Source organism: Lacihabitans soyangensis (assembly GCF_024343775.1).
In the GTDB taxonomy this organism is placed as follows: Bacteria; Bacteroidota; Bacteroidia; order Cytophagales; family Spirosomataceae; genus Leadbetterella; species Leadbetterella soyangensis.
In genome coordinates this window covers 57,672-115,342 of the sequence record NZ_RJUF01000175.1, presented here as the reverse complement: position 1 = coordinate 115,342, position 57,671 = coordinate 57,672, and the positions used below count along the sequence as shown (strand labels likewise).

Sequence of the window (57,671 nt, the reverse complement as noted above, 5' to 3'; positions counted from 1 at the left end):
AATTATGGCATCATCAGCATTTACTCTACCTCGAAGACAATCAGCGATAGACTTTGGTTGTTCAAAAATTTCTTTCAGCATGAAATGATCATAACCACCTTTTTCTATAGCCTCCAACTCAAGCTCAACGGTCTGAATATAAGGATCTTGCTCCTCATTTTGAAGATTCTTAATAGTTAAGCCCTCACTATTCACAACAGCAATTTCCAAGTCATCTAAATACACAACCTCTTTGGTGTATTCAATAATTGGGGTTGCATCTGAAGCGAAAAAATACTCTCCTTTACCAATTCCGATCACCAAAGGGCTACCTTTTCTTGCGGCCACCAATTGACCGGGGTTTTCAGCGTCCAAGACCACTATAGCATAAGCCCCTACCACTTCTTTTAAAGCAATTCTCACCGCCTCTGGCAGATCACATTTTTTAGTCTTTTGAATTTCCTCAATAAAATTCACCAAAACCTCAGTGTCTGTTTGGCTATGAAAAATATAGCCCTTGTTCACTAGAATTTGTTTTATAGAAGAATAATTTTCAATAATTCCATTATGAATAATTGCAAATCTCCCCGAGTTAGATTTGTGCGGATGTGCATTTACGTCATTCGGCTCGCCGTGAGTTGCCCATCTGGTATGGCCAATACCGATATTTGCGGCAATTTGACCTTTATTCAAAACATTTTCTAGGTCAACCACTTTACCTTTTTTCTTGAAAACCCCTAAACCATTTTCGTTAATGATGGCTATGCCTGAACTGTCATAACCTCTATATTCTAGTCTTTTTAGACCTTTAATAATTAATGAAGCTGCGTCTCTTTGCCCAATGTAAGCTACTATTCCACACATAATTTTCTTGAAATATTACAATTAAATACGATACAATACCACAAAACTATTAATAATTTTTCAGGAAAAAGCTTTTTGATTTTTTAAATAATTTTAAAAACAGAATCTTATCAACAACTACCACCTATTAAGTTTAAACCTTTGACTATATGAAAGTTATTTAAATTTATATTTTACTAATTAGACCAGTATTACTTTATTTTTTTAATAAATATTAAAATTGAAATTTCAGGTCTAAAAAAATTAGAAACTTCGAATAGTCACATTTATACCTTTATTCAAAAAGACCAACCAAAAAAAAAGAGCTCCGAGAGCTCTTAATATTTTGTATAATATATTTTCAGTTTTGGTTTGGTAAAAACCGACCTTCGCAGGTTGTCATTGGCAAGCAGTCCGTTACCAGTAGTGGTTACAACCGCAGGCATTATCATGAGGCCATTAGAAACACTCGTTTTGTTGGTTATCTTCTGAAGATAGTTGGTAATGTCCATATTCACTGTGTTAGTAGAGTCGACCAAGGTATAAACCACACCCGATAGGTCACTACCGATTGGCGTAAGGTAAGTTAAGGAATTTGAACTATTTCTTGTTTGCTGATTATTGGATCCTACTTCTGCCAAAACATAATTGAATACCTTTGGATGCAAAGCATTTATAGATTCGGCCTTCAGTTTAAACTCTAAAACGGCCTTACTTACTCTAATGTTTGTTCCTAAGTTTTTAACATTAGCAAAGTTTATCTTCGTACTAATACCGCTTCCACCTTGAACGAAGGAAGTATTACCAGTTAGCTTTGCACTAAGTTCATTTTTAGACTTCGACAATTCTGACAAAAGCGAACCGCTTCTATTAAAATCAATGTGAGAATGACGTGGACCGTTTAGATCAAATGCATAGTTATATTTCGTAGTATCACCTTGGTAATGCCAGTTGGCAATTAAAGTACTTGTAGACGCACTCAAATGACCAGTTATGAATGAGTAAACGGCTTTATTGGTCCCTTCGGGTACTATCGCAAAACCTTTTATGGCGGTAGAGAATTTGGCATTATCTGCACCCGCAGTTGGTGCTGCATTTAATATTTCCTGAGCAATGCTTTTTGGCAAATTTATGAATACCGCAATGTTTGTATTTGAGTCACTGACAAACGATTTGGAGTTTATTCCGAATCTTGCCAAAGATGCCCCTTCATATTCTAAACTTTCGTTTGCATTATAGTTTTTGGTGTAATTCATAGGGCTTTTTAGCCTGTAAATATTATAAAAACTACGCGTAATGGTATCCCCATAAATCAAGCCCGAATTCACAATCCTAAGTCTTAAGGAATCAGCTATTGGATTTGGTTTGACACTAAAAGTATCTAAAGCTGTAGTACCTAAATTTGTGGTATAATTCACCAGAGATGGCTGAAAATAAGCCGAGGCTTTAATTAACCCGAAAACGGGATCATTGACAATACCAGCGAGGATATAATTGGACTTACCGTTAACGGTGGAATCAGAAATTATAGTGGAAACATCTAAACTCAAGGTATCGGTGTAGACTGATGTGGCGTCAGCGTTACCGTCAAAGTCAAAACCAATATCTGATGGATTTTCGCAAGAAAAGAAAAGAACAGTAATGAGCAAGAAGCTCATTTTCTGCAAGTCAACAAGAATTTTTTTCATAAAATAATCAATCTGCCAGCTCCGTGTAAAGGTTAAAGAATGTTTCAGCGGAGTTTTCGTCATCAATAAAAGAATCAATCTGTCTGTCTGCCGTTTCATTCAACGCATTTTTTATTGAATCATTCAAGGATGGGTTTGCAGTAACAACTACGTCGGCGTACTGACAACCAATTTTTATGAAACCGAGGAAATCTTGAGACCTAAGATTGGCCAAGTTCTCATCGCTTATATCCATCATTTTTACTTTAGGAAACATATCGTCGGTGAATTTGTGTTCAAAGACATTATTGAATACCGTAAAAATGGTTTTGGTGTTCTTAAAAATAGGGTCGTTTTTGTAAGTAGTCTTTAAATACAAAGGAATCAAAGCAGTCATCCAGTCTGTACAATGCACTACGTCTGGTGCCCATCCAAGTTTCTTCACTGTTTCTAACGCACCTTTGCAGAAGAAAATTGCACGCTCGTCGTTGTCATCGTAGAAATTACCTGTTTTGTCAGTAAAGACAGTCTTCCTTTGGAAATAATCTTCGTTGTCTAAGAAGTAAACCTGCAGTTTAGCAGAAGGAATAGATGCTACCTTGATAATCAATGGTTTCTCCTCCTCTCCAATGCTTATGTTTATGCCCGAAAGACGAACCACCTCGTGAAGTCTGTGTTTTCTTTCGTTGATAAGTCCGAATCGTGGTATCAGTATCCTTATCTCCATGCCTCTTTCCTGCATTTCCTGTGGGAGTTTCCTTAACAAAGAGGCGATTTCTGAAATTTCTAAAAAGGGATCAATTTCGGAGGAGATGTATAAAATACGCAGTTTACTCATAAAAAACCAATAATGTATCTAAAATGTAGTATCTGAAACAAATACGGCTGCAAAGATACTAAAAAATAATCTATTAATATGCAAGTGTTTGAAACAAATTAACTTTCAACACTTTGAAATATGGTCAAAAAGCTCAATTTTTAGTGATATTTTGTTAGTAATTGCGAAATTACAGAACCTTAAGTCGGCATTTGTCCTCTATCCATTCTAGTTGCAGTCCTAGATACACCAAATGCGAGCTGGTGTAATCAAAGATTGAACCATTTCCTTCGATGGCTATTTCAAAATATTCTCTTAGATTCTCTCCATATACTCTCTCAGCAATTTTCTGGATATCAAGGTAGGTGTAACCCCGTTTCATGTCACCATACCTTTTCCATAAAACCTTCATGACGTGATCCAAAGATTTTTTTTCCTTAAACTTTGCCCTAATCTTCAGATCCAAAATCAGAGCCACAATGGCTCCCTTGCTGTAAACACTTACTTTTTTGTTTGGAGTTCCTTTTTCATAACCATCAACCCAAAGATCAAAACTGCTTTCAAGCAGAGATTGTGAGGCATTATCTGACTCTTCAAAATGCCTACGAAAAGTTGTTTCGAGCTCATGAAGATACTCTTCATAGCCAATAACACCACTTTCAAGCAAGATTTTGTCACCATAGTATGTCGTGAAACCTTCAGCTACAAAGCAGGTCTCGAAGTAATTTTCTTTTCCATAATCATATGGAAGTAGTTCTTTTGGTCGAATCTTGGCTATATTCCAAGCATGAAACAGCTCGTGAGAAGCCAATCCCAGTAAATCATTATAATAGGTCTCAGGCAAAACTCCGTTTTCTCCTAAAACCATCACTGTGGAATTTCGGTGCTCTACACCATGATAAAAGGTATTTTCGGGTACAATCAGCATAAAATGGTAATCCTGCTCTGGAAATTCACCAAAAATACGAATCTGCGTTTCAGCAATTTTAGATAAATCTCGGATTAACCTTTGTTTGTCTATCTGAAAAACTCCTTCAATCCAAACATGAAACCAAACTTCACCCACACTAAATCTTTCATGCAAAATGCCTTTGGAGATAATAAATGGTGAATCAAAAAAGTGGTGAAAATCTTTTGGCTGGAGTTTCAAAGTATTTCCGTATGAAACGACACCTAAACCGCCAGAATATTCACTTTCGGTACTTTCTCTGTAAATATTTACTTCGAAAGTTTCATTAATTAACTTTGGCAGATACAAACATAAGTTAACCGGATTGACGTACAAAAAATGTTTGTTGACAAAACTTGAACCCGCATTTAGCTCCTTTGCGAAATATTGATAGCGAATTTCTACGTTTTTATCTTGGGTATCAGCTACTTGCCAAATGTTCTTTTGTGATTTTCGCCATTCAAGTTTTTCTCCATTTTGTACCCTTGCACTAAAATTCAAAACATTTTTGACAAAATTCTGCAATTGATACCTGCCAGGCCGCCACATAGGCAAATGTAACTCCAAACTTTTTTCTTGTACCTTTGGTATCAAAATCCTGATATCGACAAGGTTATTTTCTGGAAGAAATGAAAAAAAGTATTGAATCATTAGAACGGGAGTTTTTTTATTAGAAAATATTTGATACCTTTGCAGTCCAATTCAGGATCGAGGAACAAAATTAATAGAAAATTAATAGAAAAAGGATATGAAACGTACATTCCAACCATCAAATAGAAAGCGTACCAACAAACACGGATTTCGTGAGCGTATGTCTACTCCAGGCGGTAGAAGAGTAATTACAGCTCGTCGTGCTAGAGGTAGAGCTAAGCTATCGGTTTCGGATGAAAAATCTCACAAATAAGATTTGAGGTTTTACATTTTATTAAGATATTAGCCGCTTATTGCGGCTTTTTTCATATATACCTCAGTGAACAAAAAGGATAGTTTCGGTAAAAAAGAGCGAATTAAAAGCAAAAAGGTGATTTCGGCACTCTTTGACCGTACATCAGCTAATAACCACTCCTTTTTGATTTACCCGTACAAAGTCATTTATTTAACCGAGAAAACAGAAACAGAACTTGCATCGCATTTTCCACAAGTCTTGATTTCGGTCTCAAAACGGAAATTCAAAAATGCTACAGACCGTAACACTATTAAGAGAAGAACAAAAGAAGCTTACAGACTCAATAAAATATACTTCCCGCAGGTTATGTCACTGGCCTTGGTTTATGTTGCTAACGAAATCCTCGATTACCTTGTGTTAGAAAAAGCCATGAAGTCAGTCCTTGGTAGACTTGAAAAGGAAACTCGTTAAAAAACTCGCAGCCAAAGAAGGAAAGAAACTCACATGCGTAACAAAAATGGCTTCGTCTGGTTTTACCGCCACAAAACCTGAGAACCGAAGTATCCAATAGCCCAGAATCACAAGAACAATTTGAATCAAAGCTAAAATCCAACCCCTTTGCGGCTCTAATAAACCATAAACCAACGAAAACAGTATAATAAAAAGAAGAGAAATATAAATTATCGGTGCAAAGTGAATAATAAGCACCTGAATGATTGAGAATCCTATGGCTAATAAAATGTTTTGCCCAAATTTTAATTTTGGTATTGTCATTGCTGATGTTTACTTTGGTACAAAGGTACAAATTGTAAAATTTACATTTATATAAACGTTATTCATAAAATTGGCGTTTTAGAATATTACTTGAGATAAAATAATGAAGAACTTTTTTCAGAAAATGAACAAAACCGTAAAACGTTCGCTAATTGGTTTATTCCTCTTGACGACCTTAGGTATTTCGGCTTATAAAGTAGACGACAGGCTTTTTGAAATTGCAAAAAACCTTGATGTATTTGCCACAATGTATAAAGAGCTCAATGCACTTTACGTTGACGAAATAAACCCTACTAAGGCCATGCGTGTGGGTATTCAAGCCATGCTGAAAGAGTTAGACCCGTATACCGTATTTTACCCAGAAGATGAAATAGAGGACTATTTTACGATGAATGTTGGTGCCTACAATGGTATTGGAGCTACAATAGAATATTTTGAGGGTAAGCATATAGTGGCCATGCTTTATGAAGATTCACCTGCAGATAAGGCTGGAATAAAAATAGGGGATAGAATCACGAAAATCAACAATGTTGATGTTACCGACAAAAACGATGCGGAGTTTGGTAGGTTACTAAAAGGCCAAACTGGACCCTCGGTAAAACTATCATTGGATAGAATTGGTCAGTCGAAACCTTTGCAAATTAGCGTTGGCAGAGATGTTATAAAAACTCCAAACGTCCCACACTATGGCATGATAAACGACGAAGTGGGCTATATTCAACTGACTGATTTCAGCAGAACAGCTGCAAAAGAAATAAAAACGGCCACCTTAGAGCTGAAAGACAAAGGAATGAAGAATCTAGTGATTGACCTCAGAAGCAATCCTGGCGGATTACTGAATATGGCCGTAGAAATTTGTAATTTTTATTTACCCAAAAACCTTTTGGTAGTAGAAACCAAAGGAAAAGTAAAGGAATGGAATTATAAATATCAAACCAAAGAGCAGCCATTGGATACAGAAATGCCAATTGTGGTTCTAATAAACGGCCGAAGTGCCTCAGCTTCAGAAATCGTGAGTGGAACGCTTCAAGACTATGATAGAGCAGTACTTATTGGTCAACGATCGTTTGGTAAAGGCTTGGTACAAATCACGAAAGACCTAAGCTACAACACCAAAATCAAAGTAACTACTTCAAAATATTACATTCCATCGGGTAGATGTATTCAGGCCATTGATTACGGTCATAGACAAACCGACGGAAGTTTTGGAAAACTTCCAGACTCCTTGCGAGTACCGTTTAAAACCAAAGGCGGGAGAATGGTATTGGATGGTGCAGGAATTGACCCCGATATAACGACAAAATCTGCGGACCAGTCAGAGTATGTAAAGGCATTGATAAAAAACAAAATGATATTTTACTATGCCAATAAGTACTATTTTGACAACCAAAACGAAAAGCCCAAGGAGAATTTCAGCCTTAACAATAAAACCATGGGTGAGTTTGATAGCTGGTTAAAAACACAAAAGTATGTGTATGAAACGGCCGATCAGAAGGCGATAGAGGCATTGATAAAAAGCACAAAAGAAAGTGGTGAATACTCTAAAATGAAAAGTAGCCTAGATGAACTTAAAAAAGTAGCAGACCAGAACACACAAGGTTTGGTAAAGAAAAACTGGGATCAAATTAAAGAGGCCTTAGAACTTGAGATTTTGAGTAGATATTACTACCAAAAAGCCATGAAGTTTGTGGCATTTGAAAAAGACAAAGATATTCAGGAGGCCTTGAGGTTATTTGCAAATCCACAGAAATACAAATCTATATTAGCCGGCAAATGATAATTTCGATAGATGCCTCCACCACTGGCTGCTCAGTGGCCCTATTTGATGGCCCAGAATTGGTTTCTTCTTCCGAATCTAGAATTGACCGTTCCTCGGCAGAAATGCTTACTACTTTGATAGAAAATGTTCTATTCACTGCTAAAGTGAGCAAAAAAAACCTAGATGCAGTGGCAGTGGCCAGAGGACCAGGTTCTTACACAGGCCTTCGAATAGCAGTTTCTACTGCCAAAGGCTTGGCTTTTGCTCTGGACAAGCCATTTTTATCATACGGAACGCTAGATGTACTTGCACAGCAGGTCTACGGGATATCACCACAAATGATCTGCCCAATGATAGATGCCAGAAGAATGGAAATCTATGCAGCTTTTTATGATGGTGTAACGAAGAAAAGAGTTTCAGACGTAGAAGCAGTAATTGTAGATAGCGATAGTTTCGCAGATGTATTAGAAACGAATACCGTACTTTTTATAGGTGAGGGAAGTACCAAGTGTAGGGGTGTAATTGAACATCCTAACGCCAGATTCCTGGAGGAAGTACTTTTGCCATCAGCAAAATATTCTGGCCCAATATGTTATGAAAAATATCGCAATGGTGATTTTGAGGATCTCATATTGTTTGAGCCATATTATCTGAAAGAATACATGTTTAAAACAAAAAAGCCCTAAAATCAGGGCTTTTTCTTTTATAAATCTTCTTCGACTTCTTCGGGAACTAGTGCCTCTGGCATATCCCGACCGATGGTCTTCGACTTTTCTTTGAACTGTTTCACTTTTCTCGTTAATGTGTCCATTGCTAGGTCAGTCGCCGCTTCGAAAGTGTCTCCCGACTCTTTCACGAATATCGAATTTCCCGGTAAATTAAGCTTGATTTCAATTAGTTTTTTGTGTGTATTAATCTTCTCTCCTTTGTCTAATCTGAGAAAGACCTCACCGCTTATTATTTTGTCATAAAATGTTTCGAGTTTGTTAAGTTTTTTTTGGATAAACTGTTTTAGTCCATTGTCGGCACTGAAGTGCACTGCATTTACTTCGATTTTCATACTCACATTTCTATTTAGGTGAAACAAATAGTTTTGTTCAAGACTGAAACTTCAATCTTTAGAATGAAGATATGTATTAATAGCATATCAACCAAGAAGTTTTCGCTAAATTTTCGAAGATATTTTTGAGCGGTAAGATTCCTATTTGATGTAAAAATAAATTCCTTTTATGAAGGAATTAGAATTACCTTTTATTCAATAATTTAAATCAAAAAAGAGCCAATGAGGCAGAAAACGGAATGCAATTTCACCAGCTCACAAAATCCTTAAATGTCTTTTCGATATTTTTTTCGGTGGGCTGATTTTTAGCTTCCCATGTGGCATTTAGCTCCAGAGCCACCAGACCTTTGAGATTCATGGTACCCATAAAATCATCCACTTTTTTAATAAAATCTGGGCTTCTTCGGGCGGCTTTCAAGGAGAAATCTCTCGAAAAAATATCTCCTTTGGTCTGTAGTTCGTTTTTCTTCTCTATCACATAATTCAACCTATCTATGAGGTCTTTCATGGACTTTCCGATAACCTCAGTAGCCTCCAAAGTACCTATCGTCAAAACCGTGGTTCCGCCAAATGTAGATATCAATCGCTGTGTATCAGGATTATTTTTTGATAAAATAGAAGACAAGCCCGTTGTAGCACCCAAAGACGCATTAAGTACTGACCTCTGCTTTTTCCCTTTTTTAGATCTGTTGTAGGCTTTTTTCAGCTCTTCTTCTTTTTCCTTGAGCTGTTCTAATAGTTCCCAGGCTCTGGCTAAGGTGCCGTAGTAAAGTCCGTAGTTTTTCTTATCAAGTTCGGCCTCATTAACGGTATTCTTAATGGTAAAGTTTATCCTTTTTACCTCACGCTTTTGGGTTTTATCTAAAACAAAAAAATCTATATAAAAACCCAAAGTATCCTTGGGATCTTGAACAAACTCATAACCAGGAATCCAAACAAACTCATATTGGTTATTCGTGTTTTTTATCAGGCTCGTTTTAGGTATACCTGTTTGGTTGGTTAGGAAATCGAAAACCTGGATATCATCGTCGCCGTTGGGATCCGATAAGTAAAACCGCAGATTCACGTTCTCGTTTTCCTTTATTAGCAAATTTTCATTTTTAGGTATGACCGTAATTTGGGGAGGTAAATCCATTTGCGTAGCCTCTATTTTTACCTTCCCTTTGGTTTGTGTTTTGGCCGGTTGGTCTTGAATCAAGAACTCAATATAAAGAGGCTTGTCTTTCAATGAATTAAACTGATTGTTAGAAGGCCTCCAAGTAATTTCACCCTGAGTAGATATATTCATACCCTCAGGTAAAGTTTCTAACATGGGTACAAAAACGATCGGATCATTATCCTCATCAAAGGCCTTTTCAGCATCTATTTTGTAGGTATTGGGACTATTAAACTGCACATAAAACGTGCTCAAATCATTTAAAACCGGTGGTCTATTGGTGTGTAAGACCTTGATGTCCAAAATATCCGTAATTTGCTGACCCTCCTTTCCCTTGGCCACCACTACTATTTGAAATATTCTGTCAGATTCGATTCTGTCTACCAAGTGATAGGCTGGTTTCCAATTAAAATTACCCAAGGAATCAAGGGTCATACCCACTATTTTACCCTGTTGAATCCCGAAATTGTAGCCATTTTTTAGAGTATCGGGATTAACATTTAACTTAAAACTCAATTCAGAACCCTCTCTGACCACATTCCAGTTTTTGTATGAAGGAAGAACAATTTTGGGCTGTTGGGCCACGACTAACTTACTTACAAGAATAAGTATCAAAAAATATTTTGGCATTGTTGTTTTTACTTTTTCGGAATTACTACACAAGGAAAACCAAACAGGCATCTGTCTTTTATGAACGTAACTACCTCAGCCGGCACGTGCTCTTCCCATCCTTCTTCGCCCCTCTGGATCAACTCCAACATATTATCGGTTTGAATGTTCAGGTTCGACTTATTGTAATGATAGATATCCTCAATTTTATTATTGGCGATCAGAAATCTGTACAAATCATTCAAGTGAGCGGGAGGATTAAACTTCATGCAGTTCATGATGATGTTGTTTCGCAAAGTAGGATATACAAAAAGTTTAAGTTTTCGACTAAACAACGTTGCGAAAGACTCTAATATTTCACCAGGTAGGTCTCTATAGTTTTCTTCATTGAAAATATACTCTAAATTCGGAAATCCTATGATCAGACCTATTTTCAGTTTCGTGATTTTGGACAAATAAGCCACAAGCTTATAATATTCCACATAATTGGTAATCATTACCGTTTGACCCAATGAGCAAAGGATATCTACCCTGTCTAAGAAATCTTTCTCGTCTATGCTATCGTCGAGGCCTTCCTGCAAGGCATGGAGCGTTAGTTCTGACACCACTATCATTTTACTCTCATCTACGTCAGGCTCCTGTACAAACTGCTTTACTCCGTTTTCGAGCATATCCAAATGCACATTTATGACAGGTCTGAAACGTCCACGCAAAACCAATATGTGTTTTTTATATAAAACATCCGAAGGCTGAAGTATTTTGCCATCAGGTCCGAAAAGAGCCAAATCACAGAAACCGTTTTTCACCAACCTCAGACTCATCAAACGGCCGTCTACTTTTTCGAAAGCTGGGCCTTCAAACTTGATAGCATCTATTTGTATTCTATCTTTTGCCAAATTATCACGAAGTGACTCTAGCAAGATTTCGGGTTTTTGATGATAATAAAAACATCCATAAATGAGATTTACACCAATAACGCCCAAGGCCTGTTGCTGCATGAGCGTGTCATTGTCAAGCATTCTGATATGAAGTATGACGTCATGAAATTCGCCATTGGGAGTTAATTGAAATCTACAACCCATCCAACCGTGTGGCTGATTGGTTTTGTGGTAGTTAAGTGTAACTACCGTATTGGCAAATGAAAAAAACTGCGTGCTGGCTCCGCGTTGTTCATCCAATCGTTCAATCAATAGATTGTACTCATGGTCAAGCATACTTACCACTCTTTCCTCACAAACATATCTTCCGTCGGCCACTGGCCCGTAAATGGCGTCTGAGAATTTCATGTCGTATGCCGACATGGACTTGGCCACTGTTCCTGAAGCACCACCAGCCTTAAAAAAAGCCGCAGCCACATCTTGTCCTGCTCCAATTTCTGCAAATGTCCCGTATATTTTGGGGTCCAGATTTATTTTTAAGGCTTTTTGATTGATTCCCAATCCTAAATCATGCACTATTGACATAGTATTTTGATGATATTTTGAAGTGTATTTGCAACTATGCAAATATAATAAAATTTGTACTTTATGGTGTAATTTAAGTCTATATTGTGCTTTTTATTGTATTTAAACTATATTTTTTAAATATTTTATATAAATATATTATCTTGTATCAAATTTATAAATACCAATTTTAAATTATTATATTTATTGAATATTTGATCAATATAATAATTTCAGTAATTTTTGAAAATTATGAAAAAAAAGCTACTTTCCTTAATTTTAATACATATTGCCACGCTCACAATTGCACAAAAAGGTTTCGAAAGTAAAACAAGAATGCCGGCTGGAGAACCTGTCAAGGGCGAGTTTGAGACCATAACTGCCAAACAAAATCAACAAAAAAATAACCCAAGAATAGCCTTTTCTCCTAAGCAAGCTCTGAAAAAAATCCTCAAAGACGAAGAAACAGGGGCCGTGATTTATATCAACAATCCGGTTTTTACGCGAGACCAAAGAAATGCCCGTAAAAATAGCTCTGAAACGACCAGTTCTTTCTTGAATTCGCTAAAAAATGATTTGAAAATCAATAATATAGGAGAAGAATTCAGGTTAGTAGCCGATGAAACAGACGACCTGGGGTTACGACATATAAAACTGGAACAAACCTATAAAAATATACCTATTTACGGTGGCGAAGCCGTAATTCATACCAACAAAAACGGTGTGGCTGAGTTCCTGATGGGAAAGATTTTTCCGAGTCCAAATCTTAACGTCAGCCCAAATATTAGCCCTTCGGCAGCGATAGAATTGAGTCTTAAAGATTTAGGCAAAAATACGATAGTGCAGAAATCAGGCAATATCAATCAATTTTTAAAACTGGATCCTGATGTCGCCGAATTAACAATCTTAAACGAGAACAAAAAGAATAATTTGGTTTATCATATCACGGTTAGACCCAATATTCTCGAACGTTGGGTGTACTTTATTGACGCTCATTCTGGAGAAGTGATTAACAAATATAACCATACCTGTACGCTAGATGGTGTGGTCAGTGCCACCTCAAAAGACCTAAACGGAATAACGAAGACATTTAATACAGTACAGGTTGGCTCGCAATACTACATGATAGATGCCACCAAGAACATGTACAACCCACAGTCGAGTTTACCTGACAATCCTAAGGGAGTTATTTGGACCATTGACGCACAAAACTCAAGAATAGATGCCAAGGAAATGGATCTGGCCCATGTAAGTTCGACTAGCCGAACCAATTGGAACCCAACAGCAGTATCGGCACACATAAATGCCTCTATATGTTATGATTATTACCTTTCGAAGTTCAACAGAAATTCATTAAATGGCTCTAAGGGAAATATAATTTCGGTAATAAACATAGCCGATGAAGATGGAAAGGGCATGGACAACGCCTATTGGAATGGTCAGTTTATGGGTTATGGAAATGGCAAAGATGGCTTCAAACCTTTGGCAGGTGCACTTGATGTGGCTGGGCACGAAATGACTCATGGTGTTATAGAAAACACGGCCAAATTAGAATATCGAAATCAATCAGGAGCATTGAATGAGTCCTTTGCAGATATTTTTGGAGCACTGATTGATAGAGACGACTGGACTTTGGGTGAGGATGTAGTTAAAACTAATGTGTTTCCTTCTGGGGCATTAAGGTCGCTCGAAAACCCTAATCAGGGCGGTAAAAACGACAACGGATATCAACCCAAAAACATGTCTCAGTACCAATTTTTAAAAGACACCCCTAGCGAAGATAATGGTGGAGTGCATATTAACAGTGGTATACCTAATCATGCATTTTTTAAGTTTGCAACCGGGGCTGGCATGAATAAAGACAAAGCTGAGCGTGTATATTGGCGAGCGATGACCACTTACTTGACAAGAACCTCGAAATTCGCAGATTTGCGAGTGGCAGTCATTCAGGCCGCAAAGGATATTTATGGGGAAGGACAAGAGACCACCGCTGCAAGAGCCGCGTTTGATTTTGTTGGTATTTCTGACGGTACAACCTCCAACAACGGAAACACAGGGAATACTGGAACCGGAAATAAATCAACAGATAACACCATCCCAACCAATCCCGGAACAGAATCTTTGGTGGCATTTGATCCAACTGACAACAGTTTGTACTCAGGAGTATTTACCGGAAGCAGTTTCGCCAAAATTACGAATGGGTTGGGATGTCTTGGAAAACCGAGTATAACGGATGATGGTAGTTTTGTATATTTCGTGAGTAAAGATTTTCATATCTATCGAGTAGATTTAACCAAAAAATCAGAACCTCAAAGGCTTTCGAGCGACCCTTCCTGGAGGAATGTGGCGATTTCGAAAGATGGAAAACAACTGGCCGCATTGGCGAGTAAAAATGACACCTATATTTATGTTTTTGACCTGGTAAACAACAAAAACAAAAGATTCGAACTTTACAACCCTACATATACCCAAGGCGTTAGTACAGGCGAGGTATTGTATGCAGATTCTTTCGAATGGGATTATTCTGGGGAGTTTATTATCTATGATGCCTTTAATGAAGCCAAAACGTCATTCAAGAAATTCCAATACTGGGATGTGGGTATCATCAGAGTTTGGGATCCTTTGAAAAAAGATTTCTCCGATGGTGTTATAGAAAAAATGTTCTCCAATCTGGAAGAAGGCGACAATATTGGCAATCCTGCTTTGGCGAAAACAAACACGGGCATTTACGCTTTTGACTATTTTGTGTCTAACGAAGAGGTTTTCTATGTGGTTACTATCGATTTTGGCAAATCTACTGATAATGTAAAAGTGTTAGAAGAAAACAACGACATCGGTTATCCTAACTTTACAAAGGCCGATAGTAAAGTGCTTTTCAATGCCAAAGATAAATCCAAGTCTGTTATAAAAGGAGTAAATCTTAAAAATGACAAAATATCTCCGAATGGAGCTTCAGAAATCCTCTTTACCGATGCCAAATGGGGAATTACCTACGCCACCGGCACTAGAGCATTGCCTACTAAAGAAACCCAAAGCATCAGCATAAACGCGATATCAGACAAACTTCCACGGTCGTCTTTTGAAATTGTGGCCACCGCCTCCTCCAAACTTGGGTTGATTTATTCGGTGGTATCTGGCGATGCCACTATTAATGGCAAAATAGTAACCTTAGGCTCCACCCCAGGCAAAGTAACCATTAGGGCTATTCAGGTGGGTGACGCCAAATATGCCAGTACAACAGCTGATGTCGTCTTTTGCATAACACCTCCTACGCCCCGACTTACAGATGGTTCAACAAGTGTAACAGCTTCGGGAGGAACACTTTATCAATTCTATGTCAATAATAATCCGGTGGGTGGGCAAACAACCAATAACACTTTTAGCAAGGATTTCGGCGGTGTTTATACCGTTAGAAATGTAACAGCCGACGGTTGTGCGAGTCTGGCTTCTAACGCAATTTCAGCGGCAGTATTGGCCAACGAACCTGTAAATGCGAAATCTATAAATATCGCACCTAACCCCGTTGAAGAATTTATAAATCTGACAATACCGGCAGATGAGAAGTTGGTAGCTATGGAAATTTTAGATAATTCGGGAAAATCAATAAGATGTAGCACTAAAATTACTGAAAACGTAAAAAGCTTGTCATCAGGACAATATATTTTAAAAGTTCAGACTGATAAAAATACCTATTCATTAAAGATGTTGAAGAAATAAGTAAGATTCACAAGTATTACACAAAATAGAAAAAGGCCTTTCGGCCTTTTTCTATTTCAAAGTTTTCACAAATTTAAAATGTCTTCGGGTTAATCCATTTCTCATGTAAAAACTATGGGCTTTCAGCCTTTTCATATGGCTAGAGAGTTCGATTTGTGTCCAATTATTAATCACCCCAAGCTCAAAAGCTACTTTAATAAAAGCCTCTCCAATATGCAGTCCACGATATTTGTGGTTGATTATTAACTCCTGAAGCTCGGCAATTTTATAACAATGATGCAGAGGTGTACTTTCAAATAGACTCATAAAACCCACCACAGAGGAATCTACTTCAGCAACAAAATAATGAACGTTTTTATCTTGCAAATTTCGATCAAAGATTCCTCTAAAAACCTCAAAATCAAAAACTTGCTCCTCTAACTCCTCTACCAAAAGTTTTACACTTTCTAGGTCCTTAATATTTGCTGCTCGTATCATTTGGCTAATGTATTCGCCCAGGCATCTAAGGTTTCTTCCAACACACTTAATGGCAAACAGCCGTTTTTCAGAACTTGGTCATGAAAATCTGCCAACTTGAATTTCTCGCCCAATGCCGAGGTATATTTGGCACGTAATTCTCTTATTTTCAATGCCCCAATTTTATAAGAAAGAGCCTGACCCGGAATAGCCATATATCTCTCAATCTCGGCAATCGCCCCGTCTTTAGAGATGGCTTCGTTTTGTAACATGTAATTCAGAGCCTCTTCCCTACTCCATCCTTTGGTGTGAATACCCACATCAACTACCAATCTGATAGCTCGGTGCATCTCGTCACCCAAGGCTCCCAAATATTGATAAGGATCAGTGTAAAGCCCGAGTTCCTTACCCAATGACTCGGTATATAGTGCCCAACCTTCGCCATAAGCTCCGTACCAACCAAAACGCATAAACTTTGGAATCGCCAAATTTTCTTGTTGCAAAGAGACCTGATAATGATGCCCTGGAATGGCTTCATGAAGAAAAAGTGACTCCATGCCCGAGGTTAAGTTAAACTTGGTGACGTCCGGAATAGGCACATAGAATACACCCGGACGACTACCATCTGCAGGGCCTTGCATGTACTCCGCACTAGCTGACGCCTCTCTGAATGCCTCCGTCCTTCTGATTTCGAAGCCAGTTTTGGGAGTATTGTTAAACATTTTCTTAAGATTCGGGTCAATTTTAGTCTGAATAGCTTTAAAAGCAGCCAAAACTTCCTCCGCATTTTTAAATGGCATGAGTTTGGGGTCAGTTTTTACACTTTCAAAAAAATCAGGTAAATCCCCTTTAAAACCAACCTGATCTTTCACTTTGAGCATTTCTTGTTTAATTCTAGAAACTTCAGAAAGGCCGGTCTGGAAAATCTCATCAGGAGATTTCAAAGAAGTAGTCCAGTAGTAAGCGAGATATTCGTAATATTTTTTACCACCCACAAACCCACCAACACCACTAGAAGACCTGGCAGCTTTAATATAGGTCCCTGATAAATAGTCCTCTAGTTTTTTATAGCTTGGGCGAATTTTATTCTCGATGGCATCGGTATATTTTTTTGTATAAAGAGCCTTTTGTTCTACTGTAAATGTAGCTGGTAGTTTCTTTATTGGTCCAAAAAACAGATTCTCGGGAGCAGCTGCGGAAGATAAATCGTGCATTTGAGGAATCATCTTCACCACCAAGGCTTTTGGCAGAACATACTGAACAGCAATACCCTTGTTAAAATTTAGGATGGCCGAGTCAGCCCATACAGCAAACTGATCAACTCTTTTCAGCCAATTGTCGTAGTCTTGAGTAGTCTTGAAAGGTTGTGAGGCTTCTCCACTACCCAACTGAGCAAATGTCAAAGGCAAACCGGTAAACTGATTAAAAGGAATAAGGTGTGTAGGAAATCCTAAGCCTTCTATCTCCGTATTTATGTTAAATTTCAAAGTTTTGTATTGGATAAGTTCATCCTCAGAGAGTTTTTGAACATCAATCTTGTCAATTTCTGCATTGTATTTGTGGTAAAAAGCTAGTAGATCTTTTCTGTAACTTTCAGAAATATCTATCGGGAGTTTGTCATTGAATCTATTATCTCCCTGCGAGGTAGCCTCTAGAGGAAAAAACTGTAGACGCTCTTCGTAATATTGCTCAAATAAGGTTTTGAGTTCGTTGTTTTCTTTGGGTTTGCAACTAAATGCAAAAATACTGAGTACTACAAAAACTAATAGTTTATTCATTTTGATATAATTGAGAATATTTGCAAAAATAAAAATTTGAGCAAAAGATTAAGAAATTTCACTTTTTACGTGTGTCGATAATGGAGAATATCTTCCAAGAATCACCTGTTTTAACGAGTGTAAATACGTTGGTACCCTTATGGGAGAGTTTTTGATTTACATAAAACTCGTACGGTGTCCAGTCTATTGCCAAGGCTTCATCCACCTGAATCTTGTGTACCAACAATCTCTCTTCCAAAATTACATTTGACGGAATGGAGGCGATTGATTTGAAAAATCCAGACATAGTTTCGGATTTATGTTGAGCTGGCTTTCCAGCCAAAATGTTAACTGAATTCAAGGAACAGTTTTTATGCAAAACACTAGAAATAAGCACTGTATCTCTTTTATAAATGCCATCAAAAAAAGTTGAAATAGTGTTTTCAATTTGTTGTTGGTCCGATTGAGCGTAAGTTTTGTTGAAAATCAATAGAGAAAAAACGAAAAAGGTTAACTTGTTCATTGGTGAGTGTTTGTAAAATTCTCCAATTCTAACATTTTTTTTGGGTTATTCAAAATTTAAGAGGATTTGGCCTAAATAATTGGATAGAAATGGCATCGGGTTAATCCCAAGTTTTAGTCCTTAAAAAATATAGTTATTTTTAGGTCAAAGATTTGACCGAGTGGTTACAATTTGAAGGTTGGCTTATACCAAATAGTAAATACAACAGAGGCGAATTGAAACATTAAAAGCCTAAATAAAACACAAGAATGGCTCTTTTTACCTTAAATAGGGAGAACGACATAATTGAAAAAATCAAGAATAACATTGAAATAAATGCCTGTTTAAAGTATTTATATAAAGAATACTATGGCTTTTTGGAGAGGATGGTTTTGAACAACAGCGGTAGTAAGGAAGATGCCGAAGATGTTATTCAAGAAGTTTTTTTAGCTGTTTTACAAATAATTCAAAACGATAAGTTTAAAGGTGAATCTAGTTTGAAATCCTTTTTGTATGCTGTGGCGAAGAATATCTGGTTGGTAAAAATTAAAAAGCAGAAAGCAGAACACAAGCGTTTGAATATCTGGATAGAAGAAAATCCAGAATTTGATGCCGACATAAACGATCAAATTAAGAAAAACGAGGCCTTGGAGCTAATTTCCGATGTATTGGGTAGTTTAGGAACGGTTTGTAAAGATATTTTGAGTAGATTTTATTACGAAAACCTATCGCTGAAGGAAATCTTGCCCTTTACCGAGTTTGAAAACGAACAGGTTTTACGTAACAAAAAATCCAAATGCATGAAAGCCTTGACAGAAAAGCTTGAGCAAAAACCATTTATGAGAGAATCCTTATATAAAGCATTAAAAATATTTTGAAGAAGAATGGAAAAGACTGATTTTTTTGATGAATACTTGCGAGGCAAAATGTCGCAAAAAGATAAGGAATTGTTTGAAAAAAGCCTTGATGAAAACGAAGCAACTAAGGCTAATTTTTTAAATTATCAGGCGGCAATAGAACTCTTAAAGTACGATGGACTAAAGCAAGAAGTTAGGAATGCTCATAGACAATTTAAGGCCGAAAAAACCAAGACCTTTGATTTTCCAGTAGTAAAAATAGCCGTTGTGGTGGTATTTGGGCTATTGAGCTTAAGTGTTTTATGGGCTGGAAATACAAATGGCGATGAATTACTTACCGAACTACCCATACACTATATCGAGCCTAATAACCGTGGAGCTAATGAAGAAAAAGCCCAAGCCGAATTATTATACTTGCGAAATGATTTTAAAGGAGTGATTGATATTTTCCAGACCTCCAAGGCACCCAACGAAAAGCTCGTTTTCTTAGCCACGATGTCATTTTATAACACCAATAACTATGAAAAAGCAATTGAATTAATCAGTCAAAATGAAAATAAACAGATGGCATCAAGCTTCGACAATGAATATGAGTTTTACAAATGCCAGAGTTTTATTGGACTTAACAAATATGCGGATGCTCTGAAAGTAATTGAAAAAATGAACAATCAAAATCCTTACAAACAATCCTATAATTGGAAATATTTGGCCAAAATTAAAATTTTAGCTTTGAAAGAACGCCTTTTTTGAACTGCCACCATGCGAAAAGTACCAAAACTGTCAGCGATATATAAATCCACAGGTACGCATGCCAATTAGATTCGCGTTTTTGGAAACCAACATATATCAAATGAGACCAATATTTGGGGTGTCGAAATTGAACCATCGTTGGATCGGTTAATAAATCTAACTTGGCCTTTTGAAGTGCTTCTGGATACGAATTCCCTTCAGAAAGATGTTTATAAAAGTGCTTCGTTAAATAAGCAGTAGCGAAATCTTCCGCTTTCCACAAAGATGATATAATACTCTGCGAGCCAGCCAAATAAAACCCTCTAGAAAGTCCTCTAATACCTTCGCCTTGCATATTTGAGTTGCCGTAAGAATCGCATGCCGAAAGAAAAACCAATTGTGTATTTTTAAGCATTCCAGCAGTAAACTCAAACAAATAAAGCTTGTTGTCCTCTGAACCAGAAAACCTAACAAATGATTTTTCGGGAGAAACAACATCGGCCAAGGCGTGTGTGGCAAGGTGTATAATTTGATATTGGTTGGCAATTTCAAAAAACGCTTGCTTGGTAGCTTTAGAGTTTTCCAAAATTTTATCTCCTCCAATATTTCTGACCTCACTTAAAGAATTGGGTAGGAAGTCTTTGCCATATTTTTGATCTGCAAAAGGAGCAAATGCTAAAATATGCCCGTTGGTCGCAGATTTACTAGCAGAAAGAATAAACTTAGCCGAAAACAAATAAGAAACAGCGTGATTTTCAACCAAAAACTTACTTTTCTTGTCTAATAAATATTCTAAAGGCAAGCCATTGGTTACGCCATCTCCTACAAAAACAATATGCGTTTTTTCTTCCAGAATTTCCTCAAAAGGCCCAAAAAGAGCTCGGTAAACCGATTTAGCCTCAACAGATTCTTCGGCATTATTAATTTTATATTTAAGCCTCTTTACCTGAGATTCAAAATTTGTCTTATTCGGTAATTCGTAAGTTTTAAAGTCGGATTTGGTAAGACAAAAAAGGATTGCTTTATCGCCCAAGTCGGCATATGTGACCAAGGCCTCATCTTGTGTTAAAAAACTTCTCAGTTTATCAACTTCTACATGTTGACTATCCATAAACTTGCGGGCTTTATAGGCAGGAAAATTCTCCAACTTCTCATTCAAACTCCCAATTTTTATTTCGATTTCATTAATGGCTGCGAGGTATTGTTTTACTTTTTCCGGGCTTGAGCTATTTTCAATGTTTTTGCGGAGAGCCGCCAGGGAAATATGAAGATTTTGTTCGCTCAACAACAACGAATCGGGTATATCACTGGAGGTTTTGATTTTGCTTTCGTTTATGCCCAAAGCCAGCACTGTTGCCTTGCTCTCTTCACTAACCTCAAAGGCCCGTTGTGCATATTTTACTTCTCCAGTTTTTCGATAAGCCTCCCATAAAATCTTTACAAACCCCTGATATTTAGGATGTATATTATCTATGATATCCAAGCGGGCATCTTCTTGACTGTAAGTTTTGGAAATATTACTTGCAATCAGACCGAAGGCCTCGTAAGTAGAAATTGCACCTCTCAGGTAATGCAGTTTACCGGTTTTCAGGTACAAATTCCCAAATAGTTCGGCTTTTTCACTAAGAATTTCCAACAAAAAATAAGAATAAAAACCATTACTCACATTTTTGGGATTTCTATATACATTTTTTTCTTTGAAAAAATAATCCAAGTTTTGAAGTGCCGATTGGAAATGAAAAAGTGCCTCGAAATACGAACCCTTCATGGCGGCAATTTTCCCTAAATAATGATGAGCAAAGCCAATGTTAGGGTGTTTGCTTTTCGATAAACCAATGGTTAACTGCAAATACTTTTGAGCCTTTTCAAAATCCTTTAACTTAAAATAAGCCTTGGCAAGCGTATTGTAAAAAACCACCGAATCGCCTTCGATTTGTTTCAAATAAGAAAGAGCCTTTTGCGGCTCATTCAATTCTATGAGTACCGTAGCCAGATTGATTTTTAGCTCATTATTGTCCGAAAAATTATTTTCTAAGTACTTCAGAATCTTGTACGTACTATCAGGCTGGTTCAAAAACTGCAAGGCCAATGCTTGGTTGTTTTTGTTAGAAAACTCGTCTGTATTTTCGAGCAACTCTGCCTTTTTGAAATAAGCCAAACTTTGCCTGAAATTTCCAGATTCAAAGAGCAAGACACCTTTGGTATTGTATAAACGCTCTGACTCTGGAAGCTTGGGGTACTTTTCAGAAATCGCTTCGGCTTTTGATAAATAAATTAAACAAGAATCATAAACAGACTCATAATAATATAAACCACTGATATAAAGCAAAGAAGAAAAACTCAATGAATCCTTGAGCTGGTGTTTTTGGGCTATTGAAAGACTATTTTTATAATACTGCTTGGCTTTTTGAAATTGCTCCTGTGTTTGATAAAGCACTCCCAATTTTTCGTTGGCGTTTCTAACCAAAATAGCCTCTTTTTGATTTTGAGGACTTAACACAGCTATTTTTGAAAAATGGCCCAATGCCCTTCTGTCTGATTCGTCAGTTGGGTTTTCGTTATTAAAAAAAGCCAAACCTTTATTGAACTCTCTTTCAATATTGGTTTTCTCTGGCTGCGAAATGGCCAAGCCAAAAACAAAAATTCCTAAAACAGAGAGGTGCCTGAGCTTCATGCACGAAATTAGTAATTTCTGCCTACTATCACTATTTGAGGTGGTCGAGGTTTTCGGAATATTCTAAAAATACGAGCATATTTTAAACCAAAATTGGGATTGTAATACGAATTTTGATTTTCAATTATCTTGTCTTTCAGGCTTTTCGGCACATCACTTTCTTTTTCGAAATAATGAAATTCGAGTTCTATGCGATTAAGAGCCTTTCCGCTTTTATCGTCTAGTCTATAAAATAGTTTGAGCTTTTTGGTGGAGCCATTTTTCGGATTTGTGCCTAACAGTCCCTTTCTCAGAGAGTTGTCCAAGACAATTTTTCCGTCAATTTTTGAAATATCCAAACCTTGAGCAATCACTTGTTGGCCGGGTAGAGGTTCGTCTAAGGTTCCGTTTCCGTTGTCATCATCATCGTCGTCGTCAAATTCTGTTGTGCGGGTATTGACTCCGGGTATGGCAAAAGCTGGATTATTGTTATAAATGGGAGCTGCTATTTTTTCATTTTTATCCAAAAGATAAATTTTGCTGAGGTAGTCCACTCCAGAAATTGTGAGGTGCGTAAAACAAGTATCTTTGGTGTTTTTGGGGATAAAAAAGACGGTATACCTTAGGCCTGATTCACTTTTGGTTATATTTATTTCGCCATGCGATTCATTTATTTCTAAGCCTTCGGGGTAGGCACCATATTCGCCATCTCTTTTTACCAGCGGTTTTACTTTAAGGTCATCCTTGAGGTTTTCTAGGAAAAAAAGCGTGTCGCTGTAGGCTATCAGATTACAGGCAGGCTTAATCGTTGAACCGTTTCCAGTCTGCGTAGAACCCTGATCATTAGTACTTTGACTATTGATGGCATTGTTATTATCATCAGGCAAAATATCGTCATTGTCCAAGTTTGGATTGCAAGCAAACACCCAAGCTGTGAGGAGTAAAAACAATATTTTAAGTGGGTTTTTCATCAATTTCTGGGGCTTTGTATATCGTTACGATGGTAAACTAACGATGGTTGCAAAAAAATAATTTTAAAAGCGGTTACATTTTTCAGATCAGCTCCTACTTAGTTATGAAAATCAATTATCACCGTAAATTATTTAAAATTATGAAAACATTCAGAAATTTTGGCTTGTCTTTTTTGACTTTAGTGGTTTTGACGCTTACTTCTTGTGAGGATTCCCTGCTAAGCCCAGACGACAGCTCAGCTGTTTTTTCAGGATTAGAAAACGCCTCAGGAGACGGTGTGAAAGTGTCCGCCAGTTCTTTGCCAGGGGCAATAACCCTGTATCTCAACACCAATTACCCTGGTAAGACCATCACAAAGGCTGAAAAGTACCTGACAAAATTCGAAGTTACGCTTTCAGATTTAACCAAACTTGAATTTAGCCTTTCGGGTGTATTCATTGAAGTTTCGGGAGGTAGTAAAAATGGCACAAAAGTATCTGACGACACCATGGCAGCACTTCCGCAGGTGATCTTGGACTACATAGCTAAAAACTACCCAGGCGTTACCATCGTAAAAGCGGAGAAATCCTCAGACAAATACGAGGTAAAACTGAGCAACCGAGTGAGGTTAGATTTTAGCCTGAGCGGTAAACTAGTGCGTGTGAGAACTTGGTAAGTAAAAGGAGCTTCGGCTCCTTTTTTTATGTCTTAAACTCTCATTATGACTGTCAAATTGTCAGAAAATTGCCACTTGGAACAGCCTTTGATTGTTGTCTATCTGAAATTTAAAAACAATACAGACAATGGTAACAGAAAAAGGTACAATTTCGATTAACACCGAGAACATTTTTCCGATAATTAAAAAATTCTTGTATTCCGACCACGAAATATTCTTGAGAGAATTGGTTTCGAATGCGGTGGATGCAACACAAAAAATCAAAAAACTATCTTCTATAGGTCAATTTGACGGTGAATTGGGCGATTTGAAAATAAAAGTTTCTTTCGACAAAGACGCCAAAACTATCACCATATCTGACAAAGGCTTGGGAATGACGGCCGACGAAATCAAAAAGTATATCAATCAAATAGCTTTTTCAGGAGCTAAAGAGTTTGTAGAAAAATACAAAGACGAGTCAGACAAAACACAGATAATCGGACAATTTGGCTTGGGCTTTTACTCGGCCTTTATGGTAGCCAAAGAAGTAGAAATCATCACGAAATCATACCAAGACGCACCCGCTGCGAGATGGTTCAGCGACGGCACTACCGAGTTTGAAATATCTGCAGCTGAAAAAGCCGAACGTGGTACAGACATTATTTTGCATATCGCTGAGGACTCGGAGGAGTTTTTGGAAGAAAGCAAACTGGAGCAGGTATTGGTAAAATACGGCAAATTCCTTCCGGTCGAAATAGAATTTAAGGACAAAGTAATCAACAATCCTTCTCCAATTTGGGTAAAAACTCCTTCAGATTTGAAAGACGAGGATTACATTGCTTTCTATAAAGAATTGTACCCTTACTCAGAAGATCCATTGTTCTGGATTCACCTTAACGTTGACTATCCGTTTAATCTGACAGGGGTATTGTACTTCCCGAAAGTGAAGCAGGATTTCCAATTGAACAGAGAAAAAATACAATTGTATAGCCGTCAGGTATTTATTACGGATGACGTGAAAGACATCGTACCGGAGTTCTTGCAGTTGTTACACGGTGTCATAGACTCTCCAGATATTCCATTGAACGTTTCGAGAAGTTATCTTCAGGCCGATGGCAATGTAAAACGCATCAACTCTCACATTACCAAGAAAGTAGCCGACAAACTTTCAGATTTATTTAGAGAAGACCGCAAGGCATTTGAAGAGAAATGGGAAAGTATAGGCCTTTTTGTAAAATATGGTATCATCTCTGACGATAAGTTTTTTGACAGAGCCAAAGATTTTATTTTGCTCAAAAACACAGAAGGTGCTTGTTTCACAATAGAAGAATACAAAACCAAATTAGAAGCCAACCAAAAAGATAAAGACGGCAAATTGGTGGGTCTTTATGCCAACGACATCAGCAAGCAAGATGCATTCATTGCAGGTGCTAAAAAACGTGAGTTTGATGTTTTGGTATTCGACGATGTCTTGGATGCTCACTTTATTAATGCCATGGAAAGCAAAGTTGAAAATCTGACTTTCAAACGCGTAGATGCCGACACTTTCGACAAGTTGATAGACAAAGGTCTGAAACAAGAAGTTGTACTTGGAGAAGACGAGAAAAAGAAAGTGGAAGAGACCTTTAAAGAGTTTGTGGGCAACAACATAGTGCAGATAGAAGCCTTGCCAGTGGACGATATCCCAGTATCCATAGTGGTGCCTGAGTTTATGCGTAGATACGCCGACATGTCTAAAGTAAATGGCCAAGGTGGTATGTTTGGTAATATGCCGATGATGTACAATCTTGTAGTAAACGGCAACCACCCAATCATTGGCAAAATTGCCAAAGAAGGTAACGAAAACGGCCTAGCTAAGCAACTTTATGACTTGGCACTACTCTCACAAGGAATGCTAAACGGAGCAGACCTTACACAATTCATCCAGCGTTCGGTGGAGAAATTGGGGTAATTTTAGTATAGAAATATTATGAAAAAAGCCGCTTTTGAGCGGCTTTTTTTGTTGGATAGCATTCAAAACACCTTTGGTTTTTTACCGAAAAATAAGAAAAACAGCTTTGGATTTTTACCAAATAATAATCAAAACACAATTGGATTTTTACCTAAAAATGAGAAAAACACCTTTGGATTTTTACCTAAAAACAAACAAAACACCTTTGGATTTTTACCCTAAACATAACACCTTTTTTAAGATAGTTACAAATGGAAATTATTATTTCCATTGAGAACTTCTCAGAATTGTCCCATCCTGAAATGGCGTTACAAAAAAAACAATCTTAACAATTAGGGAAATGAATGCCATTAATTCAGTAAATTTATTAACTCTTCATCACACTTTCATAGTACTTTCGCAAAGCATTTAACTTAGAGTAGCCACCTATCAACACGGCCTGAGCAGATAACTTAATCTCATTCCATGGCAAGGTAGTTTGCGGTTTAAATCCGAAAACCTTCTGATAAATGTAATTTACTTGAACGGGTAAAATCCTGTTTGGCAAACTACTTCCAAACTCGCCGATATAGCCGATGGGTGAAGATAATAAAACCCTCAAATTGAAATTCTTGGCGGTAAGTTTTACAAATTGATCTGAGGAATCAACCAAAACAGGTGGGATCAACTCTGCAGAATGGCTCAACATACGCATCAAGCCTCCAAGCATAAGCAAGGTTTTGGCCAATAAAACTGCCTGCGGCATACCCAAAAACTTTATTGTAAATAGTGCTGCCCCAAAAGTGAGTAAACCTATAATAAAAAAGAAAAATCCAAATTTTCTATCTCCAATGAAGATGGATTGAATAACCATTAAAGCCAAAAAAACAAAAGGGATGCTCCAATGCCAACTTTCAAAAATCACAAACCACAAAACTGCTTCAATAATAATGGTGGAATGTGTTATGCGTGTGGCCCAAGTGGTATGTAGAAGCGTATAACCAATAGATTGATAGTCCAAATCGATGTTGGTTTCTGGTTTGAAAACATTGTGAAGGGGAAGAAGTTTGCCCGTAAGATTATCGGGCAATAGATTACATAAAAGGTATAACAATACCGTGAGTGTGATCGTAACATTCCATGCCAGATTGATAAAGGCTTCATAATTTTTAATGATTTCCATGGCTAATAATTTTAGAGTAATAGTTTGTATTTCAAGGCAGAGTTTTGAGAATTGGCCAGTTTTTCGTGGGCATTTACACCACCTTTCTCAAAAAACTTTATAATACTATTAAACTGGTGGCTGAGATATTGGGGCATAATCAGGTTCATCATAAAATATGGAAACCAGCCTCCTTGATTTTCACGGTCAATGAGCACCAGCTGGCTACTGCCGTCGGCATTGGCCTCGAACAAATGACCGCCCCACCAGTCTATCCTTTCAAAACCATTTGGAACTGGAAATTCCTCCATAACTATTGACCTGAAACTGGTTTGAATGGTTTTATCATCAATTTTTCGACTCCATTGTATGTACAGAAGGTCTCTTTTTGAAATAAAAGGTTTGTTCGGGTCAAACTGCTGATAAATGATTTGGGTGTTTTCATCGAGTTCTTTTACCACATATCCACCAGTGTATTCTGCTGTCCAATAATGATGATAATCAATCATTTGATTAGTAAAAACATCGAATACCTCTTTGTGGTTAGCCGAAACTTTGGGTAATCGCCAACGAAATAAGTCATTTTTATCGTCCGCAAAGGATCTCTGCCAAATACTAACACCGTCTTTTTGTAATCTTTCTTTCCAACCCGTGTCTTTGGTCATTAGCTCGAAATCCCTTTCGAGCCATTTTTCTTTATTTTCTTTCCAATCTTTAAGAGTTGTCATTACAAAAAAGTATTGTATTAAAGCTAATCTAAGTTAATGAAAAATAATAGTAATGCCAAAATGATTTAAGTGAATATTGGCATAACAAAACGAATTTTAAAAGACTTCTAATTCCCACACCCACCAATTCTAGCCATGAAGTTACTGCCACTTTTTGCTTCAAATCCAGGGCTAAATGTAAGGGAGTTTCCTGCCTTATACGTTACGCTTGCAGGGGAAAATATTTTATTATTGGCCGTGATAGTAGTATTGGATATTTGTAATGTATTTGTTGTGAAATCTGTGGTTAAATTCAAAACTGTAGAAGGTGTGCCCACTAAAACCAACTGCGTAGCTACACGGTCTCTTTTGTAATCTGGTGTTTCACATCCTACGTAATACGTGGTATTTACAGTTGGATTTACTACCACGCTTGGACCAATGGCAATAGGAAAACCTCCTTCAGAGACTGTGTACCAAGTGGGTGTTGTGGCTACTGGACAATTTGCAGTTAAGGTAACCGGTGTGCCAGTGCAAGCTTCGTTTTTGCTGGCTGATACACCTGTGGGAGGTTGCGGGCCAGCAAAATTAATATTTGCGAAAATACTTGATTTAATGGAAGGTTCACATTCCGCATATGTTACAAACTCAATATTTTGATATGACATCGGACTTGCTGGATTTCGGCGTGAAATATTTACATCATAAGTTGTGGTTTTACAACCGTTGGCTGGAATTGCTGTGATTGTAGCAAGTTTTGTAATAGATGTACCAGTAGGAGAAGAACCAATACCTGCTGTGCTTGTTATGGATACATCGTTTACAATGGATTCACCTATAAAACCGAAACCGTAATCTCTGATTTCGTTGGAGCTATTACAGACTTTTACTCGGAAATTCCCGCTTGTGCCTAACGATACATCAGAAACCGTAATTATTGGTGAAGTACTGTTATTGATTTCCAAGCGAGGTTGGTCTCTTTGATAGCCACCTTCGTATGGGCAAGAGGTTCTCGTGAGAGCTTCATCCATTAAAAATATGGGTGTTCCGTATGATTTATCTTTTACAATTTTTATTCTAAAGCTATCACCAGCATCATTATCTTGCAAAGTATAGGCAATGGTTGTGCTACTGTTATTAGAATTAGAAACAGAAGCCCCTCTGGTTTTTTTTGTTTTGAATTCATATCCGCCTGCTACTCCAGAGCCACCAACTTTTACGACGAAACTTAATCCTGCTCCTAACTCTAAAAAATGACTTACTTCATAAGTATCAGTTGTAGTAATTGATTGCGTCACAGAAGTTGTACGTGACTGTCCACTTCCCAATGTAAATGGGGCTTCAATAACAGGAGAAGTGGGGTCATTGATATTAGTGCTATCCTTTTTCAAGACTTGCTCCCAAATTTTTATCTGACTTTGGGCTTGATGCCTCATCTTTGGGGTATTTGACATGTTATTCATAATGGCACGGTTGAGAGAAATATCATTCAAAATGTCGCTTTTTGTGTAATAAAATGGAGTTGCCGAACCTGGTACTAATCCAAAAATAACGGACGAATCTCTTACCACTGAGACCGTGGGGTTGGTATTAATCGCAATAATTGGAAACATGCCATAAGCTATATAAGATGAATAACCAATATAAATAGAGCCTTCGTTGGCTCGGGCATTGCCCGGGACGGTTGAGATAGCATTTAAAACCGATACACAATTTTGTTTACCGCTCGATTTCATAAGGGTTGAGCCTCCACCGCCACTTAGTGATGCCGTTACAGAAAATTCATAATTGACTGATACAAATAACCCTGCCGAGCCTGCAATACCTAAAGTAACGTCCAGTTTTCCGTTGTTCGTTTCATCGGTCGTCAATGATTCACTCATACTACGGCAAGCTTCTTGGTTTGTCTGGAAAGTTACCGAACTCATATCCCCCGGAGGATTATGTAATATGAATTGTGGAATGGCGGGTTCTCTTATATACCCTTTAATTGCCACAGGATTTGCTTGTGAAGGTGTAATCATAGGACCTTCTACCACAAAAGGAATTACCACTCTGTATTTATTATATCTTGGAACATTATAAAACTCGTCACGCTGCCAAAGACCAAATGTAAATACATACCAACTTTTGAACCGGCCCATATTGAACTTTAGTGATGTAGTGTAACTGACTACTTTCGTATTACCACCATTTTCGTAAGTTGTATTGGATAAAGATAATTGAGGATAGATTTGGTTGGGATAGTTGGTTATATCCTCTTGACCAGCATATGCCTGGATACTCTGGTCATCATCTCCACTGGTAGGTGGATATTGATAACCACCATTAGTATCAATGTAAGGGCTGATATAGTTCCCTGCTTTTAGTTTAAATGCAAACGTTAGATTGAATGTTTCGCCTGATTTTGCTTTAAGGTATTTTTCTTGTGGAGTGCTATTCAAAACTTCCTGAATCATTTGTTCTTGCGTAAGATAATTATAGTTTTCATCTTGCGTTCTGCCCAAGGGAATAATTTGAATCCCTGAACTGGCTACATTTCCATTGCTACCTGTTACATATATAGTATCAACAGGTAAAAACTCACCAGGTCCTACTAAGTTAGGAGGTAATTTAATGGGGATTTTTAGCTGTTGTGCAAATGAGGCTTGAAAAAACAGAATAGAAACAATTGTTAATGCTTTTGTATAATTTGCTTTCATGGCTAATGCTTTTTTAGATAATTTAATTGTTACTGAATGATTTTTAAGAAAGCTTCACTTTTCCGTCTTGAAAGAGTTATTTGTTCGTTGTTTTTGAGCAAAATCTTGCCATAACTACCTTTTTGGTTTTTTCCTTCAAAATCTACCATATAATCAAGATTGAAAATCGTTGAGCGGTTGGGTCTGAAAAACTGAAAGTCTTTCAAACGCTTTTCGATTTTGCCGAGTGTAGTCGAAGACAGTATTTTACTACCGTCTTTGAGATAAATAATTGTGTAATTGATGTCGGATTTGAGCATCAGAATACTTGACGATGGAATATTTTTTCGGCTGCCAAGATGAATAAGATTGTTAGTTTTCATGAGTATCTATAAAAAGTTCAAGCATTCTTGAAATGAAGTACGAGTAAATATGCTTATTTAAAAAAGCATTAAGGACGAACCGCCTTCAAAACTGTCCGAAGGGAACAGTTTATTTACCAGAAGATTTTGAGCATCTAATTACACCCACCAATAGCTGCACTAAATACCGTACCGCCATCAGCTCTAAAACCTGCATTTAATTCTACGGATTTTGCTCTATAATCGACTTTGACTGTGCCAGTTACTTTGTTGGTGGCAGTTATTTTGCCATTTACACTCGAAGCGGTTTTTAATGTAGTTCCAGATGAGTAGTCGTCGGTAGGGCTTGTTAGATTTACCAAAGCGGCATTTGAGCCAGTATTTACGGTAATACTTGTTGAACTACTGCAACCGTATCCATTTGTTAAGGTAGCAGTGTATGTACCTGCGGAAGTTATGGTGAGTGAAGGAGTGATAGCTCCTCCTGGCGACCAAACGATTTGATTGACAGGCGAAGTGGCAGGCACTTGCCAAGTTGGATTATTCACAAACGTACCGTTATTGCCATTTCCAGAGGCGTCTGCGGTGGTAGTGCCTGTACCTTCATCAAATTTATAATAAGCAATCAATCCAGCACTATTAGTTGGCACTGTTTTATTTTTGTGATCAATAATTTCTTCATACGTTCTTGCCACATTCCAAATCCTGAGTTCGTCCATTGTGCCATTAAAATGATTGCACGCACAAAAGGTAGGCTGTTGTCTGCCAATGTTTAAAGGCTGATTGTCCTGTGAAATCGTCATGCTCGCTGCTCCGGAAGGTAAACCATTGATAAAGAAAAATATTGTATTTCCCGTGAGTATAATCGCTACATGAGTCCAAGTGTTTTGAGGTACAGGGTCATTTGAATATTTCCATGTTCCTGTACTTAGCTCATAAAATCCCATTTTATTTCCATTTCCGTTGGTGTTTAATGACCACAAATAGTTATAATTTCCTTTATCAAGAATGGTAACATTACTACCCGAATAATTGACCCAAGCCTCCATCGTAAAACTGGTGGTAAGATTCAGACTGGCACTATGCGGCACTGTAATGTACTGGCTATTAACTTTTGCAAAATTTAAAGCATTATTATTGCCCATGTTTGAATTGAGTGTAACAGACCCTCCACTACAAAAAGTAGTTGGTCCACTGGCGGTTATAGTAGGGGCTGTTGGTTTGGGATTGACCGTAACCCATACATCTACAAAGGCACTCGTTGTTAAGCCTTCACAACGTACTTTATAAAGACTGTTGGCGGTTAATACTGGCGTTACAAAAGGCGAACCCACAAATGGAATAGCTACGCCAAGGTAATCATACCAATTTACCGTTCCGACAGCACAAGTGGCTGATAATGAGGCCGTATTTCCGATACAAGTAGTTTGAGTGGTGGCAACAGTTGGAATAGAAATCACTTCAACATAACGCAAAACCGAAACAACATTGGAGGTTTGGGTAGTAACTGCCAAGTCGGGTCTATTGTCTCCGTCTAAATCTCCGATACATACAAAACGTGGTCCTGTGGCAGTCGTAAAATCAACTTTGGCTGCAAATGAGCCGGCATCAATGATACCACTTGTGGCGGTATTTCGATAAATAGACACCGTGTTGGTTCCTAAATTGACAGCCAATAAATCTAATTTTCCATCTCCATCAATATCAGCCAAGTTGGTTGCCGAGCAAGAAGTTCCGGTAGCGATGTCAAATTTAGCAGCGAAAGAATTGGCATCGATGGTGCCGCTTGTAGCTGTATTTCTAAGAATAGACATCGAATTACCAGTAAAATTAGCGACTGCAAGGTCGGCTTTATTATCACCGTCAATATCACCAATACTAAAACCAAATGGAAGTGCACCCGTATTAAAATCAACTTTGGCAGCAAAAGAGCTGGCATCAATGGTGCCGCTGGTGGTAGTATTCCGCAAAATCGAAACGGTGCTTAATCCGTTGTTATTGACAGCAATATCTAATTTCCCATCACCATCAAAATCTGCACTACCTATATAGGTCGAGTTATTGCCCGCCGTCAAACCGAAATCTACCTTTGCATTGAAAGAAATACTCCCGCTTGTCGAAGTATTTTTAAAAACCGACATATTAATGTTGGAATGAGCGATGGCCAAATCAGGTTTTCCATCACTATCAAAATCAGCGATGCAGACCGAGCGAGGCCCTGTATTGGTCGCAAAATCAACTTTTGTAGCAAAACTGATAAATCCGATTGATGAGGTATTGCGAAGGATAGAAATAGTACTACTGTTAAAATTGGTAACCACCAAATCGAGTTTCCCATCACCATCTACATCGCCTATAGCTATACCACGAGGGTTTGTACCTGTCGAAATATCAATTTTTGATGCAAAAGAGCCGCTGTTGATAGTACCAGCAGTCGAAGTATTTCTGAGTATCGAAATATTACCTGCACTAAAATTTACCGTTACCATATCGGTTTTTCCATCTCCGTCTAAATCGCCCGTTGCCATATTCAAGGATTCGGTATTTGCCCCAAAATCAACTTTGGTTTCAAAAGTACTGCTCGCAACGCTTCCACCTGTGAAGGTTACATGGAATGGCTTTACTGCATAGCCAAACAATCCGTTTGAGGTATTAAGTACTGAAATCGGCTGATTAGTAGCTCCAACGGGTACTGTTACAGTCAAGCTTGTACTCGAAGCTACCGACACCGTGGCTTTTGTTGCTCCGAAATAGACTACATTTTGAATGGCAGTCGAATTGAAGTTGGTGCCTGTGATAGTAACGGTTGAGCCAATGGGTCCGCTCGTAGGTGAGAAGTATGTAATGTTTGGCCTCTGAGCTTGGATTTGTAGAGATAAAAGTATGACTAAGAAAAGGTAAATATTTTTTTTCATGGCTAATTGAGTTGAGATTTTTTTTAAGAGAGTTCCTGATAAAGTATATTTAATTCTGCTTTTGGCGTAAAGCCATTGGCCAGTGCCAAAGGCATCAGAATATCAATGTAGCGACTGAAAACATCGGCCGATCTCCAGATATCAGCAATCAGTATCTCGCCATCACCGATAGATACAAAATGATGCAACCTTTCGGTAATTAAGTGCTGTGTTGCATCGGTTTGTACTTTTGCAAAATTATCATATTGTAGAGTTGAAGAACCCTTGAGATGTACGATTGCCAAGATTTTATGCATCTAAGAAATTTATTTTCAGATAATCATGTAGCTGAAAATCTTGATGCAAAAGAGATATAAGATATCAAAATGAAAAACCCATCAAGGATGAAACCCTGTAAAAATTGTCCGATGAGATTGCAATTCTTACCAAAGGATTTCTATTCAAATCATTTTTAAACGATTAAGTAAATCCTTCCTAAGTTCCTTGCTCAATGGCAAGATGGTTTTATCTACTGTAACATGATTGAGAGCAACCTCGTTGATATGTTTAATATTTACTATGTATGACCTGTGAATACGTTGAAAATACATATTTGGCAATTTTTCCTCCATATTTTTAAGGGTATTCACCAATAAGTAGGTATTGGTTTTAGTAAAAACCTGACAATAGTTTCTATCAGCCTCTAAATAATAAATATCATCTATTATGATTTTGACCATTACTTCGTTGTGGCGAACAAAAATTCGGTCGTCTAAAACAAATTTCTCTACGTTTGATTGAGGCTCACTTTTTTCTGCGAGAATTTTCTCCCCTGCCAATTCGATGGCGTGTTTTAAATCTAACTTTTTAAAAGGTTTCGATAAAAACGCATAAGGATTAGTCGCCTTGGCTCGTGTAAAATGAGCTTCGTCGGTGTTAGCAGTCAGATAAATTATCGGAATTGAGCCATATAGTTGCATTTGAGTTGCGGTTTCGATACCGTCCAGCTCGCCTTTCAAGTTGATATCCATCAATACCAAATCGGGTTTATCGGTCTTGATGGCATTAATGGCATCTTCACCACGGGGGATAATTCCCAGAATTTCGTAACCAATATTCTCCAATTGCATCGCCAAATTGGCTGCAATAATCATTTCATCTTCAACAATCAGTATTTTTAAAGGAATTTGCATGTTTTTTTACTGGAAAACTGGTTATTGGTTATTGGTTACTGGGCAACTGGTTATTGGTTACTGGGCAATGGTTATTAGGAAACTGGTTTAGTTTGGAATTGGTTGATTTATGACCATTAACAAATTTTCTAATAACCATTAACTAATTTCACGCTGCCAATTGTCTTTTAAAATTTATCGAAATGATTGTACCTTCTTGCACTTCTTGGGTTAGTTTTCCACCAATTTGTCGAGTGAGCAAATCCACTAATTGCGTGCCAAATCCAGTACCTTTTGCTTTTGTGTCGAGACTTTTTCCGATGCCATTATCGCTTATTTTCAGTGTCAGATTATCTTTATCAATATTTTCGAGGCTTAATTTAATTGTGCCTTTTTTACCATTCGGGAAGGCATATTTTAATGAATTTGTCAAAAGTTCATTCACAATTAAACCCACAGGCACGGCGGTATCTACATCTAATGCTATTTCGTTCATGTCAATTTCAACCTCAATTCGCTCAGTTTCGTTATAAGAATCGAGGATATTCTCACAAAGATTCTGAAAATAATTCTTCATCTCGATAAACGCCAAATGCTCGCTTTGATAGAGTTTTTGGTGCAAAATGCCCATGCTTTGCACTCGATTTTGGCTTGCCAGCATGGCATCTTGTATTTCGGGGTCTTCGATTTTGGCTGATTGTAGTGCCAAAAGGCTCGAAACTACTTCTAAATTATTTTTTACCCGATGGTGGATTTCTTTGAGAAGCAATTCGTTTTCGGCATTTTTGGCGGTGAGTTGGTTAAGTGTAGTTTCGAGCGTGATATTCTGTGAATTTATTTTTTCTTTTTGTTCTTGCAAAACTGTGTTCGCTTTTTGTTTTTGGCGGTTATTGCGGTAAAGGATAAAGGCAGTCAGAAGGGCCGTAAATAGCAGGCCAATGGCTGTATTAAATCGCAATTCGTTTTTGGCATAAACAGCAGCTAAATTTAGGTCTTCGATCCGTTGTTTTTCTTTGATTTCTAATATTTTGACCTGTTTATTTTTCTCAATGTTTGTTACTGTATCTTTGGCAGCCATCGAGAGTTTGAGATAATCAAAAGCTTTTATCGGATTATTTTTTTCAAAAATCTGTGATAACAAACCTGCCGAATTCATCACTACCAAATAGTTTCGTAGTTGTTTTGCTCCATCAAGAGCTTTTTCGGCATAAATTTTAGCTGAATCTGGCTTTGATTGTGCAAAATAGATTTGTGCGAGTTCGTTTTGAACTTCATTCGTAAAAAAGTCTAATCGGTCTTCTTCTGATTTTTCGATAATCTGTTTGCAATAGCTGATAGCCTCGTTGAAGTTTTTGAGTTTGCTATTGATACGAGCGAGAACCAACTTCGGATAGCCCTCCTGCATCGGGAAAAACTTTTTGGAGTAATCGAGCGTTTCTGTGGCGAGAGTCTTAGCAGAGTCTAGTTTATCTGCTCTTTCATATTCTTGAGAAAGTAAAAACATAGCACTCCACTGCGTAAATGGGTCCGTTGCCCTCAATTTTGGATGAAAATATGATTTCTTTGCCCACTTTAAGGCTTCTTTATCATCACCCAGTTTTTGATAAAGTAAACCCATCATATTAATTCCAAACACCTCTCGAATAGGAGCGTGGGTTCTACTCAGTTCCATCTGTTGGTAAGCAGATTTAAAACCAATATCGAATGATGAAGTAATGGCATAAGAAAAACACAGAGCTTCTAAGCATTCAATTTCCCCGATTGGAAACTTGGCTTTTTGGGCTAATGCTAAGCCTTTACTAGCAAAATTGATAGATTCTGTGGTGTTGCTGAGTGTAGTTGATCTACTCATCCAATAAAATGCATGTACTTTGGCGGTATCGTTGGATCTACCATTTATAACATTTTTCAAACTATCAATCTTTGATTTACCCAAAGGAGCTGGCTGAGCCGTGGCTAAATTTGCCAAACATACAGATACCAAAAAGAGAAGTATTTTTTTAGTCATTTTAAAGGACTTACAAGTTCCTGATAATTAAAAACATAAAGACTTTTTGGAGTTATTTACTAATCAAAACAAGAGCAACATGAACCCCAAGCCAAAAACAACACTTATAACCGTAAATACTTACATGATGTGTGAAAAATATGTAACTTAATGGCATTTCCAATATGTCTAGCAATTGGGTTTCTCTTTCAGTTGTAGAATTATTTATGATTTTGCACCGTAATTTTCTATAGAATACTAAACCAAAAAAAGTGTTAAAGAAGTGGAAAAACTAAGTTTCCAGTGTAAAGGCGAAGAATAGGTACTTGTAAAAATTAATGGTATCATTTTCTATTTCTTAGTTTTGGCTACTAAAACACTTTCCTTCAAGATCAGGAATACATTTCAGTGCAAATTATAAAAAATATTGAGTCAATAAAGTAATTTCATTAATGTATTTCGAAATTTCAGAAACACAACGAATCCAATAAAAGACTGGAAATCTAATTAGGTATATTTTATTTTTTTGAAGAATAGGTAAAAAAATATAGTCAAAAGAAACGTTACAACCCTATTTTGCTTCCTATTGCTAATTAACCATTTTAAATTAATTGTCCATTACCACTTGACAAAACATATTATAAGTTGGACTGAAAGGGTCAAAATACCAAAGATTTTATTTACGAAAGTAAAAAATGGAAACTTATCAGATTTTCAAGTTCTTCGTCAAAAGTAATCAACACCATTTGGAGTGGATGTTGTTCCTTGTTAAAGCCCATCAATAACAAACACCCCTCACTTAAAAGTATAAAATACTCCAAATGAGGAGTTATTAGTCAATGAGCCGCTTAGGTTAATATTTGTTAAGCCTTGAACAGATATGGTACTGAGGTTTACACTTCCAAACGACGCACTGAGCATAAAATGATTGGAGAAATCATACATTATTCGCATCGGAATTGCATAAATATTTGCTTTGACACCTGGAGTATCCCCAAATACACCTTGAATACTTCCGCCCACTACAGGTGCCATATAAAACCTATCTACCACCTTTACAAACTTTCCATATTCTACCGCAGGGCCAAAATTCACTAAGCTATTATTAGAATTTTGAATATTCATATTATCCAAAACTGCTCCAAACGCCCAATAAGTATTGTCAGATTTTACTTTTCCAGTCAAAATAGTGGTAGTGTAAGTCGACACCCTTTCACCATTATTAAAGGTGGCGTTTAAAAATAAATTGGCATTTACAATCTTACGTCCAACCAAGTCTTGAGCTGTGGTGGTCAATGAAAGAAGAAAAAAAGCAGAGAAAAGGATTCGAGTTTTCATTTTAATATGTGTTTTTGATTAGTAAATTTGATTCTAAGAAAATACTTTGGTGGATAAAAAACAATCTCGTTTAATTCATTAACATATTATTAAAAGCTAATAATTGTTAAAGGGCAGCAATAAATCTAAATTTAATTTACCGATAGAATCTCTATCTCAAACAAAAGCGGGGAATTGCCTGGTATGCCACTTGTACCCTGACTGCCATAGCCTAGGCTCGAAGGAAAAATAATAGAAGCGGACTCTCCAACCCTCATTTTAGCAATACCTTCATCGAAACCTTTAATAACTCGGCCTCCACCCAGAACAAAACTAAACGAACCAGAGTCAAACTTTTTGCCAGTCAGCAATTTACCGGTGTAGTTAAGAGAAACAGTTTTACCCTTCACCAACATTGTTCCAGCAGCATTTTCTTTGGTTCTGATGTATCTCAAGCCGGTGGCTGTCTTTTCAGTCACCACCAAGCCTTTACTTTGAATGTAGCTTTCTATTTGCTCTTCTTCGGTGCCCGAAAGCGTGTCTTTTTCGCAAGAAAACAAAACAGCAGAGAACAAAAATATCGAAAGCACTTTGAAATATTTCATCAAGAAAAATTTAAAATTTTTATAAATATAAACTCACCCACCAAATCAACAAGGCCTGTAGAGGCAGTCTTCCCCAACGAATTATAGGAGAAATCTTCTTGAATTTCTCACCTGTGGCCATATAAATATTTGCAGGGAACATTAATATCAAAAGCAAAATCAATCCCCATGCAGAAGCCGCTTGCATTTTTGGCAAAAGTAGATTGTATCCAAAAACGATTTCAGCGATTCCCGTAATCCAAACTAACTCTTTGTGAAACGGCAAATAAGGAGGCATCATGGAAAGGTAAAACTTGGGCTTAGCAAAATGCATGATACCAGCCACTATAAACAACACACTACAAATAACTTGGTGCCACTCAAACATATCAGCAATTCAATTTAAAACCTACTCCGTGTATATTTTCAATCTTGATTTTCGGATCGTTGGAGAGCATTTTTCTGATTCTTGTAACGAAAACGTCCATGCTACGACCCAAGAAGTAGTCGTCTCTTCCCCATATTGCGGTCAAAATTTCCTCACGTTTGGTAATTTGATTCTTACGCTCGCACAGAAACTTCAACACCTCAGCCTCACGGTGGGTGAGTTTTTGAATTTCCTCATCGAGTTTGAGGGTTTGTTGCGAAAAACAAAACTCGTAGTCACCACAAGAAAACACATCTGTAGTGGCCGTAGAATCAGAAACGGCATTTCTTTTCAAAAACACTTTGATTCTGAGCACAAGTTCTTCAATACTGAAAGGCTTGGTAATATAATCGTCTCCTCCTATTTTCAAACCAGCTATCTTATCTTCCTGGAGTGTTTTGGCAGTCAAAAATATGATTGGAATTTGCGAATTCTGCGTTCTGATTTTTTCGGCTAAAGAAAAACCATCTAACTCAGGCAAGTTGACATCGAGTAAACATAGGTCAAACTTTTCCTTTTTGAAAAACTTCCAAGCTTCCTTGCCATCGGAGAAATGAACAATCTCAAATCCCTCCTCTTCGAGGTTGTCTTTGGTCACGAAACCTAGGTTAGGGTCGTCTTCAACGTATAATATTTTTGCCATTTTTTTATTTAATCAGGTAATGGAATATTGATTTCAAAAACCGAGCCTACGCCCATTTCGCTTATTACATTTATTTTCCATTTATGAAGGTTGATAATTTCTTTTACATAATTAAGTCCAAGTCCAAAACCCTTGACATTGTGCAAGTTACCCGTTGGTACACGGTAAAACTTATTAAAAATCTTGGGCAATGCTTCTCTCGGGATACCGATTCCTTTATCTGAAATAGACACAATCAATAAATTGTTCTCATTTCGGGTGGATATTTTTATTTTTGGAGGTTTGCCCGAATACTTGATGGCGTTGTCAATAAGATTCCTGATCACATTCATTAAATGCATTCTATCTGCGTTAATGGTAGTTTTGGTGGCATTCAAATCTAAGGTAAAATTATCCTCCAATTCTGCTTTGACACTGTCGGATACTTCGCCTATAATTTCATGAAGTTCTTGTAGCTTCATATCCAGCTCTATTTGCCCTTTACCAATTCTTGCGGTTGCCAATACCGACTCTACTTGATTTTTAAGTCTATTATTTTCTTGTTTTATGATCTGCACATATTTCTTGAATCGTTCAGGTTGCTCCAAAATTTTACTCTGTGCCAACACATCCGTAGCAATTTTTATGGTAGAGATGGGCGTTTGAAACTCGTGCGTCATGTTATTGATAAAGTCACGTTGTACCTCACTCAAGCGTTTTTGCTTTAAAATTATAAACATAGCATAGGCAAAAAACGCCATCACTACCATGGTAATGATAGAAGAAACAATCCAAAAATCCAGCTTACTAGTTAAATAGCTCTTTTGATTAGGAAATTTAACTCCGAAATAATTTAAAAACTTATCTGTAGTAGGCAGTATGATGGTCTGATCAACTTCCTCTACTTCGTAGTCGCTGTTGATATGGGCACCAAAAACTATTTTATCCGTTTCACAGTCATAAATACCATATTCAAAGTCGGTGTTGATATTGTTTTTCTTAAATTCTTCTTTGAGCAAATGTTCCAAAAGACTTTGCTGAAGCGGTACACGCAGGTTTACCACATAATAGTCTGACGAATACTGGCTTACGGGGTTTTCTATTTTGGCTAACTTGTAGGACTTTGATATTTGATTGGCGACGTTACGGAGTGCAACCATTGTTGATTGCCTAAACTGCTGGTCTTTAAGGTCGAAGGCTTTTTTTACCCAATAAATCTGAATTGCAATGATACCACTAATGGCAATTACTCCTAAAATAATGACAAGTCTAATGGTATTTCTACTCAATGTTTGTTCTTAATTTTTATTTGGGAAAGTTCGGTTATAACACAAATATAATAAGTGTTTTTTAAGAATTTAAATGATTCCTTGAATATATGGCTTGGCTTCCTTATTTTGCGGTTTTTATTCTCTATTTAACCTTTTACAAATGCAAAAATTACAAACCTTTGATTACTTGGTGTTCTTTTTCTACTTCATAGTGGTTGCGGGATACGGTTACTGGATTTATAATCGAAAAAAGACTAAAGAAACCTCGACGAAAGACTTTTTCTTAGCAGAAGGTTCACTTACCTGGTGGGCCATCGGAGCTTCTTTGATAGCCTCAAACATCTCTGCCGAGCAGATGATAGGTATGTCGGGCAATGGTTTCTCCATGGGTTTGGGCATTTCTACTTATGAGTGGATGGCCGCTGCAACGCTTATCATAGTTGCCGTATTCTTTATGCCTATTTACCTCAAAAACAACATCTCCACTATGCCTCAGTTTTTGAGCCAACGTTATAACAAAACGGTGAGCTTGATCATGGCCATTTTTTGGTTGTTACTATATATCATGGTGAATCTGACTTCTATCTTGTACTTGGGAGCACTTGCGGTTTCGGGTATCTCGGGTCTTGATTTTTATTCTTGTATGGTTTTCTTGGCAATTTTTGCCATTGTTATTACTATTGGTGGCATGAAAGTAATTGGCTTTACTGACGTTATTCAAGTATTTTTCTTGGTGATTGGTGGCTTGGCTGCAACTTACATAGCCGTAAATTTAGTTTCTGATCCTGATAGAGGTATCGCCGATAGCATCTCAGGCTTGGTAAATGGTTTCAAAGAAATGACTACCAAAAATGATGACCACTTTCATATGATTTATCCAAAAGGCAACCCACACTATATGTCTCTTCCAGGTCTAACGGTGCTTTTTGGAGGTATGTGGATTGTAAACCTTAACTATTGGGGTTGTAATCAATACATTACACAAAGGGCCCTCGGAGCTGACCTGGATACAGCCCGTAACGGATTGTTGTTTGCCGCTTTCTTAAAACTCTTGATGCCGGTTATAGTAACTTTACCTGGTATTGCGGCTTACGCCTTATACCAAAAAGGCATGTTCCAACAAGAAATGCTTGGTGAAGATGGAATTTTTAACCAAGACAGAGCCTATCCTGTTCTACTAAACTTATTGCCAGTTGGTCTTAAAGGATTATCATTTGCAGCACTTACTGCAGCTGTAGTGGCTTCATTGGCAGGAAAAGCCAACAGTATTTCAACAATTTTTACGCTGGATGTATTTAAGCCATATTTTGCGAAAGATATGACCGAAAAGAAATTAGTTTTGGTAGGACGATGGACCATTGTGGTGGCTATGATATTAGCAATTGTGATTTCTCCATTTATGGGAATAGAGAAAAAAGGCGGTTTCCAGTTTATCCAGGAAATGACTGGACTACTGTCACCAGGTATCTTTGCGGCCTTCATAATGGGCTTTTTCTGGAAAAAGACCAACTCAGCTGGTGCGTTTTTTGCAATTGTAGGAGGTTTTGCTATAGCCCTTTCAATGCACAACAACTGGCTGCCAGGCACAGACTGGACCACAGTACCTTTCTTGGATAGAATGGGTTGGGTATTTGTGATTTGCGTAGTTGTGATGTTTGTTCTTAGTTTGGTTTTGCCAGACGAGAAAAAGGGCCTAGAAGTAGATGCTTCAATGTTCAAAACTACCAAAGGATTTGCTTTAGGAGCTACCGTAGTGATTGCAACTATTGTATTCCTTTACTCTTATTTCTGGTAATTGTTTGTTTAGTTATTAGTTATTGGTGGATTGGTTACTGGTGGATTGGTTACTTTTTATTGGTGGATTAGTTATTGGTTAATAGGATACTGAGCGGAGCCGAAGTGTGATTAATAGGACACTGAGCGGAGCCGAAGTGTCACACGCTGAATTAGTAGCAATTGATGAACAGTTTCAATTTTAGAATTTCCTTTCAAAAACTTACCAAACTTGAATCGGTTTTATTGCGAAAAGGTAGCGTAACATTTTTGAAAAAATTATAAGTTTGACAACAAAAAAGGAGCTTTCGCTCCTTTTTTGTTGTATTGTATTCAGTATTTATTCACAGTTTACTCAAATATAATCGTTTCAGCATCCTCATACCATTTTTCATACATTGGCTCAAACTCTTTCTCTATAATGTTCCGTTTGATTTTCATGGTGGGTGTCATTTTATTGTTTTCCACCGTCCACAAATCTTTTAGAATAACTATTTTCTTGATTTTTTCGTAAGATTTTAAGGTAGGATTAAGTTTTACTAATTGATCTTTGAAATTTTCTATTAACTCATCCTTAGAAACTTTTCTACCAATTTCAGAGACTACGACTAGGGCTATAGGCTGTGGTAAACTTTGCCCAACTACGCAAATCTGCTCAACAAAGCTATTCTCCGCAAAACCCATTTCTATTTGAGCCGGAGCCACGTATTCACCTTTTGAGGTTTTATACATTTCTTTTACCCTACCCGTAATTTTCAGATAATTACCGCTATCCACTTCACCAACATCGCCAGTATGAATCCAACCTTCGGCATCCATGGTTTCAGCAGTCATTTTAGGTTCTTTGTAATAACCCAGCATATTCCATTTTGAGCGGGTCATTATTTCGCCAGTGTCTTTGTCTATTTTCACCTCCATTCCGGGGTAAATTTTACCCACAGAGCCCTCAACCTTATGACCAAGAGGCATCATACAAACCGCTCCCAAATTCTCAGTCATGCCGTATGCCTCGTGAATATCTATATCTAACTTTCTGAACCAATGAATCAAACTCGCAGGCATAGGAGCTGCACCCGTAAAGCACATCCAAGTTTCTGCTAAACCAAGGCCTTTCTTGATTTTCTTTTTAATAATTGAATTGATGACAGGAATTCTCAACAAAAGATTCAATCTTTTTTGGGGTAATTTGGACAAAATACCCAACTGAAACTTCGTCCATATTCGTGGAACCGCCAAAAAATGAGTTGGATTGGCGTTTTGGAGATTTTTAGAAAAAGTATCTAGGTTTTCTGCAAAATATATGACTCCTCCGGTAACGATACACAAAGATTCCACAATGTTACGTTCAGCTATGTGACAAAGTGGCAAATAGGAGAAAAATCTTGTACCAGTACTTTCGGCAAAAACCAAATTTCTGGTAGCATATAGACATTCAGACACTGCTGCAAAATCCACCATTACCCCTTTGGGATTTCCGGTAGTACCAGAGGTGTAAATAATGGTAAATAGTTCGTTTAAATCGGGCAAAAAATCCTTTTGGTCTGCTGGGTATTTATCCAAAATATCGTCCCACTGAACATGTTCAAAATCTGGGTTGTAGTTAGGAAAAGAAACGCATTTCAGACCCTCCGGAATACCCTTCTTCATACCCTGCCAATCGTCCAGTTTGCCAATAAACACCAGCTTGGCTTCCGAATGCACCAATATTTGATTGACTTGATCGGCCGTAAGTGTAGGATACATAGGTACCGAAATATGCCCCGAATGCATAATAGCCAAGTCGGTTATAATCCACTCGGCACAGTTTTTTGAAATAAGAGCTATATTGCTTTTTGGGGGCAAACCCAAGCTATTGATAAAGGTTGAAATCTTACGAACCTGCTGCCCAGCTTTTTCCCAAGAAATATCTAGGAAATCATCGCCGAATGGTTGCTTTAAAAAAATATTCTGAGGCGTGTGTTTTTCCCAGTGATAAAAATACTCAAGAATCGACTTTTCTCTCTTTACTTCCATTGGCTTAGGTTTCGTTAAAATTATTATATTTTTTGTAAAAATAATGATATTTACGAAAATCTAAAACTTTGAAAACAAATTTGTATCGGAGAAGCCTTAACCAACCGAATATTTTACTTTGTAAAAATCTAAAAACTTCAAAATAGTTTCTACATGTGTACCCAAACCGACATTTAGAAACTGGTTTTCCTCTATTTCGACACCGTCTTTTATGATTTTGGGAGAAAAACCCAGCGGCAAATGCATGGTTTTGGATTGTATCGCCCATATTTTACCGTCCTTGTCAAAGGTAGGCCCGCCACTTTGGCCTCTAAGCCCAGGCGTGCTGGTTTCTATCCATTTGTAATCATAATAATTGTCAGGACTTTTGCCAGTAACCACTTGACGTGTCATCATACCGTCCATTGGAAATGTCGGTATCGGAAAAATGGATGAATCGAAAGAAAAACTTTGAGTGCTATCCAAAAAACTGGCTTTCAAATCGTAAAATGGATAGCCCAATTTGCACAAACTTGTGGCTGGCTGCACCTTAGATGGGTGCTGAAAAACAGGATACTTTTTGACAAAGTTAGGATTATAATTCAGTATCTTCCCAATAGCCAGATCGTTGTCATGCAGCACATGAAACTGACCAATATGGTGGTTGTCGGCTCCAAACCACATCGAATGATTGAGAATCCATTTCGGATTTGGCTCCAAACCCGCCGTGGGACTATTCTGAAACTTAGCCAACTCTGTTTGGTGTTGGTGATGAAGTTGCAGACCTTGCAACACATGGGCTGCCGTCACTATCCACCCTTCGTCGTTGATAATCACAAAACTTCCCAGACCACTTTCTACCGTTTTATCATAAAACCTGTTTGATATGATAAGTGGAAAAGTATATTGTGCGGCTATTTTATAAGCTTCAGAAAACATATTACAATTCTTATTTATTTTCGTGTAAATACCTTTTCGCCTCCTATGTAGGTAGCATTTACCTTCACTGAACGGATTTTGGATAAATCAATCGTCATAATATCTTCTTCCAAAACCACAAAATCAGCCATTTTGCCTTTTTCTATACTGCCTCTTTCTTTGTCTTCGAAATTGGCATACGCACTCCAAATGGTCATGGCTTTCAGAGCATTTTCTTTACTCAGAGCATTTTCCATCTGAAATCCTCCCGCTGGCCAATTGTTGTTGTCTTGACGAGCCACAGCTGAATGGAAACCAAAAAGGGGATTGACAAATTCTACAGGAAAATCGCTACCATTGGCTATTAGCCCATTTTGTTTTCTCAGTGCCTCAAAAGGATATGCATGCCTCACCCTTTCTTTGCCCAACCTTTCCTCAGCCCAATACATGTCAGAGGTGGCATGGGTAGCTTGAATGGAAGGAATCACGGAATATTTGCCAAACTTAGGTACATCAGCCGGATTCACCACCTGACAATGCTCAATTCTCCACCTTCGGTCGTTCTTACCTTTTAGATATTTCCCATACAAATCCAATACCAATCTATTGGCAGAATCACCAATACAATGCGTATTGACCTGATAAGCAGACTTATAAATTTGAGAAAAATACTTGTCCATTTCGTTTTTACTGGTCAACAAAAATCCGGAGTTAGAATTTTGGTCAGCATAAGGTTTTAGTAAAACAGCCCCACGAGACCCCAAAGCACCATCAGCATACACTTTAAAAGACCGCACATTCATTCTGTCCGTTTTTATGATGCCTTTTTTTGTAAAATATTCAACATTACGTATGCCTACTGAAACCATAGCGTAATCTCTGATTTTCAAACTTCCTTCTTTGTGCATTTTCATCATGAGCTCTATGTCGTCTTGACCAATGCCTGCGTCAGAAACAGTTGTAAGGCCATATTTTAGGCTTTCAGCTTGTGCCGCCAAAATCTGCTGTCTTTTCACTTTTTCATCCTCTTTGGGCATAACTCTTTTTACCAAACCCATGGCATTGTCAATCAAAATACCCGTAAGTTGACCATCCACAACCTCCACGTCACCACCAGATATTTTGCTCGATGGTGATATTTTGGCCATTTGAATGACTTTTGAATTTACCAACATGGCATGGCCATCGATTCTCGTTAGCATAACGGGCACATTTGGAAAAATCTGGTCTAAATCGTCTTTATTTGGAAAAACTTTGACGTCCCAATCGTTTTGATCCCAACCGCGACCAATCAGCCACTCTTGGTTAGGGTTTGCTTTTCTGAACTCCTGCAGTCTAGTCAGAATTTCTTTGAAACTCTTGGCTCCTACCAAATCACACTGTGAAAGCATTTGGCCCAAACCTAAGAAATGCGAATGTGGGTCATAAAATCCCGGATAAACAGGTTTATTTTGCAAATCCAGGGTGGATTTGGCCGAATATTTTTTAGCCAAGTCAGAATAATTCCCAACTTCGAGAAAAACGCCATCGTTAACTACAAAGGCGTCAGCTTTGCTAAATTTGGTGTCAACCGTGTAAACATGAGCATGGTGAACAAGTAAATCGACTTGCTTTTTTTGGGCAAAAACAAGATTTATACAAAATACAAACAGTAGTGTCTTTTTCATTTCAAAATATTTTATTCTTCGTTTCCAAATCTTTGTGAACCCAATGCCGAACTAAAAAACAAGGCGTTGAAAAACAGCTTATTAGTTCCAAACCATATTCCTCTAAAATTGGGATTATCAGAAAACAAGATGATTTGTCCAGCACCTGAAGTTTCCGAAATTATGGCAGCTGAATTAGCTATTTTTGAAAGTGAACTCGGATGAACGTAGCCACAAATCCAAGGATTGGCGGTGTATTGAGCCACAGTTGAAACTGCATTTTTAGATTTCTCTAGAAAGGTATTGTTGTTTCTATAAACCTGAAGCGAGTTGGATTCAAATCCAAATCCCAAAGGGTGAGTGGTATCAATATTTACCTCAAAAATTGCCCCACCAGTAGATTTTGCTCCTTGTGCATCGGCCAGTTTTTCAAAATTCATTCTTTTTGGGTCTTTTTCTGGCTCTACATTGATGACTTTTGACTCGGATATTTCCTTTTTAATGGCCCATTCAGAGGCTGTTTTTAAGGTTATCAAATTCCCACCTTGTTTTACCCAATCTTTTATTTTCTTCACTGAAGCATCGTTCAATGCATCATATTGGCCACTTACCATCACCAAATGTGTGTAAGAATTCAAGTTCACCCTAGCAAATTGGGTCATTTCCAATTTTGTAATGGGCATTTGTAATTTGGTCTCTAAAAGGTGCCAAACCTCTCCCACTTCGTATTGACTTGTACCGAATCCGGCCAAAACCATGGCTTTGGGTTTCAAAACCGTTTTGAAAGAATTACTTCCTAAATCAATTCCGGCTGAGCTGAAACCCGTTGAAACTGGAAAAATGTCCACTTGTGTAGAACCATGAACTTGCTTTAATATTTCAGAAAGTTCTGTAGAACCTATCTTTTGATTTTGAACAGGTATCAACAAACTTCCATGAGCCCAGTTTTTACCACCATTTGTGAAAGATTTCAAGGCCACTTTTACCAAAATCTCTTTATCCAAAAGTTTATACAAGGCCTTGGCAGCATTGTAATCTCTCCAGTCAATCAAATAGGCGTAATCTGATTTTACAAACTCATTTGTCTTAGTATCGAATGAAGCCTCGTTTATCGCAGATCCCAAATCTGGCAAAACTTTAGTCTCGGCATGTTTTAGTCCAAAAGCCAAGGCGAGATTCCAAGTAGAAGTATCATAGAAAACACTGTCGGCAAAAGATTTTGGTCTATCAAAAATAGATTTCACCAATAAAGACTGAGGTTGATTGATTGGAATGAATATCGCATTTCCTGTCTTGAAATTTACTTCGCCCACTTTTGTGTCGTTTTTGAGTTGGTATGCTTTTATCTTGTGTTGCAGCAACAAATCCCAGAAAGCCTTGTTTCTATTCAAATCAAAGTCGTCGCCAATTACATATCCTTTAACAAGGCTTTTGGCGGCATCCTTTTCAATATTTTTGAAAAAATCTGACTGATGTTTTAGCAATATTTTTCTTTCTCCCACACCTGCTTGAATAGTGGCTATGGCATTGACCAACTGATTTCTGACCGCAAATTTATAGGTCAAAACACCATTATCCGAGTCCTGAGCATGACCACGGCTGCTTCCTTGCTCAAACAAAAGCCCCAAACCACCTTGCATATCGGGATACGAACTTCCATAACCCGGATAGAAGTTGTCAAATGATTCTTTGGTATAATAAAATGAACCAATTTCGTTCATGGCATTCTCAAAATATTTGGCAAATTTGCCATTCAGCATCTTGTAATTATCTTGTGTCACGAGTGGATTTTCAGCATTACTTTTTGTTGGCTCAAAGAAGTGCGTACTGTTCGTTCCCATTTCATGAAAATCTGTCACTACATTGGGCATCCATTGGTGATAATATTTTAAACGGTTGCGAGATTCTTTGTGAACGGCCAAATACCAGTCTCTGTTTAAGTCAAACCAATAATGATTAACCCTACCCGATGGCCAAACTTCGTTGTGTTCGCGGTCGTTAGGATCGGTCACGTTTGGCTCGCCCTTATGCATATTTACCCAATTATTGAATCTATCCCTGCCGTCTGGATTCACGATAGGTTCCATCAAAAACACAGCATTGTCGTAAATCTTTGAGGCTTCATCTCCTTGAATAGCAGCCAAATAATAGGCAGTAAGCAAAGAAGCTTCACCACCTGAGGCTTCGTTTCCATGAACATTATAACCCAGCCAAACGATGGAAGGTTGGTTTTCAAAATCGACACTTTTGCCTTCAACTATATCCAAATGATTTTTGCGAATCGTCTCCAGTTTAGCCAGATTTTCAGGTTTTGCAAAATGCACGATAATTTGCTCTCTATGCTCATTTGTTTCGCCAATACTAACCACCTTTATTCTGTCTGAGGCCTTTTCCAAAACCCGCATGTATTCCACAATCTTATCATACCTCGTATGGTGGCTACCAATTGGATATCCTAAGAATTGTTGCGGAGAGGGTATTTGAGGATTTAGATTTTTCTTTGGTAGAAAATATTCGTTTTGGGAAAATACCGAAATGCAGGAAAGAAAGGCAAAAACTAAGAGTAATGTTTTTTTCATGAATAAAATGATAGTTAATGGTGTAATTAGACCCAAATTAAGCATATTTCTAAATACAAGCGTATTTTTTAGGCAAAAAAGAAAGAGACCCAATAACATTCAGTCTCCTTCAAAGAAAAACTAAAACAAAATCAATATTACATCACACCCATTTTGCCCATTTGATAATCTCTCATGGCTTGCATGAGCTCGGTGGTGGTGTTCATCACAAACGGCCCTTGAGATACCATTGGCTCGTTTATAGGGTCACCAGTTCCGAAAATGATCCTGGTAGTTGATTGAGCTTTTAACTCAATATCCGTATTTTTTGAATCAAAAACTACCAATTGATGCCCAATGGCTAGTTTTCCGTTCACTAAAACTTCTCCGTCTACCACATAAAACAAAACGTTTTTACCTTCTTCAACTTTTAAAGAAAAGTCCCCTCCTACTTTCATGCTGATATTGAACATTTCGAGGCCGGTCAAAGATTTAGCCGCTCCTGTTTTACCTTCCAAATTACCCGAAATTACGGCAACCTCTGTCTTGGTATCCTCACTGATCACCTTCGGAATTTCGTTTTCCTGTAAACCCTGATAGTTGGGCTGGCTCATTTTTAATGATGCTGGAAGGTTCATCCAAAGCTGAAGAATTTCCATTTTACCACCATTTTCTCTTTGATTTCTTGACAGGTTTTCTGAGTGTACAATTCCCCTAGCGGCAGTCATCCATTGTACACCACCACTTTTTATAACTGATTGATGACCATGGCCGTCTGCGTGTTCAATTTCTCCATCCAATATAAAAGTCAAGGTCTCGAAACCTCTGTGTGGATGTGGTCCAAATGGTAATCCTTGGTTATGCGGGGCAAATTCATGCGGTCCGTGGTGATGCAGCAATATAAACGGGCTAATTTGCTCCAAGCCAACATCCGGTATGGGCTGATACATTCGATGTTCGCCCACTCTTTGGGCTGATGAACTCGTTATTTTTATAATCTCTTTTTTCATATCTTTAAAAAGTCATTGGGACTTCCATCAATAGTATTTCAGAATCTGTACTCGCTTTGATTTCGAAAGTATTGGTGTCAGAAATACCCAAGCCATCTCTTCTGCTTAGAGATTTACCTGCTATTTCTGCCGAACCTTCCAAAATATAGACATAAACGCCATTTTGGGCATTTTTCAGCTCGTATGTCAAAGATTTTTCGGCCGACAAATCTGTCAGAGTAAACCACGACTGCTGGTTCATTTTTATGCCTTCATCAGACGTACCTAAAGGTGAAACTACGGTTTGAAACTTATCTTTTCTACCCGCCAAATCAAACACCTTTTGTTCATATCTTGGGGCTATATTTCGTTTTTCAGGAAATACCCAAATCTGCAAAAACTTCACTGGATTTTTAGAATCCTCATTTTTTTCAGAATGAGCCACCCCTGTACCGGCAGACATAATCTGTACCTCGCCTTTGCGAATCACGGTCTTGTTGCCCATACTGTCTTGGTGTTCCAAAGCACCTTCGAGCGGTATCGAAACAATCTCCATATTGTCATGTGGGTGTTTTCCAAATCCCATCCCGCCTGAAACATGATCGTCGTTTAGAACTCTCAAGGCTCCAAAATGCTCCCATTGTGGATTATAATAATTCGCAAAACTAAATGTATGATAAGAATCTAACCAACCATGGTTGGCGTGTCCTCTGTCGTTGGCTGCTTTAAATATTGTTTTCATAAAATTTACATTTGTATTTAATGTTAATACATATTTAATTGTTAATTAGTTCCTAATATTTTAAAATCATCAAATAGTTTTCCTATTTTTAGTCAAAATAAACAGACTAAGATATGAAATTCCTTCTACCCTTCCTTCTTGTAGCTTCATTATCAGCATTTTCGCAAAGACAATTTCCTGAAATTGATTCATTTGGTGGGGTCTTCCCAATACCTGAGGCTGAACAATTGGTAGATCCCAATAAAAAATATAAGGTAGTTTTTGATATCACCTCAGCTCCCAAAAACCAAACTACCGAAATGAATCCTGGTTTTGAATCTGTGGCAAGATTTATAAACCTGCACGGTTTGGCTGGCGTAAAAAAAGAGAATTTGGAGATTGCGGTCGTCATACATTTTCAGGCCACTCCTACCGTTTTGAGCGATGAATCCTTTTTGACTGAGTATAAAGAGAAAAACCCAAACACGGAAGTTATAAATAAACTTGCAGAAAACGGCGTAAAATTCTATGTTTGTGGCCAATCACTAAGAATGCGGAAATTGGTCGACTACAAACGTAACAGTAACATAAGTGTAGCTCACGGAGCTATTCTGGCATTAAGCCATTTCCAAAGTCTGGGATATTCTTTAATGACTTTACATTAACAATGCAACCAATTCAAAACAAAATACATCTTTAAAAAAAACACTAATTAACAATGAAGAGAGTAGTTTTAAGCCTAATCGTAACCTTTACATTTTCAAGCCTTTGGGCCAACACCGAGTTTGAAAAGACTATTTCAGACAAAGAATTTGAAAAAATTCAAAAAATAGAAGCCTTCATAGAGGCTAATCCCGAAGTGACTTTAGCTGAGCTTCAAAAATCAAATTCAGAATTATTATCCAATGTAGAATTGTTAGATGAAACTTCTACAACAAACCTCAACGCAGTGAAAGACATGCCTCTTTTGGGTGGTTTCTGGTGGGGATGCTGCCTTGGTGTGATTGGCCTGGCGTTGGTTTATTTTATTACTGACAATGACAGAGATCAAGTAAAAAAAGCATTTATCGGATGTCTAATTGCCACACTTTTCTTAGGCATTGGTGGTCTAATAAATCCATTTGGTTGGTAATTACCTTCCCCGAAAAAATATTTGAAACCTCTTGGACAACCAAGAGGTTTTTTTGTTAATTTTAGTCAAACATTTAATAATCAAATGGAAAAGAAACTTAGAAGAACAATAGGAAAAGAGGCAATGTTTTTGGGTATATGTGGGGGTTTGGGCAAATATTTCGACTTAGACCCTACCATTGTTCGGATCCTTGTAGCCTTAACCACATTTTTCAGCTTCGGATCCTTGATTATTGTATACCTCATTTTAGCATTTATAATCCCTAAGGAAGACTCCATCATTATTTAAGATTCCTATTTTCAAGAACCACTTTCATCAGTTGCAACAACCAATTGACCTACAACATTTTGCCAAATCTCAAGGCATTTGGAAAAGAATTCACTAATTTTGCAGCCAATTTCAAAAAAAATAAAAAGCATGTTAAGGACACATACCTGTGGAGAACTTCGAATTTCTAATCTTAGCGAATCAGTTGCTTTGTGTGGCTGGGTTCAGAAAGTAAGAGACAAAGGTGGCATGGTTTGGGTAGATTTAAGAGACCGATATGGCATTACTCAATTGATTTTCGAAGAAGGAAAAACCACGGCTGATGTATTGGACAAAGTGAGAACTCTTGGAAGAGAATTTGTAATAAAGGCCGAAGGAAAAGTAATAGAGAGGTTATCTAAGAATGACAAGATAGACACAGGAGCGGTAGAAATTTTGGTTAAAAATATCGAGATTTTGAACCCTGCTAAACTACCTCCATTCCTTATAGAGGACGAAACAGACGGTGGTGATGAGCTTAGAATGAAATATCGCTATCTGGATTTGAGAAGAAATCCCGTTCGTCAAAACCTACTTTTGAGACATAAAGTGGCTCAACAAACAAGAATTTTCCTTGATTCTCAGCAATTTATAGAAGTTGAAACGCCGGTGTTGATAAAATCAACCCCTGAGGGAGCAAGAGATTTTGTGGTGCCAAGTAGAATGAATCCAGGTGAATTTTACGCTTTGCCACAATCGCCTCAGACCTTCAAACAACTGTTGATGATTTCGGGCTTTGACCGATACTATCAAATAGTTAAGTGTTTCAGAGACGAGGATCTTAGGGCGGATCGTCAACCTGAATTTACGCAAATTGACTGTGAGATGTCGTACGTAGAACAAGAAGATGTTTTGAATATGTTTGAGGGATTAATCAAACATCTATTTAAAACGGTAAAAGAAATCGACCTTCCAGAAGTGCCGAGAATGACATATGCCGATGCTATGAAATTCTACGGTTGCGACAAGCCAGACATTAGATTCGACATGAAGTTTGTAGAGCTCAACGAGCTTGTTCAAAACAAAGGATTCCAAGTTTTTGACGACGCCGAATTGGTGGTAGGAATAAACGCATCGGGCTGTGCAGAATATACCAGAAAGCAAATAGATGAACTGACAGAGTGGATGAAACGCCCTCAAATTGGTGCCAAAGGATTGGTTTATATCAGGTTCAATGCTGATGGAACAATCAAATCATCAGTAGATAAATTTTATTCTGAAGAAGACCTAAAAGCTATTGGAGAAAAATTCAATGCCAAAGCTGGTGACTTGATTTTAATCATTTCAGGCCAGGCTGATAAAGCAAGAAAGCAATTGAACGAACTTCGCTTGGAAATGGGTAACAGATTAGGCCTTAGAAATCCAAACGAATATAAAGTCCTTTGGGTAGTTGACTTCCCACTTTTGGAGTTTGGCGAAGAAGAAAACCGTTGGTTTGCGATGCACCATCCATTCACAGCACCAAAACCAGAAGACGTACCTTTATTAGACTCAGACTTAGGAAAAGTGAGAGCCAATGCTTATGACATGGTAATCAATGGCACTGAGGTCGGTGGTGGTTCGGTAAGGATCTTCCAGAAACCATTGCAGCAGAGAATGTTCGAAATTCTTGGATTTTCTGACGATGAAGCCAAGAAACAATTTGGTTTCTTGATGGAGGCCTTTGAATACGGTGCACCTCCTCACGCAGGTTTAGCCTTCGGTTTTGATAGATTGGTTTCGTTATTCGGTGGAGCTGAATCAATTCGAGACTTCATTGCATTCCCTAAAAACAATAGCGGTAGAGATGTGATGATTGACTCTCCGTCAAGTATTTCTGATTTGCAGTTGAAAGAATTATATATAAATGTGACGGCGAAGTAAACCTCGCCTAATTTACATCCCAAGAAAGAGCTATTTCGAAAGATTTAGCTCTTTTTTATTTAACCACCTTGTTAAACACAAAAGCTACAGCAAATCCTATAAAAATACCCAAAATATCCGCCAGTATGTCTAATAGGTCGAAGGCTCTATGAAAACTTACCGGTAACAGATATTGAACAACCTCAATAAAAACAGCAAAGAAAGAAAGCCCAATAGCTACTTTTACGTAATTTTTCAAAAACATAAACCAGGAAAAACCCAAGATTGCAAATGCCACAAAATGAGCAGTTTTGTCATCAGTTACATCTGGAATTCTTTCCGAAGGAATAAAACACAAAATGGCTATAACAACAGTTAAAAATATCGTAAAATGTGGTTTCAGGTAAAACAAATCGTGCAATTTCTTTAGGAACATTTTTTAAAAATTATGATGATATTAAAACAGAAAACATCCTACACAACTACTATAAAATGAAAAAAGTACTGAAACAAGCCAGTACTTTTCACATTCTTAAAATTAAATCTTATCTAGTAATCCAACTAAATTCATATTCGAGCTCTGGAACCTTGGTTCTATCAGCAATTCTTTTCAATCTGTTTGGTAAAGCCATCAAATAATCTCTGGCTTTTTCGGCAGAGTCATTTAGCTCTGAAATCTTATCAATCTTCCAATCTACCAACAAATCCTCCAAAATTTTAATATAGTCCATGGTGGTATAAACACCCAAACGTTGAGCAGAATCAGAAAAATGAGAAAAAACATCTCCCATTTTTTGCCCCGTTTCACGTAAAAAATGAGCAGGCATTACGATTTTCTTTTTCATCATGTATTCAAAAGCAATCATCATTTCTGAAGGATCCACCTCGAAGAAACGCTGCACAAAAGTTTTATAAGCCTTGGCATGACGCATTTCGTCTGCTGCTATTACGCCACATACTTTTGATAGATGACTATTGCCAAACTTCTTGGCCAAAGTAGCTGTTCTACGGTGCGAAACATTCGTGGCTAACTCTTGAAAAGAGGTGTAAACAAAGTTTTTATAAGGATCGGTATCTGTCTCAATATCAAAACCATCCGCTATTAGCCACTGCGTAGAAGTTTCCATTTCTTTCATATTCACCCTTCCCGACAAATACAAATATTTGTTCAACAAATCTCCATGTCTATTTTCCTCTGCAGACCACCATCTCACCCATTTGGTCCAACCAGACTGCTGCTGTTCCACTTGATTCACACCTTCCACAGCCATCAACCACGATGAATATGTTGGTAGAGCCTCCTCAGTGACACAATCTCCCACCAAAACTGCCATATAATCATAAGGAAGCTCCCTACAAGACTCTTGTAGTTCCTTTATTTCCGTTGTAAAATTCTCTTTAGTAGAATCAGGCAAAAAATCAGTTGGCTGCCAGTTTGTTTCTATCGGATTGAGAAATTCCTCTATCAAGCTATCCAACTTCTCTCCTACAAACTTCATCACTTCAATTCTCGAAAGTGGCGATTTCATAAATTTTTCTATTTAAATAATGGACAAAAGTAAATAAAAATAAACACCCTTCAATCCGAAAGCAACAAAAACTTAGACAGAATTCAAAACCCAATTTACTTCCATCATTAAAAAAAATAGCCTTAAATTTGCACAAAAAAAGTTCAGTGAAAAAGATTCTTGACCTCATACTCGGCTCTATTTATATCGTATATTTTGGCATCCTTCTGGTTGTTTTTCATCCGATACAATTTGTTGCATATGAGTTATTTGGTCAAAAAGCACATCAGAAAACAGTGGAATGGTTGAACTTTTGGATAGTATATGGCTGGTATTTAACAGGCTCTAGTATTTCCTACTCTCAAAAAGTCAAGTTATCAACTGATAAAACCATTATTTTCATTTCAAACCATCAGAGTATGTTTGATATCCCTGGTATCATTTGGTTTTTGAGAAAAAACACACCATTGTTCATTTCAAAAGCTGAACTTTCAAAAGGGATTCCGAGTATTTCTTACAATTTGAGAGTAGGTAAAGCTGCCTTAATTAATAGAAACGACCCGAAACAGGCCATCGGAGAAATTATCCGATTTGCCAAATACATATTTGAAAATAACTATTCAGGTGTGATATTCCCAGAAGGCACACGATCCAGAACTGGCAAATTAAAACCTTTTGCGGTTGGTGGGGTTGCGACTTTACTCAAGAAATGTCCGGGAGCTGATGTCGTTCCGATAGCTATAGTGAACACTGGAAAATTTAACCCGAAAGGTATATTTCCATTAACAAGTTTCACAAAAATGTCTTGGACAACTCTAAATCCAATAGAAACAAAAGGAAAAACAGCAGAGGAAATTGTAGCTGAATCTGAAAAACAAATCAGTGATTTTTTAAATGATTTATAGCATTATTGGCAATTTTTTCGTTTTTTCACTATTATAAGCTCGAATGT

The 57,671-nt window shown here is 37.6% G+C and carries 50 protein-coding genes (1 of these 50 only partly in view); 16 read left to right on the top strand and 34 right to left on the bottom strand.

The window, feature by feature from the left end:
* From glmS to EGI31_RS17240, 4 genes are all read right to left on the bottom strand, one after another.
* Positions 1–843 carry the beginning of a glutamine--fructose-6-phosphate transaminase (isomerizing) gene (gene glmS, locus EGI31_RS17255; protein ID WP_255038402.1) on the bottom strand. 996 nt of this gene lie to the left of the window's left edge, so the window shows 843 of its 1,839 coding nt (coding positions 1–843); it begins with the start codon at positions 841–843; its stop codon lies beyond the left edge, outside the window.
* 317 nt (positions 844–1,160) lie between these two features.
* Complete coding sequence (locus EGI31_RS17250) at positions 1,161–2,510, bottom strand: DUF4270 domain-containing protein (protein ID WP_255038401.1); 1,350 nt, start codon at positions 2,508–2,510, stop codon at positions 1,161–1,163.
* Positions 2,511–2,517: 7 nt separating this feature from the next.
* Positions 2,518–3,327 carry a glycogen/starch synthase gene (locus tag EGI31_RS17245; protein WP_255038400.1) on the bottom strand — a complete coding sequence of 270 codons (810 nt, stop codon included), beginning with the start codon at positions 3,325–3,327 and terminating at the stop codon, positions 2,518–2,520.
* A gap of 169 nt (positions 3,328–3,496) precedes the next feature.
* Positions 3,497–4,906 (bottom strand): M61 family metallopeptidase, encoded by a 1,410-nt coding sequence (locus EGI31_RS17240; RefSeq protein WP_255038399.1) that lies wholly within the window; start codon positions 4,904–4,906, stop codon positions 3,497–3,499.
* Positions 4,907–5,003: 97 nt separating this feature from the next.
* On the opposite strand from EGI31_RS17240, the gene rpmH reads away from it, so the two are divergent.
* Together rpmH and rnpA are read left to right on the top strand one after the other, a co-directional pair.
* Positions 5,004–5,159: a 50S ribosomal protein L34 gene (gene rpmH, locus EGI31_RS17235; RefSeq protein WP_255038398.1), complete on the top strand. Its 156-nt coding sequence runs from the start codon at positions 5,004–5,006 to the stop codon at positions 5,157–5,159.
* A 66-nt stretch (positions 5,160–5,225) separates the two neighbouring features.
* Positions 5,226–5,612, top strand: coding sequence for a ribonuclease P protein component (gene rnpA / locus EGI31_RS17230; protein ID WP_255038397.1), 387 nt, complete (start codon positions 5,226–5,228; stop codon positions 5,610–5,612).
* Here the strand turns inward: rnpA and EGI31_RS17225 are convergent.
* Positions 5,577–5,915, bottom strand: coding sequence for a hypothetical protein (locus tag EGI31_RS17225; protein ID WP_255038396.1), 339 nt, complete (start codon positions 5,913–5,915; stop codon positions 5,577–5,579). The genes rnpA and EGI31_RS17225 overlap by 36 nt on opposite strands.
* 103 nt (positions 5,916–6,018) lie before the next feature.
* Here EGI31_RS17225 and EGI31_RS17220 point away from each other — a divergent pair, with 103 nt between their 5' ends.
* Positions 6,019–7,692: a S41 family peptidase gene (locus tag EGI31_RS17220; RefSeq protein ID WP_255038395.1), complete on the top strand. Its 1,674-nt coding sequence runs from the start codon at positions 6,019–6,021 to the stop codon at positions 7,690–7,692.
* Entirely contained in the window at positions 7,689–8,360 is a 672-nt protein-coding gene (tsaB, locus tag EGI31_RS17215; RefSeq protein WP_255038394.1) for a tRNA (adenosine(37)-N6)-threonylcarbamoyltransferase complex dimerization subunit type 1 TsaB, read from the top strand. The genes EGI31_RS17220 and tsaB overlap by 4 nt, the downstream gene beginning before the upstream one ends.
* A 17-nt stretch (positions 8,361–8,377) precedes the next feature.
* Here tsaB and hpf read toward each other — a convergent pair whose 3' ends face one another.
* From hpf to EGI31_RS17200, 3 genes are all read right to left on the bottom strand, one after another.
* Positions 8,378–8,734, bottom strand: coding sequence for a ribosome hibernation-promoting factor, HPF/YfiA family (hpf, locus tag EGI31_RS17210; protein WP_255038393.1), 357 nt, complete (start codon positions 8,732–8,734; stop codon positions 8,378–8,380).
* A gap of 247 nt (positions 8,735–8,981) precedes the next feature.
* On the bottom strand, positions 8,982–10,520 hold the full coding sequence (locus EGI31_RS17205; protein WP_255038392.1) for a hypothetical protein: 1,539 nt from the start codon (positions 10,518–10,520) through the stop codon (positions 8,982–8,984).
* A gap of 8 nt (positions 10,521–10,528) precedes the next feature.
* The gene (locus EGI31_RS17200) at positions 10,529–11,962 is read right to left on the bottom strand and encodes a TonB-dependent receptor (RefSeq protein ID WP_255038391.1); all 1,434 of its coding nucleotides are present in this window, start codon (positions 11,960–11,962) and stop codon (positions 10,529–10,531) included.
* A gap of 231 nt (positions 11,963–12,193) precedes the next feature.
* Here EGI31_RS17200 and EGI31_RS17195 point away from each other — a divergent pair, with 231 nt between their 5' ends.
* Complete coding sequence (locus EGI31_RS17195; protein ID WP_255038390.1) at positions 12,194–15,658, top strand: M4 family metallopeptidase; 3,465 nt, start codon at positions 12,194–12,196, stop codon at positions 15,656–15,658.
* 51 nt (positions 15,659–15,709) lie between these two features.
* Here EGI31_RS17195 and EGI31_RS17190 read toward each other — a convergent pair whose 3' ends face one another.
* The 3 genes from EGI31_RS17190 to EGI31_RS17180 are packed head-to-tail and all read right to left on the bottom strand — an operon-like array spanning position 15,710 to position 18,394.
* Positions 15,710–16,135 (bottom strand): GNAT family N-acetyltransferase, encoded by a 426-nt coding sequence (locus EGI31_RS17190; protein ID WP_255038389.1) that lies wholly within the window; start codon positions 16,133–16,135, stop codon positions 15,710–15,712.
* The gene (locus EGI31_RS17185; RefSeq protein ID WP_255038388.1) at positions 16,132–17,892 is read right to left on the bottom strand and encodes a DUF885 domain-containing protein; all 1,761 of its coding nucleotides are present in this window, start codon (positions 17,890–17,892) and stop codon (positions 16,132–16,134) included. The genes EGI31_RS17190 and EGI31_RS17185 overlap by 4 nt, the downstream gene beginning before the upstream one ends.
* A 58-nt stretch (positions 17,893–17,950) precedes the next feature.
* Positions 17,951–18,394 carry a nuclear transport factor 2 family protein gene (locus EGI31_RS17180; protein WP_255038387.1) on the bottom strand — a complete coding sequence of 148 codons (444 nt, stop codon included), beginning with the start codon at positions 18,392–18,394 and terminating at the stop codon, positions 17,951–17,953.
* Between the two features lie 248 nt (positions 18,395–18,642).
* On the opposite strand from EGI31_RS17180, the gene EGI31_RS17175 reads away from it, so the two are divergent.
* Together EGI31_RS17175 and EGI31_RS17170 are read left to right on the top strand one after the other, a co-directional pair.
* Positions 18,643–19,251: an RNA polymerase sigma factor gene (locus EGI31_RS17175; RefSeq protein WP_255038386.1), complete on the top strand. Its 609-nt coding sequence runs from the start codon at positions 18,643–18,645 to the stop codon at positions 19,249–19,251.
* A 6-nt stretch (positions 19,252–19,257) separates the two neighbouring features.
* Positions 19,258–19,980 (top strand): hypothetical protein, encoded by a 723-nt coding sequence (locus tag EGI31_RS17170; protein ID WP_255038385.1) that lies wholly within the window; start codon positions 19,258–19,260, stop codon positions 19,978–19,980.
* On the opposite strand, the gene EGI31_RS17165 is transcribed toward EGI31_RS17170, so the two are convergent.
* Together EGI31_RS17165 and EGI31_RS17160 are read right to left on the bottom strand one after the other, a co-directional pair.
* On the bottom strand, positions 19,946–22,633 hold the full coding sequence (locus EGI31_RS17165; RefSeq protein ID WP_255038384.1) for a CHAT domain-containing protein: 2,688 nt from the start codon (positions 22,631–22,633) through the stop codon (positions 19,946–19,948). The genes EGI31_RS17170 and EGI31_RS17165 overlap by 35 nt on opposite strands.
* Before the next feature lie 8 nt (positions 22,634–22,641).
* Positions 22,642–23,583 carry a hypothetical protein gene (locus tag EGI31_RS17160; RefSeq protein ID WP_255038383.1) on the bottom strand — a complete coding sequence of 314 codons (942 nt, stop codon included), beginning with the start codon at positions 23,581–23,583 and terminating at the stop codon, positions 22,642–22,644.
* A gap of 140 nt (positions 23,584–23,723) precedes the next feature.
* On the opposite strand from EGI31_RS17160, the gene EGI31_RS17155 reads away from it, so the two are divergent.
* From EGI31_RS17155 to EGI31_RS17145, 3 genes are all read left to right on the top strand, one after another.
* Positions 23,724–24,239, top strand: coding sequence for a PepSY-like domain-containing protein (locus EGI31_RS17155; protein WP_255038382.1), 516 nt, complete (start codon positions 23,724–23,726; stop codon positions 24,237–24,239).
* A gap of 127 nt (positions 24,240–24,366) precedes the next feature.
* Complete coding sequence (gene htpG / locus EGI31_RS17150; protein ID WP_255038381.1) at positions 24,367–26,169, top strand: molecular chaperone HtpG; 1,803 nt, start codon at positions 24,367–24,369, stop codon at positions 26,167–26,169.
* An 18-nt stretch (positions 26,170–26,187) separates the two neighbouring features.
* Positions 26,188–26,391 carry a hypothetical protein gene (locus EGI31_RS17145; protein ID WP_255038380.1) on the top strand — a complete coding sequence of 68 codons (204 nt, stop codon included), beginning with the start codon at positions 26,188–26,190 and terminating at the stop codon, positions 26,389–26,391.
* Positions 26,392–26,536: 145 nt separating this feature from the next.
* Here the strand turns inward: EGI31_RS17145 and EGI31_RS17140 are convergent, their stop codons facing one another.
* The 13 genes from EGI31_RS17140 to EGI31_RS17080 all read right to left on the bottom strand — a co-directional run bounded on the left by EGI31_RS17140 (position 26,537) and on the right by EGI31_RS17080 (position 41,352).
* Complete coding sequence (locus EGI31_RS17140) at positions 26,537–27,331, bottom strand: hypothetical protein (RefSeq protein ID WP_255038379.1); 795 nt, start codon at positions 27,329–27,331, stop codon at positions 26,537–26,539.
* Positions 27,332–27,342: 11 nt separating this feature from the next.
* On the bottom strand, positions 27,343–28,038 hold the full coding sequence (locus EGI31_RS17135; protein ID WP_255038378.1) for an SRPBCC family protein: 696 nt from the start codon (positions 28,036–28,038) through the stop codon (positions 27,343–27,345).
* Between the two features lie 107 nt (positions 28,039–28,145).
* Entirely contained in the window at positions 28,146–30,719 is a 2,574-nt protein-coding gene (locus EGI31_RS17130; RefSeq protein ID WP_255038377.1) for an immunoglobulin domain-containing protein, read from the bottom strand.
* A gap of 29 nt (positions 30,720–30,748) precedes the next feature.
* Positions 30,749–31,081 (bottom strand): LytR/AlgR family response regulator transcription factor, encoded by a 333-nt coding sequence (locus tag EGI31_RS17125; protein WP_255038376.1) that lies wholly within the window; start codon positions 31,079–31,081, stop codon positions 30,749–30,751.
* Positions 31,082–31,215: 134 nt separating this feature from the next.
* A complete protein-coding gene (locus EGI31_RS17120; protein WP_255038375.1) occupies positions 31,216–33,975 on the bottom strand; it encodes an FG-GAP-like repeat-containing protein in 2,760 nt (919 codons plus the stop codon).
* 23 nt (positions 33,976–33,998) lie between these two features.
* The gene (locus tag EGI31_RS17115) at positions 33,999–34,271 is read right to left on the bottom strand and encodes a hypothetical protein (RefSeq protein ID WP_255038374.1); all 273 of its coding nucleotides are present in this window, start codon (positions 34,269–34,271) and stop codon (positions 33,999–34,001) included.
* Between the two features lie 144 nt (positions 34,272–34,415).
* Positions 34,416–35,147: a LytR/AlgR family response regulator transcription factor gene (locus EGI31_RS17110; RefSeq protein WP_255038373.1), complete on the bottom strand. Its 732-nt coding sequence runs from the start codon at positions 35,145–35,147 to the stop codon at positions 34,416–34,418.
* A 148-nt stretch (positions 35,148–35,295) separates the two neighbouring features.
* Positions 35,296–37,134: a tetratricopeptide repeat-containing sensor histidine kinase gene (locus tag EGI31_RS17105; RefSeq protein ID WP_255038372.1), complete on the bottom strand. Its 1,839-nt coding sequence runs from the start codon at positions 37,132–37,134 to the stop codon at positions 35,296–35,298.
* A gap of 774 nt (positions 37,135–37,908) precedes the next feature.
* Entirely contained in the window at positions 37,909–38,451 is a 543-nt protein-coding gene (locus EGI31_RS17100; protein WP_255038371.1) for a hypothetical protein, read from the bottom strand.
* A gap of 131 nt (positions 38,452–38,582) precedes the next feature.
* Positions 38,583–39,035 carry an FKBP-type peptidyl-prolyl cis-trans isomerase gene (locus EGI31_RS17095; RefSeq protein WP_255038370.1) on the bottom strand — a complete coding sequence of 151 codons (453 nt, stop codon included), beginning with the start codon at positions 39,033–39,035 and terminating at the stop codon, positions 38,583–38,585.
* 19 nt (positions 39,036–39,054) lie between these two features.
* On the bottom strand, positions 39,055–39,402 hold the full coding sequence (locus EGI31_RS17090; protein WP_255038369.1) for a DoxX family protein: 348 nt from the start codon (positions 39,400–39,402) through the stop codon (positions 39,055–39,057).
* Between the two features lies 1 nt (position 39,403).
* Entirely contained in the window at positions 39,404–40,084 is a 681-nt protein-coding gene (locus tag EGI31_RS17085; protein ID WP_255038368.1) for a response regulator transcription factor, read from the bottom strand.
* Between the two features lie 8 nt (positions 40,085–40,092).
* A complete protein-coding gene (locus tag EGI31_RS17080; RefSeq protein ID WP_255038367.1) occupies positions 40,093–41,352 on the bottom strand; it encodes a sensor histidine kinase in 1,260 nt (419 codons plus the stop codon).
* A 142-nt stretch (positions 41,353–41,494) separates the two neighbouring features.
* Here EGI31_RS17080 and EGI31_RS17075 point away from each other — a divergent pair, with 142 nt between their 5' ends.
* On the top strand, positions 41,495–43,129 hold the full coding sequence (locus EGI31_RS17075) for a sodium:solute symporter family transporter (protein ID WP_255038366.1): 1,635 nt from the start codon (positions 41,495–41,497) through the stop codon (positions 43,127–43,129).
* A gap of 329 nt (positions 43,130–43,458) precedes the next feature.
* Here the strand turns inward: EGI31_RS17075 and EGI31_RS17070 are convergent, their stop codons facing one another.
* The 6 genes from EGI31_RS17070 to EGI31_RS17045 all read right to left on the bottom strand — a co-directional run bounded on the left by EGI31_RS17070 (position 43,459) and on the right by EGI31_RS17045 (position 51,952).
* A complete protein-coding gene (locus EGI31_RS17070) occupies positions 43,459–45,120 on the bottom strand; it encodes an AMP-binding protein (protein WP_255038365.1) in 1,662 nt (553 codons plus the stop codon).
* 96 nt (positions 45,121–45,216) lie between these two features.
* Complete coding sequence (locus EGI31_RS17065) at positions 45,217–46,038, bottom strand: S1 family peptidase (RefSeq protein WP_255038364.1); 822 nt, start codon at positions 46,036–46,038, stop codon at positions 45,217–45,219.
* Positions 46,039–46,052: 14 nt separating this feature from the next.
* Complete coding sequence (locus EGI31_RS17060) at positions 46,053–47,684, bottom strand: amidohydrolase (protein ID WP_255038363.1); 1,632 nt, start codon at positions 47,682–47,684, stop codon at positions 46,053–46,055.
* An 11-nt stretch (positions 47,685–47,695) separates the two neighbouring features.
* Positions 47,696–50,242, bottom strand: coding sequence for a M14 metallopeptidase family protein (locus tag EGI31_RS17055; RefSeq protein ID WP_255038362.1), 2,547 nt, complete (start codon positions 50,240–50,242; stop codon positions 47,696–47,698).
* A 137-nt stretch (positions 50,243–50,379) separates the two neighbouring features.
* Entirely contained in the window at positions 50,380–51,231 is an 852-nt protein-coding gene (locus EGI31_RS17050; protein WP_255038361.1) for a pirin family protein, read from the bottom strand.
* A gap of 4 nt (positions 51,232–51,235) precedes the next feature.
* On the bottom strand, positions 51,236–51,952 hold the full coding sequence (locus EGI31_RS17045; RefSeq protein WP_255038360.1) for a pirin family protein: 717 nt from the start codon (positions 51,950–51,952) through the stop codon (positions 51,236–51,238).
* Positions 51,953–52,065: 113 nt separating this feature from the next.
* On the opposite strand from EGI31_RS17045, the gene EGI31_RS17040 reads away from it, so the two are divergent.
* The 4 genes from EGI31_RS17040 to aspS all read left to right on the top strand — a co-directional run bounded on the left by EGI31_RS17040 (position 52,066) and on the right by aspS (position 55,232).
* A complete protein-coding gene (locus EGI31_RS17040; protein ID WP_255038359.1) occupies positions 52,066–52,596 on the top strand; it encodes a DsrE family protein in 531 nt (176 codons plus the stop codon).
* A 53-nt stretch (positions 52,597–52,649) separates the two neighbouring features.
* On the top strand, positions 52,650–53,063 hold the full coding sequence (locus EGI31_RS17035; RefSeq protein ID WP_255038358.1) for a hypothetical protein: 414 nt from the start codon (positions 52,650–52,652) through the stop codon (positions 53,061–53,063).
* Positions 53,064–53,147: 84 nt separating this feature from the next.
* Positions 53,148–53,351: a PspC domain-containing protein gene (locus EGI31_RS17030; protein ID WP_255038357.1), complete on the top strand. Its 204-nt coding sequence runs from the start codon at positions 53,148–53,150 to the stop codon at positions 53,349–53,351.
* A 129-nt stretch (positions 53,352–53,480) separates the two neighbouring features.
* Positions 53,481–55,232, top strand: coding sequence for an aspartate--tRNA ligase (gene aspS, locus EGI31_RS17025; RefSeq protein WP_255038356.1), 1,752 nt, complete (start codon positions 53,481–53,483; stop codon positions 55,230–55,232).
* Positions 55,233–55,287: 55 nt separating this feature from the next.
* On the opposite strand, the gene EGI31_RS17020 is transcribed toward aspS, so the two are convergent.
* Complete coding sequence (locus EGI31_RS17020) at positions 55,288–55,647, bottom strand: VanZ family protein (RefSeq protein WP_255038355.1); 360 nt, start codon at positions 55,645–55,647, stop codon at positions 55,288–55,290.
* Between the two features lie 109 nt (positions 55,648–55,756).
* Complete coding sequence (locus EGI31_RS17015) at positions 55,757–56,740, bottom strand: acyl-ACP desaturase (protein ID WP_255038354.1); 984 nt, start codon at positions 56,738–56,740, stop codon at positions 55,757–55,759.
* 146 nt (positions 56,741–56,886) lie between these two features.
* Here EGI31_RS17015 and EGI31_RS17010 point away from each other — a divergent pair, with 146 nt between their 5' ends.
* Positions 56,887–57,624: a lysophospholipid acyltransferase family protein gene (locus EGI31_RS17010; protein WP_255038353.1), complete on the top strand. Its 738-nt coding sequence runs from the start codon at positions 56,887–56,889 to the stop codon at positions 57,622–57,624.
* Positions 57,625–57,671: the final 47 nt, after the last annotated feature.

Bases quoted from the DNA above. Each gene is read 5' to 3' on its own strand.
- EGI31_RS17250 (WP_255038401.1), bottom strand. From the start codon at position 2,510: ATGAAAAAAATTCTTGTTGACTTGCAGAAAATGAGCTTCTTGCTCATT.
- EGI31_RS17245 (WP_255038400.1), bottom strand. From the start codon at position 3,327: ATGAGTAAACTGCGTATTTTATACATCTCCTCCGAAATTGATCCCTTT.
- EGI31_RS17240 (WP_255038399.1), bottom strand. From the start codon at position 4,906: ATGATTCAATACTTTTTTTCATTTCTTCCAGAAAATAACCTTGTCGAT.
- rpmH (WP_255038398.1), top strand. From the start codon at position 5,004: ATGAAACGTACATTCCAACCATCAAATAGAAAGCGTACCAACAAACAC.
- EGI31_RS17225 (WP_255038396.1), bottom strand. From the start codon at position 5,915: ATGACAATACCAAAATTAAAATTTGGGCAAAACATTTTATTAGCCATA.
- EGI31_RS17220 (WP_255038395.1), top strand. From the start codon at position 6,019: ATGAAGAACTTTTTTCAGAAAATGAACAAAACCGTAAAACGTTCGCTA.
- tsaB (WP_255038394.1), top strand. From the start codon at position 7,689: ATGATAATTTCGATAGATGCCTCCACCACTGGCTGCTCAGTGGCCCTA.
- hpf (WP_255038393.1), bottom strand. From the start codon at position 8,734: ATGAAAATCGAAGTAAATGCAGTGCACTTCAGTGCCGACAATGGACTA.
- EGI31_RS17205 (WP_255038392.1), bottom strand. From the start codon at position 10,520: ATGCCAAAATATTTTTTGATACTTATTCTTGTAAGTAAGTTAGTCGTG.
- EGI31_RS17200 (WP_255038391.1), bottom strand. From the start codon at position 11,962: ATGTCAATAGTGCATGATTTAGGATTGGGAATCAATCAAAAAGCCTTA.
- EGI31_RS17195 (WP_255038390.1), top strand. From the start codon at position 12,194: ATGAAAAAAAAGCTACTTTCCTTAATTTTAATACATATTGCCACGCTC.
- EGI31_RS17190 (WP_255038389.1), bottom strand. From the start codon at position 16,135: ATGATACGAGCAGCAAATATTAAGGACCTAGAAAGTGTAAAACTTTTG.
- EGI31_RS17185 (WP_255038388.1), bottom strand. From the start codon at position 17,892: ATGAATAAACTATTAGTTTTTGTAGTACTCAGTATTTTTGCATTTAGT.
- EGI31_RS17180 (WP_255038387.1), bottom strand. From the start codon at position 18,394: ATGAACAAGTTAACCTTTTTCGTTTTTTCTCTATTGATTTTCAACAAA.
- EGI31_RS17175 (WP_255038386.1), top strand. From the start codon at position 18,643: ATGGCTCTTTTTACCTTAAATAGGGAGAACGACATAATTGAAAAAATC.
- EGI31_RS17170 (WP_255038385.1), top strand. From the start codon at position 19,258: ATGGAAAAGACTGATTTTTTTGATGAATACTTGCGAGGCAAAATGTCG.
- EGI31_RS17165 (WP_255038384.1), bottom strand. From the start codon at position 22,633: ATGAAGCTCAGGCACCTCTCTGTTTTAGGAATTTTTGTTTTTGGCTTG.
- EGI31_RS17160 (WP_255038383.1), bottom strand. From the start codon at position 23,583: ATGAAAAACCCACTTAAAATATTGTTTTTACTCCTCACAGCTTGGGTG.
- EGI31_RS17155 (WP_255038382.1), top strand. From the start codon at position 23,724: ATGAAAACATTCAGAAATTTTGGCTTGTCTTTTTTGACTTTAGTGGTT.
- htpG (WP_255038381.1), top strand. From the start codon at position 24,367: ATGGTAACAGAAAAAGGTACAATTTCGATTAACACCGAGAACATTTTT.
- EGI31_RS17145 (WP_255038380.1), top strand. From the start codon at position 26,188: ATGAAAAAAGCCGCTTTTGAGCGGCTTTTTTTGTTGGATAGCATTCAA.
- EGI31_RS17140 (WP_255038379.1), bottom strand. From the start codon at position 27,331: ATGGAAATCATTAAAAATTATGAAGCCTTTATCAATCTGGCATGGAAT.
- EGI31_RS17135 (WP_255038378.1), bottom strand. From the start codon at position 28,038: ATGACAACTCTTAAAGATTGGAAAGAAAATAAAGAAAAATGGCTCGAA.
- EGI31_RS17130 (WP_255038377.1), bottom strand. From the start codon at position 30,719: ATGAAAGCAAATTATACAAAAGCATTAACAATTGTTTCTATTCTGTTT.
- EGI31_RS17125 (WP_255038376.1), bottom strand. From the start codon at position 31,081: ATGAAAACTAACAATCTTATTCATCTTGGCAGCCGAAAAAATATTCCA.
- EGI31_RS17120 (WP_255038375.1), bottom strand. From the start codon at position 33,975: ATGAAAAAAAATATTTACCTTTTCTTAGTCATACTTTTATCTCTACAA.
- EGI31_RS17115 (WP_255038374.1), bottom strand. From the start codon at position 34,271: ATGCATAAAATCTTGGCAATCGTACATCTCAAGGGTTCTTCAACTCTA.
- EGI31_RS17110 (WP_255038373.1), bottom strand. From the start codon at position 35,147: ATGCAAATTCCTTTAAAAATACTGATTGTTGAAGATGAAATGATTATT.
- EGI31_RS17105 (WP_255038372.1), bottom strand. From the start codon at position 37,134: ATGACTAAAAAAATACTTCTCTTTTTGGTATCTGTATGTTTGGCAAAT.
- EGI31_RS17100 (WP_255038371.1), bottom strand. From the start codon at position 38,451: ATGAAAACTCGAATCCTTTTCTCTGCTTTTTTTCTTCTTTCATTGACC.
- EGI31_RS17095 (WP_255038370.1), bottom strand. From the start codon at position 39,035: ATGAAATATTTCAAAGTGCTTTCGATATTTTTGTTCTCTGCTGTTTTG.
- EGI31_RS17090 (WP_255038369.1), bottom strand. From the start codon at position 39,402: ATGTTTGAGTGGCACCAAGTTATTTGTAGTGTGTTGTTTATAGTGGCT.
- EGI31_RS17085 (WP_255038368.1), bottom strand. From the start codon at position 40,084: ATGGCAAAAATATTATACGTTGAAGACGACCCTAACCTAGGTTTCGTG.
- EGI31_RS17075 (WP_255038366.1), top strand. From the start codon at position 41,495: ATGCAAAAATTACAAACCTTTGATTACTTGGTGTTCTTTTTCTACTTC.
- EGI31_RS17070 (WP_255038365.1), bottom strand. From the start codon at position 45,120: ATGGAAGTAAAGAGAGAAAAGTCGATTCTTGAGTATTTTTATCACTGG.
- EGI31_RS17065 (WP_255038364.1), bottom strand. From the start codon at position 46,038: ATGTTTTCTGAAGCTTATAAAATAGCCGCACAATATACTTTTCCACTT.
- EGI31_RS17060 (WP_255038363.1), bottom strand. From the start codon at position 47,684: ATGAAAAAGACACTACTGTTTGTATTTTGTATAAATCTTGTTTTTGCC.
- EGI31_RS17055 (WP_255038362.1), bottom strand. From the start codon at position 50,242: ATGAAAAAAACATTACTCTTAGTTTTTGCCTTTCTTTCCTGCATTTCG.
- EGI31_RS17050 (WP_255038361.1), bottom strand. From the start codon at position 51,231: ATGAAAAAAGAGATTATAAAAATAACGAGTTCATCAGCCCAAAGAGTG.
- EGI31_RS17045 (WP_255038360.1), bottom strand. From the start codon at position 51,952: ATGAAAACAATATTTAAAGCAGCCAACGACAGAGGACACGCCAACCAT.
- EGI31_RS17040 (WP_255038359.1), top strand. From the start codon at position 52,066: ATGAAATTCCTTCTACCCTTCCTTCTTGTAGCTTCATTATCAGCATTT.
- EGI31_RS17035 (WP_255038358.1), top strand. From the start codon at position 52,650: ATGAAGAGAGTAGTTTTAAGCCTAATCGTAACCTTTACATTTTCAAGC.
- EGI31_RS17030 (WP_255038357.1), top strand. From the start codon at position 53,148: ATGGAAAAGAAACTTAGAAGAACAATAGGAAAAGAGGCAATGTTTTTG.
- aspS (WP_255038356.1), top strand. From the start codon at position 53,481: ATGTTAAGGACACATACCTGTGGAGAACTTCGAATTTCTAATCTTAGC.
- EGI31_RS17020 (WP_255038355.1), bottom strand. From the start codon at position 55,647: ATGTTCCTAAAGAAATTGCACGATTTGTTTTACCTGAAACCACATTTT.
- EGI31_RS17015 (WP_255038354.1), bottom strand. From the start codon at position 56,740: ATGAAATCGCCACTTTCGAGAATTGAAGTGATGAAGTTTGTAGGAGAG.